55 protein-coding genes are annotated in these 57671 nt (G+C 42.6%); 21 read left to right on the top strand and 34 right to left on the bottom strand.

The genetic code is table 11. The features are described from left to right. Positions 1–5 precede the first annotated feature (5 nt). The 3 genes from ABD772_RS17615 (at position 6) to mazG (ending at position 1988) form a co-directional block, all read left to right on the top strand. Entirely contained in the window at positions 6–92 is an 87-nt protein-coding gene (locus tag ABD772_RS17615) for an IS3 family transposase (RefSeq protein WP_425562807.1), read from the top strand. Between the two features lie 107 nt (positions 93–199). After that, positions 200–874 carry a tRNA (5-methylaminomethyl-2-thiouridine)(34)-methyltransferase MnmC2 gene (gene mnmC2, locus ABD772_RS15860; RefSeq protein WP_345106643.1) on the top strand — a complete coding sequence of 225 codons (675 nt, stop codon included), beginning with the start codon at positions 200–202 and terminating at the stop codon, positions 872–874. A 310-nt stretch (positions 875–1184) separates the two neighbouring features. Beyond that, positions 1185–1988, top strand: a complete 804-nt coding sequence (gene mazG, locus ABD772_RS15865) for a nucleoside triphosphate pyrophosphohydrolase (protein WP_345106646.1) — start codon at positions 1185–1187, stop codon at positions 1986–1988. 149 nt (positions 1989–2137) lie between these two features. On the opposite strand, the gene ABD772_RS15870 is transcribed toward mazG, so the two are convergent. Then, a complete protein-coding gene (locus tag ABD772_RS15870; protein WP_345106648.1) occupies positions 2138–3358 on the bottom strand; it encodes an ABC transporter permease in 1221 nt (406 codons plus the stop codon). An 81-nt stretch (positions 3359–3439) separates the two neighbouring features. Here ABD772_RS15870 and ABD772_RS15875 point away from each other — a divergent pair, with 81 nt between their 5' ends. The 3 genes from ABD772_RS15875 to ABD772_RS15885 all read left to right on the top strand — a co-directional run bounded on the left by ABD772_RS15875 (position 3440) and on the right by ABD772_RS15885 (position 6630). Continuing rightward, the gene (locus tag ABD772_RS15875) at positions 3440–4663 is read left to right on the top strand and encodes an exo-beta-N-acetylmuramidase NamZ family protein (protein WP_345106650.1); all 1224 of its coding nucleotides are present in this window, start codon (positions 3440–3442) and stop codon (positions 4661–4663) included. Between the two features lie 88 nt (positions 4664–4751). Further along, positions 4752–5678, top strand: a complete 927-nt coding sequence (gene fmt / locus ABD772_RS15880) for a methionyl-tRNA formyltransferase (RefSeq protein ID WP_486348206.1) — start codon at positions 4752–4754, stop codon at positions 5676–5678. A gap of 127 nt (positions 5679–5805) precedes the next feature. Next, a complete protein-coding gene (locus ABD772_RS15885; RefSeq protein ID WP_345106652.1) occupies positions 5806–6630 on the top strand; it encodes a glycoside hydrolase family 16 protein in 825 nt (274 codons plus the stop codon). A 3-nt stretch (positions 6631–6633) separates the two neighbouring features. Here ABD772_RS15885 and ABD772_RS15890 read toward each other — a convergent pair whose 3' ends face one another. Together ABD772_RS15890 and ABD772_RS15895 are read right to left on the bottom strand one after the other, a co-directional pair. After that, positions 6634–7470: an aminotransferase class IV gene (locus ABD772_RS15890; protein WP_345106654.1), complete on the bottom strand. Its 837-nt coding sequence runs from the start codon at positions 7468–7470 to the stop codon at positions 6634–6636. Between the two features lie 6 nt (positions 7471–7476). Then, on the bottom strand, positions 7477–8532 hold the full coding sequence (locus ABD772_RS15895; RefSeq protein WP_345106657.1) for an RluA family pseudouridine synthase: 1056 nt from the start codon (positions 8530–8532) through the stop codon (positions 7477–7479). Between the two features lie 131 nt (positions 8533–8663). Between ABD772_RS15895 and ABD772_RS15900 the strand changes: the two genes are divergently transcribed. From ABD772_RS15900 to ABD772_RS15915, 4 genes are all read left to right on the top strand, one after another. Next, entirely contained in the window at positions 8664–9728 is a 1065-nt protein-coding gene (locus ABD772_RS15900; RefSeq protein WP_345106660.1) for a DUF6588 family protein, read from the top strand. Positions 9729–9730: 2 nt separating this feature from the next. Further along, entirely contained in the window at positions 9731–10618 is an 888-nt protein-coding gene (locus ABD772_RS15905) for a 1-aminocyclopropane-1-carboxylate deaminase/D-cysteine desulfhydrase (protein WP_345106662.1), read from the top strand. Positions 10619–10716: 98 nt separating this feature from the next. Next, on the top strand, positions 10717–12048 hold the full coding sequence (lat, locus tag ABD772_RS15910; protein WP_345106665.1) for an L-lysine 6-transaminase: 1332 nt from the start codon (positions 10717–10719) through the stop codon (positions 12046–12048). A gap of 187 nt (positions 12049–12235) precedes the next feature. Further along, entirely contained in the window at positions 12236–12682 is a 447-nt protein-coding gene (locus tag ABD772_RS15915; RefSeq protein WP_345106668.1) for a hypothetical protein, read from the top strand. Between the two features lie 144 nt (positions 12683–12826). Here the strand turns inward: ABD772_RS15915 and bshB1 are convergent, their stop codons facing one another. Genes bshB1 through ABD772_RS15930 form a run of 3 tightly spaced genes read right to left on the bottom strand, consistent with a single transcriptional unit; the run spans position 12827 to position 14651 of the window. Further along, a complete protein-coding gene (gene bshB1 / locus ABD772_RS15920; protein WP_345106671.1) occupies positions 12827–13549 on the bottom strand; it encodes a bacillithiol biosynthesis deacetylase BshB1 in 723 nt (240 codons plus the stop codon). A 17-nt stretch (positions 13550–13566) separates the two neighbouring features. Beyond that, complete coding sequence (locus ABD772_RS15925) at positions 13567–14067, bottom strand: glutathione peroxidase (RefSeq protein WP_345106674.1); 501 nt, start codon at positions 14065–14067, stop codon at positions 13567–13569. Next, positions 14067–14651: a DUF4294 domain-containing protein gene (locus ABD772_RS15930; RefSeq protein WP_345106677.1), complete on the bottom strand. Its 585-nt coding sequence runs from the start codon at positions 14649–14651 to the stop codon at positions 14067–14069. Before ABD772_RS15930 ends, ABD772_RS15925 begins: the two co-directional genes overlap by 1 nt. Before the next feature lie 144 nt (positions 14652–14795). Here ABD772_RS15930 and ABD772_RS15935 point away from each other — a divergent pair, with 144 nt between their 5' ends. The 5 genes from ABD772_RS15935 (at position 14796) to ABD772_RS15955 (ending at position 21431) form a co-directional block, all read left to right on the top strand. Continuing rightward, a complete protein-coding gene (locus ABD772_RS15935; RefSeq protein ID WP_345106680.1) occupies positions 14796–17015 on the top strand; it encodes a RelA/SpoT family protein in 2220 nt (739 codons plus the stop codon). 122 nt (positions 17016–17137) lie between these two features. Next, positions 17138–17605, top strand: coding sequence for a Fur family transcriptional regulator (locus ABD772_RS15940; RefSeq protein WP_345106683.1), 468 nt, complete (start codon positions 17138–17140; stop codon positions 17603–17605). Positions 17606–17643: 38 nt separating this feature from the next. After that, complete coding sequence (locus ABD772_RS15945) at positions 17644–18921, top strand: adenylosuccinate synthase (protein ID WP_345106686.1); 1278 nt, start codon at positions 17644–17646, stop codon at positions 18919–18921. A 50-nt stretch (positions 18922–18971) separates the two neighbouring features. After that, positions 18972–20240, top strand: coding sequence for an anthranilate synthase component I family protein (locus ABD772_RS15950; RefSeq protein WP_345106688.1), 1269 nt, complete (start codon positions 18972–18974; stop codon positions 20238–20240). Positions 20241–20324: 84 nt separating this feature from the next. Next, entirely contained in the window at positions 20325–21431 is a 1107-nt protein-coding gene (locus ABD772_RS15955; protein ID WP_345106691.1) for an FAD-dependent monooxygenase, read from the top strand. Between the two features lie 20 nt (positions 21432–21451). On the opposite strand, the gene ABD772_RS15960 is transcribed toward ABD772_RS15955, so the two are convergent. The 4 genes from ABD772_RS15960 to ABD772_RS15975 form a co-directional block, all read right to left on the bottom strand. After that, a complete protein-coding gene (locus ABD772_RS15960; RefSeq protein WP_345106693.1) occupies positions 21452–22252 on the bottom strand; it encodes a M48 family metallopeptidase in 801 nt (266 codons plus the stop codon). 63 nt (positions 22253–22315) lie between these two features. After that, complete coding sequence (gene plsY / locus ABD772_RS15965) at positions 22316–22960, bottom strand: glycerol-3-phosphate 1-O-acyltransferase PlsY (RefSeq protein WP_345106695.1); 645 nt, start codon at positions 22958–22960, stop codon at positions 22316–22318. A gap of 92 nt (positions 22961–23052) precedes the next feature. Continuing rightward, positions 23053–23898 carry a carboxylating nicotinate-nucleotide diphosphorylase gene (gene nadC, locus ABD772_RS15970; protein WP_345106697.1) on the bottom strand — a complete coding sequence of 282 codons (846 nt, stop codon included), beginning with the start codon at positions 23896–23898 and terminating at the stop codon, positions 23053–23055. 82 nt (positions 23899–23980) lie between these two features. Then, positions 23981–25003: an alpha/beta fold hydrolase gene (locus ABD772_RS15975; protein ID WP_345106699.1), complete on the bottom strand. Its 1023-nt coding sequence runs from the start codon at positions 25001–25003 to the stop codon at positions 23981–23983. A 76-nt stretch (positions 25004–25079) separates the two neighbouring features. Between ABD772_RS15975 and gpmI the strand changes: the two genes are divergently transcribed. After that, a complete protein-coding gene (gene gpmI / locus ABD772_RS15980) occupies positions 25080–26603 on the top strand; it encodes a 2,3-bisphosphoglycerate-independent phosphoglycerate mutase (RefSeq protein WP_345106701.1) in 1524 nt (507 codons plus the stop codon). 29 nt (positions 26604–26632) lie between these two features. Further along, positions 26633–27259, top strand: coding sequence for a hypothetical protein (locus ABD772_RS15985; protein WP_345106703.1), 627 nt, complete (start codon positions 26633–26635; stop codon positions 27257–27259). On the opposite strand, the gene ABD772_RS15990 is transcribed toward ABD772_RS15985, so the two are convergent. Further along, positions 27240–27869 (bottom strand): tetratricopeptide repeat protein, encoded by a 630-nt coding sequence (locus ABD772_RS15990; RefSeq protein ID WP_345106705.1) that lies wholly within the window; start codon positions 27867–27869, stop codon positions 27240–27242. The genes ABD772_RS15985 and ABD772_RS15990 overlap by 20 nt on opposite strands. A 360-nt stretch (positions 27870–28229) precedes the next feature. Between ABD772_RS15990 and lon the strand changes: the two genes are divergently transcribed. After that, on the top strand, positions 28230–30707 hold the full coding sequence (gene lon, locus ABD772_RS15995) for an endopeptidase La (protein WP_345106707.1): 2478 nt from the start codon (positions 28230–28232) through the stop codon (positions 30705–30707). 54 nt (positions 30708–30761) lie between these two features. Next, positions 30762–31712, top strand: a complete 951-nt coding sequence (locus ABD772_RS16000) for a lipid A deacylase LpxR family protein (RefSeq protein WP_345106709.1) — start codon at positions 30762–30764, stop codon at positions 31710–31712. On the opposite strand, the gene arfB is transcribed toward ABD772_RS16000, so the two are convergent. Beyond that, a complete protein-coding gene (gene arfB, locus ABD772_RS16005) occupies positions 31709–32119 on the bottom strand; it encodes an alternative ribosome rescue aminoacyl-tRNA hydrolase ArfB (RefSeq protein WP_345106711.1) in 411 nt (136 codons plus the stop codon). The two genes, ABD772_RS16000 and arfB, sit on opposite strands and share 4 nt — an antisense overlap. An 89-nt stretch (positions 32120–32208) precedes the next feature. Here arfB and cmk point away from each other — a divergent pair, with 89 nt between their 5' ends. Beyond that, entirely contained in the window at positions 32209–32895 is a 687-nt protein-coding gene (gene cmk, locus ABD772_RS16010; protein ID WP_345106713.1) for a (d)CMP kinase, read from the top strand. A gap of 1 nt (position 32896) precedes the next feature. On the opposite strand, the gene ABD772_RS16015 is transcribed toward cmk, so the two are convergent. Together ABD772_RS16015 and ABD772_RS16020 are read right to left on the bottom strand one after the other, a co-directional pair. Beyond that, the gene (locus ABD772_RS16015; RefSeq protein ID WP_345106715.1) at positions 32897–33361 is read right to left on the bottom strand and encodes a deoxycytidylate deaminase; all 465 of its coding nucleotides are present in this window, start codon (positions 33359–33361) and stop codon (positions 32897–32899) included. 112 nt (positions 33362–33473) lie between these two features. After that, the gene (locus tag ABD772_RS16020; RefSeq protein WP_345106717.1) at positions 33474–35090 is read right to left on the bottom strand and encodes an MFS transporter; all 1617 of its coding nucleotides are present in this window, start codon (positions 35088–35090) and stop codon (positions 33474–33476) included. Between the two features lie 160 nt (positions 35091–35250). On the opposite strand from ABD772_RS16020, the gene ABD772_RS16025 reads away from it, so the two are divergent. Then, a complete protein-coding gene (locus tag ABD772_RS16025; protein ID WP_345106720.1) occupies positions 35251–35904 on the top strand; it encodes a LysE family translocator in 654 nt (217 codons plus the stop codon). A gap of 84 nt (positions 35905–35988) precedes the next feature. Here the strand turns inward: ABD772_RS16025 and ABD772_RS16030 are convergent, their stop codons facing one another. The 20 genes from ABD772_RS16030 to ABD772_RS16125 all read right to left on the bottom strand — a co-directional run bounded on the left by ABD772_RS16030 (position 35989) and on the right by ABD772_RS16125 (position 57649). Continuing rightward, positions 35989–37896 carry an amidophosphoribosyltransferase gene (locus tag ABD772_RS16030; protein WP_345106722.1) on the bottom strand — a complete coding sequence of 636 codons (1908 nt, stop codon included), beginning with the start codon at positions 37894–37896 and terminating at the stop codon, positions 35989–35991. Positions 37897–38071: 175 nt separating this feature from the next. Next, a complete protein-coding gene (locus ABD772_RS16035; RefSeq protein ID WP_345106724.1) occupies positions 38072–39379 on the bottom strand; it encodes an ammonium transporter in 1308 nt (435 codons plus the stop codon). Positions 39380–39488: 109 nt separating this feature from the next. Next, positions 39489–40979: an NADH-quinone oxidoreductase subunit N gene (locus ABD772_RS16040; RefSeq protein WP_345106727.1), complete on the bottom strand. Its 1491-nt coding sequence runs from the start codon at positions 40977–40979 to the stop codon at positions 39489–39491. A 1-nt stretch (position 40980) separates the two neighbouring features. After that, positions 40981–42588 carry a complex I subunit 4 family protein gene (locus ABD772_RS16045; protein WP_345106730.1) on the bottom strand — a complete coding sequence of 536 codons (1608 nt, stop codon included), beginning with the start codon at positions 42586–42588 and terminating at the stop codon, positions 40981–40983. A 15-nt stretch (positions 42589–42603) separates the two neighbouring features. Continuing rightward, a complete protein-coding gene (locus tag ABD772_RS16050) occupies positions 42604–44661 on the bottom strand; it encodes an NADH-quinone oxidoreductase subunit 5 family protein (protein ID WP_345106733.1) in 2058 nt (685 codons plus the stop codon). A gap of 14 nt (positions 44662–44675) precedes the next feature. Beyond that, on the bottom strand, positions 44676–44981 hold the full coding sequence (gene nuoK / locus ABD772_RS16055) for an NADH-quinone oxidoreductase subunit NuoK (RefSeq protein WP_345106735.1): 306 nt from the start codon (positions 44979–44981) through the stop codon (positions 44676–44678). Then, entirely contained in the window at positions 44978–45511 is a 534-nt protein-coding gene (locus ABD772_RS16060) for an NADH-quinone oxidoreductase subunit J family protein (protein WP_345106738.1), read from the bottom strand. The genes nuoK and ABD772_RS16060 overlap by 4 nt, the downstream gene beginning before the upstream one ends. A gap of 14 nt (positions 45512–45525) precedes the next feature. After that, on the bottom strand, positions 45526–46116 hold the full coding sequence (locus ABD772_RS16065; protein WP_345106740.1) for a NuoI/complex I 23 kDa subunit family protein: 591 nt from the start codon (positions 46114–46116) through the stop codon (positions 45526–45528). Positions 46117–46201: 85 nt separating this feature from the next. Further along, positions 46202–47272, bottom strand: a complete 1071-nt coding sequence (gene nuoH / locus ABD772_RS16070) for an NADH-quinone oxidoreductase subunit NuoH (RefSeq protein ID WP_345106741.1) — start codon at positions 47270–47272, stop codon at positions 46202–46204. Between the two features lie 119 nt (positions 47273–47391). Then, positions 47392–48237: a glutamate racemase gene (gene murI / locus ABD772_RS16075; RefSeq protein WP_345106743.1), complete on the bottom strand. Its 846-nt coding sequence runs from the start codon at positions 48235–48237 to the stop codon at positions 47392–47394. Positions 48238–48314: 77 nt separating this feature from the next. Next, entirely contained in the window at positions 48315–48854 is a 540-nt protein-coding gene (locus ABD772_RS16080; protein WP_345106745.1) for an OmpH/Skp family outer membrane protein, read from the bottom strand. Positions 48855–48906: 52 nt separating this feature from the next. Further along, positions 48907–49437: an OmpH/Skp family outer membrane protein gene (locus ABD772_RS16085; protein WP_345106748.1), complete on the bottom strand. Its 531-nt coding sequence runs from the start codon at positions 49435–49437 to the stop codon at positions 48907–48909. Between the two features lie 12 nt (positions 49438–49449). Next, on the bottom strand, positions 49450–51999 hold the full coding sequence (bamA, locus tag ABD772_RS16090; RefSeq protein WP_345106751.1) for an outer membrane protein assembly factor BamA: 2550 nt from the start codon (positions 51997–51999) through the stop codon (positions 49450–49452). A 63-nt stretch (positions 52000–52062) separates the two neighbouring features. Beyond that, the gene (uppS, locus tag ABD772_RS16095) at positions 52063–52803 is read right to left on the bottom strand and encodes an undecaprenyl pyrophosphate synthase (RefSeq protein ID WP_345106754.1); all 741 of its coding nucleotides are present in this window, start codon (positions 52801–52803) and stop codon (positions 52063–52065) included. Positions 52804–53064: 261 nt separating this feature from the next. Beyond that, positions 53065–53838: a type IX secretion system protein PorG gene (porG, locus tag ABD772_RS16100; RefSeq protein WP_345106757.1), complete on the bottom strand. Its 774-nt coding sequence runs from the start codon at positions 53836–53838 to the stop codon at positions 53065–53067. Between the two features lie 9 nt (positions 53839–53847). Further along, complete coding sequence (locus tag ABD772_RS16105) at positions 53848–54729, bottom strand: NAD kinase (RefSeq protein ID WP_345106760.1); 882 nt, start codon at positions 54727–54729, stop codon at positions 53848–53850. An 83-nt stretch (positions 54730–54812) separates the two neighbouring features. Beyond that, on the bottom strand, positions 54813–55475 hold the full coding sequence (locus ABD772_RS16110) for a CBS domain-containing protein (RefSeq protein ID WP_345106763.1): 663 nt from the start codon (positions 55473–55475) through the stop codon (positions 54813–54815). Between the two features lie 2 nt (positions 55476–55477). Further along, positions 55478–56239, bottom strand: coding sequence for an alpha/beta fold hydrolase (locus ABD772_RS16115; protein WP_345106766.1), 762 nt, complete (start codon positions 56237–56239; stop codon positions 55478–55480). A gap of 101 nt (positions 56240–56340) precedes the next feature. Next, positions 56341–56790 (bottom strand): GatB/YqeY domain-containing protein, encoded by a 450-nt coding sequence (locus tag ABD772_RS16120; RefSeq protein ID WP_345106769.1) that lies wholly within the window; start codon positions 56788–56790, stop codon positions 56341–56343. Positions 56791–56890: 100 nt separating this feature from the next. After that, complete coding sequence (locus ABD772_RS16125; protein WP_345106771.1) at positions 56891–57649, bottom strand: SDR family oxidoreductase; 759 nt, start codon at positions 57647–57649, stop codon at positions 56891–56893. Positions 57650–57671: the final 22 nt, after the last annotated feature.

Here is a 57671-nt window from a genome sequence, read left to right on the forward strand (position 1 = left end):
AATACATTCATTACTACAACAATAAGAGAATAAAAAACAGGTTAAATGGAAAGAGCCCGGTGGAATACCGAGCTCTCGTACAAAAAACTTAATTTTGTAATCTGTCCAACTTTTTGGGGTCACACCATTTCGGTTCAGCCCCTTTTGTTTAACAGCAGGGATTAAACTTATCTTTGCCTTATATTTTAAACATTCTTACATGAACAACAACCTGCAAATAGTTACCACTGCCGATGGCTCTAAAACCATTTTTAACCCGGCGGTGGGCGAGAACTATCATTCAAAACATGGCGCTTTGCAGGAAAGCCGGCATGTTTTTCTGAATGCAGGTTTGCGTTATTTTTTGGATGAAAGTGGCGCGCAATCGGTTTCTGTTTTGGAAATAGGCTTTGGTACCGGTTTAAATTTTCTGTTGACTGCTGATTACTGTGCCGAACAAAAAATTAAGTTAGATTATGTAGGTATAGAGGCACATCCGCTAACGGATGACCTGATCAGCAATACAGGTTATGAGCAATATACTTCGGTGGCCGCCTGGCAGCAGATGTTGCGCAATTATCAAATGGCATTAACTCAACCCGTAGATCTGAATGATTGCTGCCGATTGCATATAGCGCACAATACACTGCTTGATTTCCAATTGCCTCAAAAATTTGATGTGATCTATTTCGATGCCTTTGCAGCCGTCCATCAGCCGGAAATGTGGGGCGAAGACGCTATAAGCCATACTGTAAAATTTCTTAACCCTGGTGGTGTATTTGTCACATATGCCATTACCGGTAATTTAAAGCGGATGCTCAAAGGCTTAGGCTTGACTATTCAAAAGATACCCGGTGCGCCGGGCAAGCGCGAAATGCTTAGAGCGATTTTATAGCAATAAATAGCCAACCCGTCATTGCTGTAAAGGTTTAATAATTCGATGACAGGAAAGCGGTTTACTTTATTGTTTAGTGAGACCATATCGATAGATTTTTGCCTCCATTACAAGCATACCACAAGTGGGGCGCTTGTGTAGGAATTTTGTCATTCTGAAAGAACTATTCTCTTGAACGAAGTTAAAAATCTGCAAACTATACTACCAATGCGTCTAAGCCCGCCCGGCAGATGCTTCGTTCCTCCCAATGACGTGTTGAATATATTTATGTCATCAAAAATCTGCACATTTGCATATCTGCATCAAGAACATGGCTATCATTCCACCTCCGCACGCATCAACGCCTGCAACTGCTTTTGAACGTTTATTGACCATCATGGACGATCTGCGCCTCAACTGCCCCTGGGACAAAAAACAAACCCTGGAAAGTTTAAGGCACCTCACTATAGAGGAAGTTTATGAACTGTCTGACTCGATACTGTCGGCAGATATGCCCGAGATAAAAAAAGAGTTGGGCGATATTATGCTGCACCTGGTGTTTTACGCGCGCATTGCTTCTGAAACGAATGATTTTAATATCGCCGATGTGCTTAACGGAATCTGCGAAAAACTAATTAACCGCCACCCCCATATTTATAGCGATGTTGAGGTTAATGACGAAAATGATGTAAAGCGTAACTGGGAGCAGATCAAACTAAAAGAGGGCAACAAATCTGTTTTGGGCGGCGTACCGGCCTCGTTGCCTGCGCTGGTAAAAGCATCGCGCATCCAGGAGAAAGCCCGGGGTGTAGGGTTTGATTGGGAAGAAAAGAGCCAGGTGTGGGCCAAAGTTGAAGAAGAAATGCAGGAGTTCAGAAATGAATTTAATGCCGAAGACGAAAGCACTATTGATCATGAACGCGCCGAAGGCGAGTTTGGTGATCTGCTGTTCTCATTGATCAATTATGCCCGCTTCATCAATATCAACCCAGAGGATGCATTGGAAAAAACTAACCGCAAGTTTATCAAGCGCTTTCAATACCTGGAAAGTAAGGCAGCCGAAAACGGTAAAAAGCTGCATGATATGAGCCTTAACGAAATGGACATTTTTTGGAACGAGGCTAAGAAGATATAATAAAGAGCCCCATTCGTTTCATCTCGACCATAAGGAGAGATCTATCACCTGCCGGGTTTCCGCATGCATAGATACGCCTCGTTCCTCGTCGGGATAACAAATTATTTTTATTTCAGATCAAAAACATGCTTACCAGCACATAGCCAAAGTTATTTGTATTGGATAGCTTTTACCGGCGATATTTTGGCAACCAGCATTGAAGGAATAGTAAGCACCAACAGGCAGATGATCATGGTGCCAATGTTAAGTCCTACGATATCAAACCAATTTAGTTTTATGGGCACAAAAGGCATATAGTATGATGAGGCGTCGAGCTTAAAGATATGGGTTTTGGATTGAAGCAGGCTTAATCCCAGGCCCAATATATTACCCAAAATTAACCCGATGCCAATAATATAAGCCGCGTTATAAAGAAAGATTCGCTGTATATTCCAATTGGTAGCGCCCATAGCCTTAAAAATGCCAATCATCGAAGTGCGCTCCAATATCATAATGAGCAATGCCGATATCATATTAATAACTGCTACGGCCAGCATCAGTACCAACATTACGCGCGCGTTTACATCAAGCAATGGCAGCCACTCAAATATCATCGGGAAGTTTTCAAAAACGGTAGTATATTTCAATCGCGGCGGCAGGTTATTGTCTACAAAATGGCTAACTTCGTCAACCTTATTAAAGTCGGCTATACGGATTTCGTAGCCCCCAATTTGGTTCGGTGCCCAGTCATTAAGACGTTTGATCAGGGCCAGGTCGCCTATGACGTAGATCTTATCAATATCCTCGATACTGGTTTCAAAAATACCTACAATTTTAAACGGACGGCGTCTTAACGGTTGCTGCACAAAGTACATTAAAATATTATCGCCCAGTTTAAGCTTTAAACGGTTAGCCAGGGTTTGCGATACCATCAACTCGCGTTTGCTCTCTGTTGTGTCGGCAAAATTCACTACCCTGCCGGCTACCATATTGTTCTTTAAAAACCTCCAGTTATAGGTTTTGTCGACGCCTTTTAACAGCACACCCTCAATCTCGTTATTGGCTTTGATAATGCCCGGTTTGGTGGCAAAAGGCACTGCATACTCAACGGCTGCCGATTTTTTTACGCTGGTTTCAAATGTATCAGCTCTAATAAAAGGGGAGTTTTCATAAGAAGCGTTAAGATCATACTTAATAACGGTAATATCACCATCAAAACCACGCACCTTTTCCAATATCTCAGCTTTAAAACCGCGGATAATAGCCAACGACAGGATCATAACACCCAGCCCCAGCGTAATACCTGCAATAGCTATACGTACAATCAGCTTTGAGAAGGTGCGTTTAGATCTAAAAGATATCCGTCCGGCTATAAAAGATGAAAAATTCAATGCGGTATGTTTTTTGTAACTTAGCAAATATGCAGTTTTAACGCTTAAAATGGTATATTAATTTAAGGCAGGTCAAATAATATGACGCGAATAAAGACTTTATTTCTGTTTACCCTGATAGCCGGATATTTTGCTGCCTGCAGCAACTGCAGCCAGGCCACCCCTTCAAAACCAACCCGGCATAAAGGCCCTTCTATTTTACTCACTGGTGCCGACCAGACCAAGCTATACCTCAGTTATTTAAAAGGTAAAAATATCGGCATGGTGGTAAATCCAACATCTATCATCGGCAAAAATAAAACACCTCTGGTTGACAGTTTGTTAAAGCTGGGTATCAATATCAAAAAAGCCTATGGGCCTGAACATGGTTTCAGAGGCGACGCCAGTAACGGCGCCAAAGTTGACGACGCTATCGACGCGAAAACCGGCCTGCCCGTTATATCGCTCTACGGTAAACATTACAAACCTACAACCGCCGACCTGAGCGGTATTGACCTGATGATATTTGACATTCAGGATGTAGGTGCACGCTTTTATACTTACATATCTACGCTGCATTATGTCATGGAGGCCTGTGCCGAAAACAACATTGAGCTGATGATCCTCGACCGGCCTAATCCCAACGGAACAATCATTGACGGACCGATACTGGATACCGCTTATCGCTCATTTGTGGGTATGCACCCTATTCCTATTTCGCACGGTATGACTATTGCCGAATATGCGCAAATGATCAACGGCGAGCACTGGTTGAAAAATGGGATACAGTGTAAATTGAAGATCATTAAAATGGCTAACTATAAGCATTCGGCCAACTATGTGTTACCGATAAACCCCTCGCCTAACCTGAACACAGTGCAGTCTATTTTACTATATCCAAGCGTCTGTTTATTTGAAGGAACGACCCTGAGCCTGGGCCGCGGCACCATGCTGCCTTTTGTGCAGGTTGGGCATCCTTTACTGAAAGGCAAATATAGCTTTTCTTTTAAACCGGTAAGTATACCGGGCATGAGCGAAGATCCGCCGCAAAAAAATCAGACCTGTTATGGCATCAACCTCAGAAATTATAACACAACTGCCATTAAAAATAGCGGCCGCATTAATCTGTCATGGCTTATAGAACTATACAAAGCTTTCCCGGATAAGACCCACTTTTTTAATGCATACTTTACAAAATTGGCTGGTACAGACCAGCTTCAAAAACAAATTGTGGCGGGTAAAACTGAGGCACAGATCAGGCAAAGCTGGGAACGGGGACTATCCAAATTCAAAGCGACGCGCCGCAAATATTTGCTATATCAATAATTGTCCTTAGCAGGGCATTATCAATTAAGTAATTTTTTTCTGATTGATTTAAAACCAACGCCACCTGTCAGATAAAATACCGATATTCATGAGCATGAAACTTGTATTTATGGGTACGCCACAATTTGCCGTGGCATCGTTGGATGAATTGATGAAAGCCGGCGCAGAAATAGTCGGCGTAGTTACTGCGCCTGATAAACCTGCCGGTCGTGGCCAAAAGATCAGCGAATCTGCGGTAAAACAATATGCCGTAGCCAATGGCCTGCATGTATTACAGCCCACCAATTTAAAAGACCCTGAGTTTCTGGCCGAACTACGCTCATTGCAAGCTGACCTTCAGGTGGTAGTAGCTTTCAGAATGCTGCCCGAAGAAGTTTGGAATATGCCTGACAAGGGCACTATAAATCTACATGCTTCATTACTACCCCACTACCGCGGTGCTGCACCAATAAACTGGGTGCTCATTAATGGCGAGAAAGAAACCGGGGCGACAACCTTCTTTTTAAAGCATGAAATAGATACAGGCAACGTACTGTTTACCGAAAAAGTAACACTAACTGGTCATGAAACCGCAGGCGAGCTTCACGACCGCCTGATGGCCAAAGGCGCAGGCCTGCTGGTAAAAACGGTTAAAGCGGTTGAGAGCGGCAGATATAATGAGCATCCACAGGCCTTATTACACACCGAAGACACAGAGCTTAAAATTGCACCTAAGATTTACAAGGACGATTGCAAAATTGACTGGAACCAATCCACCATTAAGATTTATAACCTTATACGCGGATTAAGCCCGGTGCCTACTGCGTTTACAGACCTTAATGGCAAAACTTTCAAAATATACCGCGCCGAATACCAGGAAACTGAACCAGGCCTGCAACCCGGTGCGTTTTTAACAGACAATAAAACCCACCTTAAATTTGCTACACAGGATGGCTTTATCAGCGTAACCGATGTACAATTAGAAGGTAAAAAGCGTATGGATATTGCGGAGTTTTTGCGTGGTGTGAGGTTGTAGAAGAAATAACATTGAAGTTGCTGTTGTTGTTATTTGGACCAACGGGAGAAACCTATGCACACGCCATTTTGACGATGTATAGATCTCTCGCTACGTTTGAGATGGCATTCCCTTTAAAATCAGATGTATGAAGATCATCAGTTTTGTACTTGCATTGCTTTGTTTGCCAATATTATCATCGGCCCAAAAAATCAAACGCAAACTTGTTTTTGCCGATGAGTTCAACTACACCGGCTTGCCCGATTCGACCAAATGGGGTTACGAGAAAGGCTTTGTGCGCGATGGCGAACCGCAATATTATACCGAGAAAAGATTAAAGAATTGCCATGTAGACAACGGCCTGCTGGTAATTGAGGGCATCAGGGAGCAATATCCCAATCCTGACTATAAGGCCGGCTCTGACCGGCGCGAGCAAAAGCAGGAGTTTGCGCCATACACATCGGCCTCTATCAATACTCATGGTAAATATTCATGGCAATACGGGCGTATCGAGGTGAGGGCGAAAGTACCCGGCGGCAAGGGGACCTGGCCCGCGTTTTGGATGTTAGGAGATACACATTATAATATTGGCTGGCCACGGTGCGGCGAGATAGACATTATGGAATACCTGGGCCGCGACTCGACGCAGGTACATGCTACTGTTCATTATGCCGATTCATTAGGGAAACATCAGCAACAGGGCATTGCCAAAATGGTAGGTAATCCGGCGGATGGTTTCCATATTTATGCTGTCGACTGGGACGATAAAGGAATGGTATTTTATTATGACGATCTGAAATATTTCACTTTTAGTTATGCCGGCATGAAAAAAGCAGACATTAATGTATTCAAAAAGAAATTCTATTTGCTTATTAACCTGGCTTTAGGCAGCGCCCGGGATTGGGGCGGCCCGCAGGATGACACTATTTTACCGGCTAAGTATTATATTGATTACGTAAGGGTGTACCAGTAAATATTAAGCTTTATTAAGCTCGTCCATTAAAAACTTGCTAATCTTGCTAAAGTAACGCCGTATGCCGTAACCCATTACGCACTGGATGCCTTTGCTGGCGTTGGTTAGGAAAACCTCATCGGCTTCATATAAAATTTCAGGGTTTATCTGCGCCTCAGTTACCGGGATATTATTTTTTTTGGCGATGTTGATGATTACCTGACGCATAACGCCTTCCACACAGCCCTCACTTAGGGCCGGAGTATACAGGTGATTTTCGTACCATACAAAAACATTCGCACTGCCGGCCTCGCATAAAAATCCGTTCTGGTTAAGCAGGAAAATCTCGTCCAGGTTATTTTGGGTTTTATATAAACCCGCCATTACATAAATAAGCGAGTTACAGGTTTTTATATTTGACAAGTAATTCGATGGTTTAGGCAGATCGGTAAATATATCTACGATCAAACCCTTCTCATTCAAAAAATAACGCGGCTCATCGGCAGGGCTAAATTCGAGGCAGTAACCCACCCGGTTTTGTGAGGGTGCATAAAAACCCACCGAATCGCGATAGACCGTTAAGCGCAACCGGCCATGTTTAGCTTTATTCCGGGTGGCCAATTGCTCGGCTTTCTCCTTCAAAAAGTAGGCATCCATCTGCGAATAGCCGTCCATTTTCAGCGCTTTCATTCCCCGTTGCAGGCGGTCGGCGTGCATGTCAGCAAATTTGAGCTGCCCCTTAAGCATGCGCATACTCTCAAACAAACCGTCGCCATATTTAAATGACCGGTTGCCCACCGGCAGTAATTTGCTATCCGAGGGTACAATCTCTCCGTTAAAATTGATGTACAGAAGTGCCATGGTCAATTAATCGCTAATTTCACCATTTTGTGTGGCATTAGCACCAATATATTTTCGCCATTTTTGCAATACAGTTTCAAAATCCTCTGGGAGAGGTGTTTCAAAAAACAGGTGCTTTTTTGTAGACGGGTGTACGAAACCCAGCGTTTGTGCATGCAGCGCCTGGCGCGGCATTAACTCAAAACAATTTTCGACAAACTGTTTGTATTTGCTGTAAACGGCGCCCTTCAAAATTTTATCGCCGCCATAAGTGGCATCACTAAACAATGGGTGGCCAATATGTTTCATATGCGCCCGGATCTGGTGTGTGCGGCCGGTTTCCAGCTGACATTCTATTAAAGTAACGTAAGTCAGTCGCTCTAAAACTTTGTAATGGGTTACAGACCACTTGCCCTTTTCCTCATTGTCATAAATAGACATAACCCGGCGGTCGTTCACACTGCGGCCTATATAGCCGGTTACTGTTCCGTCTTGCTCGATATCGCCCCAGACGAGGGCAATATATTTCCGGGTGATGGAATGATCAAAAAACTGGCGGGCCAGGTAGGTCATAGATCGCTCATTCTTGCTGATGAGTAATAAGCCCGAGGTATCCTTATCAATACGATGCACCAAACCGGGGCGGCCGTCGTTACCCGGCAGTGTAGGCAATTGCTGAAAATGATAAACCAGGGCATTAACCAGCGTACCGGTATAGTTGTTATATCCCGGATGTACTACCATGCCGGCTGCCTTATTTACAATGAGCACATCATCATCCTCATAAACAATATTTATAGGCAGGTTTTCGGGGTAAACTTCAGTATCGCGCGGCGGATGAGGGAGTACTACGGATATGACATCCTGAGGTTTGACCTTATAGCTGGCTTTGATAACCTTTTCGTTAACTAATACGTTACCAGCATCAATAGCATTTTGTATACGGTTGCGCGATGCATTCTCGACACGATACATCAAAAACTTATCAATACGTAAAAGCGATTGCCCCTTATCAACTACCACACGCAGGTGTTCATACAGGTCCTGTTCGTCCTGCTCAAAGGCATCGGCTTCTTTTATCATATCGGAGGCAAAAATAAAGGTTTTTCTATCAATTAATTATTCTTAAAAAATATAGGGTTAAAGGCCTGACATTGATTATTAATAAATATATATTACCTTTATAATTGTAAAACCTAACGTATTTAAACAATATGAAAAAACTCTACTCATTAATTATTCTTGCACTTTTAACGACGACTGCCTTCAATGCAAAAGCGCAGTCTGACAACGGTATCTCTGACCTGTTTAAAGGCGGCCCGTCCGACGTAAACAAACTGATAAATGCTTATGCTACCCCTTTATTTAAAGGATTTGGCAATAGCTTAAATGGCGGCTGGACAAACACTGCAAAGACTCAAAAATTTTTACGCTTTGCTATCAGAATAAGTGCCAGTGCCAGCATGATCCCGACTAAAGACAAATCTTTTGATATCAATTCTTTAGGTTTGGCCAACATTAAGCCAACTAACCCAGGTCAGTCAATTGCTCCAACTTTTGGCGGCGATAAAAACCTGAGTACCGGCATCACTTTCACTGATCCAAATAACTCTTCAGCTACTTATTCAACCACTTTGCCAAAAGGTGTTACGCAATATGTTCCTGCTCCGCAACTGCAATTAACCGTAGGCCTGGTTAAACATACTGACGTTACCGTACGCTTTATTCCTACTACTAAAATTACTGACGATGTAGGTAAAGTAGGTATGTTTGGTTTTGGTTTAAAACACGACATAATCCAGGATTTTATTAAAAAGGGACCTGAAAAACCTTTCGATCTTGCTATTGCTTTTGGTTATACACACTTAAATTATACCAAAACATTAGATGTGAAACCAGACAATGCTTCTGCCGGTCCTGCTGATTACAGCAATCAAAGGCTGGAAGGCAATTTCAACGGCTTCAATGCATCGGTGATCTTATCTAAAAGATTATTATTCTTCACACCATTTGTGTCTGTTGGTTATCAAAAAAGCAGCACTGATGTAGCTTTAAAAGGCAACTTCCCATTTGTAACCGGTGCTACAAATACCGGCGATCCAATTTATACTAATCATGCAGATCCTATTTCAATTAGCGGTTCAAGCGCCGGTTTAAGTGGCACCCGTGCGGATGTTGGGTTCCAGCTAAGCTTAACTGTTCTTAAAATCTACGCTTCGTATGGCGTAAGCAGCACCGGCTACAACTCAGCAAATGCCGGTATTGGCTTAGGCTTCTGATAGTGAATATCGAGTTAGAGATATTTAGTCCCGTTCATCAACTCAACAATAAGTTATTTGATGAACGGGACTTATTAGTTTATACCAAACGCGACGACCTGATCCAGCCTATTATATCAGGTAATAAATGGCGCAAACTCAAATATCTACTTCGCGAGGCACAACGTCAGCATAAAAATCACCTGGTAACTTTTGGCGGCGCTTTTTCTAACCACTTATTAGCTACTGCCGGTGCAGCTGCACGGTTTGGTTTTAAAGCCACCGGTTTTGTGCGGGGTGATGAGGTAAATAATGACACCCTGTTTATGTGCCGCCTGCACGGCATGAACCTGATCTTTGTTGACCGGGAAAGCTACCGCGATAAGCAACATCTGTTCAACCGATATTTTGGCAGTGATGAGCAGGCTTTTTTTATCGACGAGGGCGGCACTTCGCCAGAGGCTGTAAAAGGCTGCGGTGAACTGATTAATGAACTTACCGAAACCTATGATCATATTTTTTGCGCCGCCGGCACCGGTGCGACAGCTGCGGGAATTATAAGCGGCATTGCTCTACATAAACTTAATACGAAGTGCCATGTTATACCGGTTTTAAAAAATGGCGATTTTATTGGCGACGAGATTATCAGGCTGGTACCCGATGCAACCAACTACCAGTTACATACCGACTATCATTTTGGCGGTTACGGCAAAACAACAGATCAACTGATAAGCTTTATTAAACAATTCGTGGCCGACACCGGGATAATAATCGAACCGGTTTATACCGGGAAACTGTTCTATACACTGTATGATCTGGCAGCTAAAAGCTATTTCAACCCGGGTGATAAAATATTAGCTATCCATACCGGCGGTCTTTTTGGCTTGCTGGGGATGAAGGACAAGTTTTGAGCCCCCTCTAAATCTCCCCTGCAGGGGGAGGGTTAGAAGGGGCTGATATATTCGCACATCTGCACATCATTCCGTAAATTTGTTAAAAGCGAATTTATATGTATAAGCTATCTGTTGCTCCCGAAAATGTTATCGAATCTCTGAACAAACATGTGCTGGCCGATGGCTTCGATCTGACGTTTGATATGGAGAAAAGCCAGGGCGTACATATTTACGACTCCAGGAACAAACGCACCCTGCTTGACTTTTTTACCTGCTTTGCCTCTGTGCCACTGGGTTATAATCATCCTAAGATGCTTAATGACGAGGCCTTTAAAAAAAGCCTGATGCTGGCGGCATTAACCAATCCATCAAACTCAGACATCTATACCGAACAATATGCACAGTTTGTGGAAACTTTTGAGCGCACAGGCATTCCTGATTACCTACCGCATGCATTCTTTATTTCGGGCGGCACATTGGCTATTGAGAATGCGCTTAAAACTGCGATGGACTGGAAAGTGCAAAAGAATTTCGCGAAAGGCTATACTACTGAAAAAGGTACTAAAGTGCTGCATTTTGAAAATGCTTTTCATGGCCGCTCTGGTTATACTTTAAGTTTGACCAACACATTGCCGGTAAAAACCAAATGGTACGCTAAGTTTGATTGGCCGAGAGTGTCATTCCCTGCCATTCAATTCCCGCAGACTGAAGAAAACCTGGCCGAGCTGATAGCACGCGAGAAAAATTCAATAGCCCAGATCAAGCAGGCTTTCATTGATCATAAAGACGATATCTGCGCCATCATTGTAGAACCTGTACAGGCCGAAGGCGGCGACCACCACGCCCGCAAAGAATTTATGGAGCAACTGCGTATTCTTGCCGACGAAAACGAAGTGCTGCTGATTTATGACGAGGTACAAACTGGCGTAGGCCTATCGGGCAAGTTTTGGTGCCATGAGCATTTTGGCGAAAAAGCCCGTCCGGATATCATTGCCTTTGGTAAGAAAATGCAAGTATGTGGTATATTGTCCAGCCGTCGGGTTGACGAAATTGAACATAACGTGTTTAACACATCATCCCGCATTAACTCAACCTGGGGCGGTAACCTGGTGGATATGGTGCGGGCGTCAAAAATACTGGAGATCATTGAAGAAGATGGCCTGTGTACAAAAGCGGCAGAAACAGGAGCATATCTGCAGCGGCAACTAACCCAAATTGCCAATGACATCCCGGTAATTAGCGGCGTACGTGGCAAAGGCTTGCTTACCGCATTTGACTTTGCAGACAAAGAAACCCGCGACAAGTTTATCCGGATGGGTATGGAAAAGAATGCAATGTTTCTGGGATGCGGCAAGAGTACTATCCGTTTCAGGCCGGCGCTTATTGTGGAAAAAAATAATATTGACGAAGGATTAAATATCCTCTCAGATATTATTAAAAAATTATAATGTAATATTTTTGCTACAACTTACGGTTTTTTTAAAGTATTGCGGTAATTAATTTAATGAAATTATACTATAATCGTATGTTTGCATAACATCTAACCATTATTTCTGTTAATAGAATAATATCTCCCCTATATATTGCTCTATACCTTTTGTCAGAAATAATATATTCACTGTAGCCTATAATATCATGAGCAAACCCATTGAAAAACTAAAAAAGCAATTGATAGAAATATCAGAAGTTGTAAATGCGTTCCAGTCAGAAGCCGTGCAGGTAAAAGTAGTCGACAAGCTTCTGGATGCAATGATTGAGTTTGAAAGAGGAGATGCAGAGGGTCTGGAATTTTTACAAAGAAAAGCGAACCGGTCAAAAAACAACACCGAAATCGGCGCGTATAGCGGCGCTATGGGCCGCAAAAAGCCGGGGGCTACCAAGATATTAAACCAACTACTGAATACCGATTTCTTTAAAATACCTCATTCTATTTCTGCCATTGCCGATTACTGCAAAGATCAGTACAACTCAGACTTCAAAACGTCTGAGTTATCAGGTATACTGCTAAAATTAGCTAAAGAGAATAAACTTAAACGCCAGCGTAATATCGAGAATAACAGGTTTGAGTACGTGGCAGTTTAGTTATAAGCGCCCTGACCATCTATCTCATTTCGGGCATAACGAGAAACTACACCAGTTAGCATTGGCGCTTAGCGTGTGTATAGATTTTTCGTTTAAGAAAATAGTTTCGCGTTGGTCTAAATGGCAAGAGGTTATTACTGCCGCCTACCGCAGAGCAAACAAATTATCTACACCCAAAATTTTGCGAGAGGTAAAGCCCTCTGCGAATTTAACGTTTATGGCCTTACCAAATTCGCGTGCACGGCTTTCTACTACAGCTATAAATTCGGGCGATGAGATATAAGTTTGTGGTTCCTTTTCCCATTCAGGATTATGAAACTGCGACCCGTAAGCAAAGATGCTTTCCAGCTTTTTATCCCAGTATTCGGTTACATCAACAACAATATCCGGCCGGATATACATATCCTGTATAAAATGCATTAACAGGTTGGCGCGCCAGGGCTCTTGATGTGCGCCATCCTGGTAAGTTTCAATTTTACGCAGGCCCGATAAGAAAGCAGCATCAGTCACCAGGCTGCAGGCACGACCATGATCGGGATGACGATCATGGTAAGCATTGGTAATAATAATTTCGGGCTGATATTTACGAATGGACTCAATAACCTTTAACTGATATTGCTTCGTATTTTCAAAAAAGCCGTCGGGTATAGCCAAATTTTCGCGTAGGGTAAGACCTAATATTTTTGCGGCAGCGGCCGCTTCTTTATCGCGTATTTCGGCCGATCCACGGGTGCCGAGTTCGCCCCGGGTTAAATCAACAACACCTACCTTTTTACCCAGGGCAAGGTGTTTCATGATGGTACCTGCACAGCCCAATTCGGCGTCGTCTGGGTGTACAGCTAAGACCAGTATATCTAATTTAAGCATTGTTTTAATGTAGATGTTTATTTATCAGCAGCCAAAAGTTTCCTGATCTTTTTTTTGATTTTAGATGATGTCGGATTGGTGAACGGGTAATAAAAATCAGTAACCTCACCCTTTCTGTTAATCAGGAACTTATGGAAGTTCCACCGGGGTATTGAACCTAATCTGCCGTTCTGTTTTTTATCGGCAAAAAATTTATATAACGGGTCAGCATATGGCCCCCGAACCCTTATTTTGTCAAACACCGGGAAGTTTGCCCCATAGCTTTCGCAAAAAGTTGCAATTGCATCACCTACCAGCGGTTCCTGGCCGCCAAAATCATTAGACGGAAAAGCCAGTATCTCAAAATCATAGTCATCAAACTCTGTTTTCAAAGCGGCCAGATCTTTCAGCTGCGGCGTGAAACCGCACTCAGAAGCCGTATTGACTATCATCAATACCTTATTTTTATAATCTGACAAACTGATTTCGTCGCCGGATATTTTTTGAGCCTTAAATGGATAGATGGTCTTATCGCTCATTATTGATATGGAGATCTGTAAGAATCGTAATTAAATTCCTGCAGTATCGTTTCTATGTCGCGTTGCTCGTCGCGATCGTAAGTTTCTTTCAAATTATGGCCAAACAGACCAGCCAGCATCTGCATCGAAAAAGCAGTGATACCACCCTTTAGCTCTTTTACCACGGCATAAGTGGTCACATCCGTTTCGCGGTTGATGAGTTTAATCAGAATTTCTCCCTGACTGATTGTCAGGTTTTTAATATCCCGGTTAAACATATCTTTAATCTCGTGGTTACAAGTCTCAATCAGTTGTTTCTGCTTGTCCTTATCGCCGGTTAAGGCCAGGTCTCGCTGTAGTTTTCGGTACCTGTCGCCGGCAAAATGAGCGTAAGGTATTACTTTGCTTACGTTATAACGCAGCAGATTAAAGGCTTTTCGGTCGGCATCAGTCTTAAAAATCCGGGTCGCGTGGATATTTACATCATTAGTAACTATCCATGGCACCATTTCGCCGTCTAAAAGCGTAACGTAGGTTTGAATGGTATCATTTTTGCCGGTCACTGGTAATGGCGGACGTTCTGATTGGGCTTTAACTTTACCCATCAGACAGCAAAACACTATCAAAAGCCCGAATAATTTCATAAATTTACCTATTACAAAATTAGTGCAATTTTTTTTTGCATTTCAATATAACATGCAATTTAATTATTTATTGCCTGTTATAATATACGTGGATATAGCCTTATAATGAAAGAATTAGTAATTGACCTGGAAGCTGAGAAGACCGAGATACTAAAACGATATCGGGCCTTGTTGCGTGCAAGTAAATCGACTCTGCAAAAGGGCGACAAACGCATGATACGCAAGGCCTTTGATATGGCATTAGAGAGCCATAAGGATATGCGCCGCAAATCTGGCGAGCCCTATATATATCACCCTATTGCCGTTGCCCAGATAGCTGCCGAAGAAATTGGCCTGGGTACTACGTCAATTGTGTGTGCGCTATTGCATGACGTTGTTGAAGACACGGATGTAACGCTTGACGAAATTGAACAGGAGTTTGGTAAAAAGGTAGCCAAGATCATTGACGGCCTTACTAAAATATCGGGCGTGTTTGACACCAACAGCTCTTTACAGGCCGAAAACTTCAGAAAAATGCTGCTTACCCTGGCCGACGACGTGAGGGTGATCCTGATAAAACTGGCTGACCGCCTGCATAACATGCGCACCATGGAGTTTATGCCTCGCGATAAGCAGTTGAAAATATCGTCAGAAACGATTTACCTGTATGCGCCACTAGCGCATCGCCTGGGCTTATATGCCATAAAATCTGAAATGGAGGACCTTTCCATGAAATACATGGAGCGCGAAACCTACCAGTTCATCAAAAATAAACTGAACGAGAAAAAGACTGAGCGCGAGAAATTTATCCGTGACTTTATCGAGCCGGTAAAGAAAGTATTATCTGTACAAGGTTTAGATGCAGACGTTTTTGGCAGGCCTAAATCTATACATTCTATCTGGACCAAGATGAAGAAAAAGTCTGTTCCGTTTGAAGAAGTATATGACTTGTTTGCTATTCGTGTAATTCTCGACAGCTCGCCCGAAAATGAAAAGGCTGATTGCTGGAAAGCCTATTCTATTGTTACCGACTTGTACCGCCCAAATCCCGACCGTTTACGCGACTGGATATCATCGCCAAAGGCCAATGGTTATGAGTCGCTGCACACCACAGTGATGGGTCCGCGCGGGCAATGGGTCGAGGTACAAATACGCACCAAACGCATGAATGAGATTGCCGAAAAGGGTTTTGCGGCACATTGGAAATACAAGGAGTCTTCGACGGACAGCGGCCTTGACCAATGGGTACAAAAGGTACGTGACATGCTAAAAAATCCAGAGTCGAACGCATTAGAGTTCCTGGATGATTTCAAGATGAACCTGTTTTCTGACGAGATATTCATCTTTACGCCCAAAGGCGCACTCATACAGTTGCCATTAAACGCAACGGCGCTTGATTTTGCTTTTGAGATACACACCGATGTAGGCGCAAGCTGTATTGGTGCCAAGGTTAACCATAAACTGGTACCGCTAAGCTACAAATTGCAAAACGGTGATCAGGTGGAGGTGATTACCTCGAGCAAGCAGGTACCTAAAGAAGATTGGCTAAACTTTGTGGTTACTGCCAAGGCTAAGGCAAAGATCAAGTCGGCTTTAAAAGAGGAGAAACGTAAGATTGCCGAAGATGGCAAAGAAATATTGGAGCGCAAGCTAAAATCGTTAAAGATCACTTACAACTCGGAGAATATCCACAAGATCAGCTATTTCTTTAAGTTGCCCTCAACGCAAGATCTGTTTTTCAATGTCGCCAAAGGCCTCATTGATATGAAGGACCTGAAGGAATATCAACTATCTGAAAAAGTTGTTGAGAATAAGCCTCAGGATAAGATAGACAGCGAGCAACTGCAAGGTTTGCTGCGCAATATCAAAGCTAAAGACAGCGACATTTTGCTTATTGGCGAGGATATGCAGAAGATTGACTACAAATTGGCCAATTGCTGTAACCCCATCCCCGGCGATGACGTGTTTGGTTTTATTACCGTAAGCGACGGCATCAAGATACACCGTACCAACTGCCCGAACGCAGCTAAGCTGATGGCCAACTATGGTTACCGCGTGGTTAAGGCCCGCTGGACTAATCAGCAGGAACTGGCCTTCCTGACCGGTTTACGTATTACCGGTATTGATGATGTAGGTTTGATTAACCGCCTTACCACCGTTATATCAAATGACTTTAAGGTGAATATGCGCTCTATAACCGTCGATAGCGATAATGGTATATTTGAGGGCTCTATTATGGTTTATGTGAACGATACTGAACACCTGGATAATCTGATCAAGAAGCTAAAGACCGTAAACGGCGTTACCGCAGTAACGAGATTTGATGCCATCGATAAAGCGTCCTGATTGTAGAGACAAGAATTAAGAGCCAGGATCAAGACTTTTAAAGTCACATTTATCTTGACTCTTGATTCCCGGCTCTTAATTCTTGATTCTAAATGTTACCTTTGATACTTCAATAAAACACTATGTCCCAACAGGAAACTATAGATATGGTAAAAAAAATATTTGAGGCTTACCTTGAAAATAAAGCGTTGCGTAAAACCCCCGAACGCTTTGCCATACTGGAAGAGATATACTCACGCAACGACCATTTCGATGTGGAATCGCTTTATATCCACATGAAAAATAAAAAATACCGCGTGAGCCGGGCAACCGTTTATAATACGCTTGAGCTATTGGTATCATGCGACCTGGTGACTAAGCACCAGTTTGGTAAGAACATGGCGCAATTCGAGAAATCGTACGGCTACAAGCAGCACGACCATATCATTTGCATAGATTGCGGTAAGGTGGTTGAGTTTTGCGATCCGCGTATCCAACAGATTCAAAGTATGATGGGCGGACTGTTGAAATTCGACATCAAACATCACTCTTTAAATCTTTATGGCAATTGTGAAAAACTAAAAGAGGGCTTTTGCGACAGAAAAGTATAACTTTGGCCCCTTATTAGTTAATATTCTATAAATTTATAATGGCTGTTGACGTATTATTAGGCCTCCAGTGGGGCGACGAAGGAAAAGGAAAAATTGTTGACGTATTAAGCGCAGGCTATGACCTGATAGCTCGTTTCCAGGGTGGCCCGAATGCCGGCCACACGCTTGAGTTTGACGGTAAGAAGTTTGTACTAAACACTATCCCTTCGGGTATATTCTTTGACAACACAGTTAACCTGATTGGTAACGGTGTGGTTATTGATCCAATCACCCTTAAAAAAGAGATTGATAAACTGAAAGATGCAGGCCATGACTTACTGGCGAAAAACAACTTATTGATTGCCAAAAAAGCACACCTGATATTACCTACCCACCAATTGCTTGATGCCGCAAACGAAAAGAAAATGGGCGAAGGCAAGATCGGTTCGACGCTTAAAGGTATTGGCCCAACTTACATGGACAAAACCGGTCGTAACGGTTTGCGTGTAGGCGATATTACTTTGCCTGACTTTAAAGACCGCTACCAAAAACTGGTTGAGAAGCATGTTTCTATGCTAAAGGCTTTGTATGGTGAGGTTGCCGATTTTAGTGAGCGTGAAGCCGCATTCTTTGAAGCTATCGACCTGATGAGTAAATTCCGGCTGGTTGATTCAGAACATTTTGTAAACGACTATCTTCGAAAAGGTAAAAAAATATTGGCCGAAGGTGCCCAAGGCACTATGCTGGATATCGACTTCGGGTCATATCCGTTTGTTACCTCATCAAATACAACTACTGCCGGTGCTTGTACAGGTTTAGGTATTGCACCGTCAACTATAGGCGATGTGATCGGTATTTTCAAAGCTTACTGTACCCGCGTTGGCGGTGGTCCTTTCCCTACCGAGTTAAACGATGCTACCGGCGAGGAATTGCGTAAAGTAGGCCATGAGTTTGGTGCAACTACCGGTCGCCCGCGCCGTACGGGTTGGATTGACTTGCCTGCTTTAAAATATGCTATCATGCTAAACGGGGTTACCCAAATGGTAATGACAAAGGCGGATGTACTAAGCGGTTTTGATAAGATATACGCTTGTACACATTATACTTATTTAGGCGAGAAGATAGACTATATGCCTTACGATATCTGCTCGGTTGATGCTGTGCCGGTATTGAAAGAAATTGACGGCTGGAACGAAGACCTGACCGGTATTACTGAGACATCCGAAATCCCTGCCAAATTACAGTCATATATCGACTACCTGGAGCAAGAGCTTGGTGTACCGATCAAATGGCTGTCGGTAGGTCCGGACAGAAAACAGACTTTAACACTGCACTAATATAAAGTCCCGGCAAGCCGGGACTTTTCTTTTTTGCTTAAATTTACGGTATGATTTTGCAGATAACTGACCTGGATTTATTCAAGCAAAAAGCGCTGCAGTGGGCGGCAGGTTTTGATGCATGCAGTTATCTGGACTCCAATAGTTTCAATGATCCTTATTCTAAGTTTGACACACTAATTGCTGCCGGGATAAAAGATGGCATTACTTTAAATACCGGCAAAGCTTTTAGCGAATTGGAAAAATTTCGCAAAATGCATCCCGGTTGGCTAACCGGCTTTTTTAGTTATGATCTAAAAAACGAAGTAGAACAATTATCGTCAGAAAACCAGGACCACCTGCATTTTCCTGATCTATTTTTTTTCGCGCCACAAAATTTGATTCTCATTAACAACGGCCTGGTAGAAATTATTGCGGCTGATGCGCAAGCTGTATTAAAAGCTATTGATGCACAGGTGCAGGCCGATTATCAACCCAATAACATACACCCCAAGGCACGTTTCAGCAAAGCCGATTATGTCACTTCGGTCAACCAGATCAAAGGCCACATCGCCCGCGGAGATATCTATGTAACAAACTTCTGCCAGGAGTTTTTTGCTGATGATGCGGTTATCCACCCGGTGTCCACCTTTTTACAACTTAATCGCGTATCGCCTACCCCATTCGGTACTTTTTATAAGTGGATGGATAACTACATCCTCTGCGCATCGCCTGAGCGTTTTTTGGCTAAGCGTGACAACAAACTGATATCGCAACCAATAAAAGGCACCGCCAAACGAGGCCAAACGGCAGAAGAGGACGAAGCCATTAAAATACAGTTACGTCATCAGGCTAAAGAACTACAGGAAAATGTAATGATCGTTGACCTGGTGCGTAACGACCTTACGCACTCAGCCAAACCGGGAACGGTGAAAACTGAGGAGCTATTTGGTATTTATACTTTCAATCAGGTACATCAAATGATATCTACCGTCGCTTGTGAGTTAAATAATGGCATCAGTGCTGTTGACGCTATCCGCAATACATTTCCCATGGGCAGCATGACCGGCGCGCCTAAAATACGCGCTATGCAGTTAATGGAAAAATACGAACGCAGCAAGCGCGGCATATATTCGGGTGCGATAGGCTATTTCAGTCCGAATAACGATTTTGATTTTAATGTGGTGATCCGCACCTTGCTTTATAATGCAAAAGACAAGTACCTGTCTTTCCAAACAGGCAGTGCCATAACCTACCATGCCGATGCCGAAAGAGAATATGATGAATGCCTGCTTAAGGCAAAAGCTATTTTAGAGGTTTTGGGGCAGTCTATAGCTTAACCGGCATAAACCGCGTCAAACTGCTTTTAAATTGTTAGCTTTAAATTGCATATAACTACTTATATACAATTAGTTATATTAATCATGAAACAAATTGATACTGTAAATATTATTGGTGGCGGAATAGCAGGTTTGACAACCGCTTTAGCTTTAAAAACAAACGGTATTAATTACGAGCTGTTTGAACAAAGCCCTGAAATAACTTATCAAAATGTAGCACTAGGAATAAGTGCCAATATCCGTCATATATTGAAAGAATGGGATATTTTAGAAGAAACAAAACAACTAGGTACAGAAATATATGACTTTCACCTGGTAGACAACAAGCTAAACTACCTCAAATCTTTTAAGTTGCCGAAACCAGCTTTATCCGTACACAGGCGACAATTTCATAAACTATTATATAGTCGTCTGGATGCTCAGCATATCCATTTAAATACCCAAAAATCGATCGGCGACTTCGGTGAAAATGAGGTCGTGATATCGGCAGATGGTATTAATTCATCAATAAGGCAGGAAATCTATCCCAATCTCAAACTTCGCGACTCCAACCAGATCCTTTTTCGTGGAATCAGCGAAATGGTACTTGACAAAAAATTCCAAAACTCATATCATGACTTTGTTGGCCAAAACTTAAGGTTTGCAATAATTCATATGGGTGGAAATTATTACAGTTGGTATGTCATCAAAGAGAAAAAAACTTTCGAGGAAGTTTTATTTGACAAAGCAGCTTTAAAATCATACTTTAAAAACTATCATGCTATTGTGCATCAGGTCATTGACAGTTCAGAAAATATTTACCCGGCAGAGCTTTTGGATATTGATCCAAAAAGCCGTAGAGGTTTAGAATGGTTCAACAAGAATACGCTGTTAATTGGCGATGCGATTCATCCTACAACGCCAAATATGGCAAACGGTGCTTGCCTTGCTATGGAGGATTCCTACCTTTTGGCGGGTTTACTTAGCCACGAAAATTTGACCTTGCGCCAAATTTTTGAAGTCTTTCAGAAAAGTAGGACATCAAAAGTAAATCCAGTTGTTTTTTACTCGTGGTGGTTTGGAAAAGTGGTACATCAGAATAATAAGATTATCGATGATTTAGTTAAATTAGGAATGGCATTAACACCGCGATTTTTGTTTGACAAAATTTATTCGAACGTCTTAATTGAGACGAACATCAAAAACCGGTAACCACCTGATTACTAATCTTTTTATTTATTATAATATTTCATCGCTTCGGGTATTAACTTTTCAATAGCAGCAATACGGGTTGCATCCGCGGGGTGCGTACTTAAAAACTCTGGCTGAGCGCCGCCTTTGTTCTGTGCTTGCATGCGCTTCCAAAAGGCTAAAGCTTCATGCGGGTCATAGCCTGCCATAGCCATAAAGGTTAGCCCAAGTCGATCGGCTTCTGATTCCTGATCTCTTGAGTATTTTAACAACGCCAACTGACCGCCTATACCATAAGCTTGATTTATCAACAGCTGTGTAGTTTGCGATTGTCCGCCTGCCGCCGCACCTACAACCGCTCCGCCGGCTTGTGCTGCCAATTGCTGAGACATCCGCTCGGCCGAGTGGCGAGCTATAGCATGGCCAATCTCGTGGCCCATAACAGTAGCCAGCCCTGCATCATTTTGAGTAACAGGTAATATCCCACTGTATATGGCAACTTTGCCGCCCGGCATACACCAGGCATTTACTTCGCTGCTTTGTATCAGGTTAAATTCCCAGTTAAAGTGATATTGATCGGCGTAGCCGTTCTGTTTCAAATACCGCTCAATAGCTGCAGATAATTGGCCACCTATACGCTTAACCCGCTGCGCGTCCGATCCGCTGGCAACCACCTTTGTTTTAGGATCTGATAACAATTGCGAATAACTGGCCGCCGCCGCTTGATTGATCTCAGCGTCGCCTACCAGACTTAACTGCCTGCGGCCAGTAAGCGGCACTGTGGCGCACGAATATATTATAGTAAATAATACAAATAATAACAGTGGTTTTGTCGCTTTCATAAATAGTTTTTAGGGAAACACTATAAACAATAACGACAATATGTGCAGAATGTTTGGGTTTGTTTATGCCTCTTTCTTTTTGAAGAGATTAACCTTATTCTCTGTGCCCCGTATCAAACGCTCGAGATTTTTTTGGTGGGTAACCAAAATAAGCAGGAACATACACATGCCGTATATCACCACCGACCGGTTGCTGGGAAAGACAAATGTGACGCCGATGAGGTAGGTAAATCCGGCTAAAATAGAACCTAACGATACGTATCTGAAAATTAGTAACACTAAAATGAACACCAACACGCAAAGTAGCGCTGCCTGCAGGTGTATAGCCAATATCATACCCAATAAGGTGGCTATGCCTTTGCCTCCTCTAAACCCTGCAAAGATGGGGAACAGATGGCCCATAACGGCTGCAATACCTAAGGCAAGGGCATAATTAGTGTAAGAGTTAGAATGTACGCCACCAGTTGTGGTGACACCTATAAAATATGCAAGATTGGTAGCAGTGAATCCTTTAAGGATATCCAGCAGCATAACAGGTATGCCGGCCTTTTTGCCGAGAACCCGAAAAGTGTTAGTAGCCCCTGCATTACCACTGCCATACTCGCGGACATCAATTCCATAAAATGCCATACCTATCCAAACAGCCGTTGGAATAGAACCAAATAGATAAGCAAGTATTAACGCTGAAATTGAATAAGGGGTTATCATATCGACGCAATATTATAAATTGATGAGCGCACTAACAAGTTTATTCATATTTAGCAACACAGGATAAAATTCTAAAATTGCCGTAAAACAGCCTATTTAATCGCCTTTAAACTCAGATCCAGGCATTTAACCGAATGGGTCAATGCACCGATAGACACATAGTCGATACCGCAATTTGCATAATCGCGTACGTTGTCAACAGTGATACCTCCGGAGGCCTCAGTGATATAGCGCCCTTCTATGATATTTACAGCCTGTTTAAGGTCTGTAAAGTTAAAGTTGTCTAACAGGATACGATCAACACCACCGGTCCGAAGCACCTCATCCAGCTCTTCCTGGTTACGTACTTCTATTTCGATGGCCAGCTTTTTGCCCGTTTTTTCGATATATTGATGTGCATTCTCTATAGCGCGCGCAATCCCCCCGGAGTAGTCCACATGGTTATCCTTGATCAAGATCATATCGTACAAACCAAAGCGATGGTTAACACCGCCGCCTATGCGTACGGCCCATTTTTCCAGATAACGCATTCCCGGCGTGGTTTTACGGGTATCTAAGACTTGCGTATTAGTACCTTTCAACAAATCGACAATATGATCTGTATTGGTAGCGATGCCTGACATGCGCTGCATGCAGTTCAATACCAGGCGCTCGGCTGTCAATATACTAATGACGTTACCTTCCACCTCAAAAACAATGTCTTTGGGTTTTACCTCTGTACCGTCTTTAATAAAAATGTTTAGCTTTAGATTTTTATCTACGCGATGAAAAATATATTCAGCCAACTCGACACCGGCAATAATGCCGCTGTCTTTTACCAATAATTTTGCTTTACCTGTGGTGTCTGGCGGAATAGTTGCCAGTGAAGTATGATCGCCGTCGCCAACGTCCTCCTTCAAGGCGTTGTCAATAAACGGCTGTACAAGTTCTATATCCAAATCAGTTATTTTTTAGAAGGTTCAAAAGTAATAACATTTTTTCGGATGTGATAGTTTTCAAACACATCGAACACATTTGTTACTAATTTGCCAGCGCTTCTACAACGGCCTTGTGTGCATCGGCATTACCCAGATTGCCGCCCAGATGACCGGCATCATTATCAATCTCAACCAGTTTGGCGTTTACTGCTTTGGCAAAATCAATACAAGGTTTTGGGCTGACGATATGATCCTGAAGACAAGTAACAATGATCATCTTTGCCTTTACGTGCCTGGCTGTTTCTGCAAACGACCCGCCATAGGGTTTAGTGATATCAAATTGCGCCAGCGCGTTAGATTGATACCAGGTATCGTTCCAATCGCCGTGTTGTTGCGCTTCGACGTCCCTTAGCCAGCGACCAAAATCGTCATGCGGATGCGAACGAACTCTTTCCGCCGGAGTGGTCAGTACGGTTTCCCAAAACATATTGATGATAGTGATCTTTGGATTGACGGTATAATTGCCATGATTATATTCCGGATCGTTTTCCAGTAAGCGACGATAGATTTCGCCCCGCATATTATCATAACTGGTAAACTGCGGCGTGCCGACAATCGGGATCAGCAGATCCATAAAATCAGGATAACTCACCGCCCATTGAAAGGTTTGTATCCCGCCCATGGATATACCCATGACCGCTTTAACATGTTTAATGCCCAGATTTTGGGTGAGCAGAACATATTGACTTCCAATCATATCCGCAGCGCTGAATTCGGGAAACTTACGCCCATGCTGAGTTTTACTATTTGAGGGCGATGAGGATACACCATCGGCCAAAGCATCAATGATGATAAGGCAATAGCGCGTGGTATCAATAGCGCTGAAATTTGTCGGGTTGACAAGATCTCTGGAAACCCCGCCAAACCAAGTGAGGAAAACAACCGCGTTGCTTTTATCAGCATTCAATTTACCGAACATACGGTAGCCAATTTTGCAATCTTTTATAATGCCGCCGGATACTTTAAGGTCGCCAATGGAGGCTATTTGCTGATGGTTATCTTTTCGGCTTTGGGCATAAGTTAACGTCGCCAGAAATAAAAGAACAGGTAATATCATTTTTTTCATAGACAGGTACGATTGGTTTAACTAAGCTATATAAAAGAAATTATAATCTATCCGCTGTCAAGGTTATATTTGCGTCGTGGAAAATAAAAAGAAACTTGCATTAATTATATTGGACGGCTGGGGTTATGGCCGTAATGATCAGTCGAACGCTATTTTAGCTGCCAAGACGCCGTTTTTTGATTCGTTAATTGAAAAATATCCCAACTCAAAACTGGAAGCGTCGGGTATGGCTGTTGGTTTGCCGGACGGACAGATGGGTAACTCAGAAGTGGGACACATGAACCTGGGTGCAGGCCGCACCGTTTACCAGGAACTGGGCCGCATTAACAAAGCGGTTGATGACAATGAACTGGTAACCAACCCGACATTAAAAGCTGCTTTTGACTACGCTAAACAAAATAATAAAGACGTACACTTTATCGGCCTCGTGTCAGACGGTGGTGTACACTCACATATCAAACATTTAAAGGGGCTGTGCGATGTTGCTGTTGCCTTTGGCCTGAACAATGTATTTGTTCACGCCTTTTTAGACGGCCGTGATACCGACCCTAAATCTGGCCTGGGTTTTATCACCGAGTTAGAGAATCATATAGCAAACACACCGGTTAAACTTGCTTCGGCTATTGGCCGCTATTATGCTATGGACCGCGACAACCGCTGGGAGCGCGTTAAACAGGCTTACGATGTAATGGTTAATGGTGTGGGCGAACCAACCGGCGATGTTAAGCAAGCCATCAAAGAATCATACCTGAAAGACGTTACCGACGAGTTTATGCCGGCCATTGTTAAAACCAATGGCGAAGGTAAGCCAACGGCAGTAATTAAAGAAGGCGATGTGGTGATCTGCTTTAATTTCCGTACCGACCGCGGTCGCGAAATTACTGTGGCACTTACACAAAAAGCGTTTCCAGAGTACAACCTGCATCCGCTGAAGTTGTACTATGTAACCATGACCACTTACGACGAGACTTTTAAAGATGTTAAAGTGGTATTTACCAAGGAAGATCTGACCAAAACATTAGGCGAGATCATCCAGGATGCGGGCAAAAACCAGATACGTATTGCCGAGACGGAGAAATATCCGCACGTTACCTTTTTCTTTTCTGGTGGCCGCGAAAAAGAATTTAATAACGAGAAGCGCCTGATGGTGCCCTCGCCAAAAGTTGCTACTTACGATTTGCAACCTGAAATGAGCGCCGAGGGTATACGCGATGCCATAGTACCTGAATTGCAAAGCGGTTGGGCTGATTTAATTATACTAAACTTTGCCAACACCGACATGGTGGGCCACACTGGTGTTTTTAGTGCAGTAGTTACCGCCGCCGAGACCGCCGACCGCTGCACACAAACAGTAGTTGAAACCGGTTTAGCCAACGGTTATTCATTCATTATCCTGGCCGATCACGGTAATGCCGATTACATGATCAATGAAGACGGAACGCCAAATACAGCACATACCACTAACCTGGTGCCTTGCATTATCATAGACACAGACGTAACTTCTGTGAAAGACGGGAAGTTGGGTGATGTTGCACCAACTATATTGCATATCTTGGGTATTGAGATACCTAAAGAAATGAGCGGTAACGTTTTAGTGTAGAAAAAACAAATTGTCGATATATTATTTAAATGGCGCATAACACACCTTTACCGCTGCACAGCCCGACACGCCCCGTTTTAAAAGGGGATCATTACCGTGTAGGTCAGTATCGCTCAGTCTGGGTTATAGCCATACTTTTCTCTCTCCTACCCTCCTGCAAACCTGATAACATCCAAAATGATGTCAAGCCAAAGTATTTTGACCTTGCGGGATATTTCAAAGCTGATACGGCCAAATTGCGCAGGCTTAATCATCTTACCCTAAAAACGGTTACGCACAATGGCGCCAGCGAAACCAAAAAGATACATATTGATGATTGGGGATTGGAGTTAAGTTTATTCATACAGTCGGATATTAATAAACCGGCCTGGCGCGACAGCTACAATATACAACCGCGTAACAATGGTTCTGTAGTTTACATGGCCAAAACACCTGAATTGAGAACACGCGAGATAGCTATTGCCAGAAATGAAGACAAAAGCATTAAATGGATAATCATTCATAATGCCAGTAAAAATATTCTGTACCAAACTACTGAAGTGCTGACCTATTACCCAGACTCGTTGTATATTATCAATAAAACGCAGCACGTGCGCTTTTTGGGCACTAACAAATATTCTATAAAAGGGACATTAATTAATGATGCCCGACGATAGAGGCAAGTTTTTCTTTACAAACGTCAATCAGCGAGGCTATATCTTCCCTGCCTTTATCAGCATCCAATACTTTTTGAAAATCGGCTATAGCAGATTTTAATGAGCTGGCGCCCCGGTTTTTGTCAAAGAATTTGGTATTTTGTTGTGCACGAAAAAAGCCGTATTCTTTATAGGCCATTCCCCGGTTCTGATAAAAAGAGGTAATCTTGGCTTCAGCAGGATTAATGGAGATAGCTTTGGTTAAATCAATAATAGAACTGAGCAAATACTTTTCCTTTTCTGCCGGGTTTTTGCTATCCACACCCAAACGACATTGTGCCTTAGCACGGTAGTAATAGGCATGTGCATCGGCAGGATCAATGGCAATTTCTTTGGTAAAAGCAGCTATTGATTTTGCATAGTTTTCACTATGATAATAAGAGTAGCCTAGCATCCACAAAGCATTGGCATCTGTAGAGTCAATAAGACGACCTTTTTCCAGTTGAGCAATTGCTGCCTTAAAATTGCCGTCAATATACGCCTGCTGGCCGAGCTTGGTATAAGCGTTTTGAGACGCCGCACGTTCAACGGTCGAAAAAACCAGCAAGGACACTAATATTGATAACCTCATCAAAAGTTTAATATTTAAACAAATAGTATATAATTAACTGTCTATCAATAAAAATATTATAGGTATACCATTTTTTTTACCTCGGGCTTATCCTAATATTTCCCGGCCATAAGACTATGACTTTTTTTCATCTTTACCAATAATTTAAAAAACATTTACTAAAAACACCTTAAATTTATAACCACCAGGTAATCAAACCAATACATCTTCACATTGTTGGTTATATTTATATTACGTTAACTTGGCATCAGTCTTGAAACATAACACCAGGCGCGTAATAGTCGTTATTAGACTATGTTAAGTGGTCTGATTTTTATTACGGACTGACAACATGACGTTAATTTTATAAAAAAGTTATTGATGAGTTTTGACCCGTTTGATTTTAAGAGTGCTTTACCGGTAATAAATGAGGATTCAGAGTTTTTCCCTCTGATGTCTTCAGAAGATGAGGAGGAGATGAATAATGAACAGGTGCCAGATGTACTGCCAATTTTGCCATTGCGCAATACAGTGCTGTTTCCGGGAGTTGTAATTCCTATTACTGTTGGCCGTGATAAATCCATCAAGTTAATTCGCGATGCCAATAAAGGCAGCCGTATGATTGGTGTTGTATCGCAAAAAGATGTAGCAATTGAGGACCCCGCCTTTAGTCAGTTAAATAAAGTTGGTACAGTAGCGTTGATTATCAAAATGCTGCAAATGCCCGATGGTAACACTACGGTTATATTACAGGGCAAGAAACGCTTCTATTTAAAAGAAGAGGTACAAACCGAACCTTACATCAAAGCTACCATCGAGCCTTTTAAAGAGGTAAAAAAAGCTAAAGAAGACAAAGAATTCAAAGCCCTGATATCCTCAATCAAAGATCTGGCTATGAATATTATACAGCTATCGCCAAACATACCTAGCGAGGCTGGCATAGCGATCCGTAATATCGAGAGCACCTCGTTTTTGATGAACTTCATTTCATCAAACATGAATGCCGACATGACCGCGAAGCAAAAGTTGCTGGAGATTACCAATAGGCATGAAATGGCCAATACGGTGCTTGAGCATTTAACTACCGAGCTACAGCTGCTGGAGCTTAAAAATCAAATACAGACCCGCGTGCGTGTCGATCTGGATAAACAGCAACGCGATTATTTCCTGAATCAGCAAATCAAAACTATCCAGGAAGAATTGGGCGGTAGCACCGCCGATCTGGAAATCGAGAACCTGCGCCAGCGTGCGGCCAAAAAGAAATGGAATATTGAAGTAAAAAAACATTTTGATAAAGAGATTGAAAAACTGGCGCGTACCAACCCCGCCGCTGCTGATTACTCGGTACAGATAAACTACCTGGAATTGTTAGTTGACCTGCCTTGGGACGAATTTACTAAGGATAACTTCGACCTTAAACGGGCTCAAAAGGTATTAGATAAGGATCATTTTGGTTTAGACAAGGTAAAACAGCGCATCATTGAGTACTTAGCAGTACTTAAGTTAAAGCATAACATGAAAGCGCCGATACTTTGCCTGGTTGGCCCTCCGGGAGTTGGTAAAACGTCACTGGGTAAATCAATTGCCAAAGCTTTAGGCCGTAAATACGTGCGTATGGCTTTAGGTGGTATCCGCGATGAGGCTGAAATAAGAGGCCACCGTAAAACTTATATTGGCGCCATGCCGGGCCGCATTATCCAATCGATAAAAAAAGCTGGCGCGGCCAACCCTGTGTTTATTCTGGATGAGATTGATAAAGTGGGCAATGACTTCCGTGGCGATCCATCATCTGCTTTGCTTGAGGTATTAGATCCTGAGCAAAACGCCAATTTCTACGACCACTATGTAGAGATGGACTTTGACCTTTCGAATGTTATGTTCATCGCGACAGCAAACTCACTGAGCAGCATACAGCCTGCTTTGTTAGACCGCATGGAGATCATTGAGGTGAACGGATACACTATCGAAGAAAAAATAGAAATTGCCAAACAACACTTGTTGCCTAAACAACGTGAGGCACATGGGTTGAAAACCAAAGATATCATGCTAAAATCAGATGTCTTAGAAAAACTGATTGAGGATTATACACGCGAGTCGGGCGTACGTGGTTTAGAGAAAAAGATAGGCTCTGTAGTTCGTGGTACTGCTAAAAACATAGCACTTGAAGAACCATATAATACCATAGTAAGCAAACAGGATGTAGAAAAGATTCTGGGTGCCCCTATTTTTGACAAGGACCTTTACGAAGGCAATAATGTAGCCGGCGTGGTTACCGGCCTGGCCTGGACATCGGTAGGGGGCGATATTTTATTTATCGAAGCCAGCTTAAGTCCGGGTAAAGGCAGACTTACCTTGACCGGTAGTTTGGGTGATGTTATGAAAGAATCTGCAACTATCGCGTTAGCTTATTTACGTGCCCATGCTACAAATTTCGGCATCGACCCGAGGTTGTTTGATCAATGGGATATCCATGTACACGTTCCGGCCGGTGCAACACCAAAAGACGGCCCCTCGGCTGGCGTTACCATGCTTACTGCATTGACATCGGCATTTACTCAACGTAAAATAAAACCGCATCTGGCTATGACGGGCGAGATCACCCTGCGTGGTCGTGTATTGCCGGTGGGTGGTATTAAAGAAAAGATATTAGCAGCCAAACGCGCTAATATTAAAGAGATCATCCTTTGCAAATCGAACCAAAAAGATATACTCGAAATTAAGGAAAGCTATATTAAGGATCTGCAATTTCATTATGTTACAGAAATGCGCGAAGTAATTAACCTGGCCCTGCTCAATGAAAAAGTAATTGATCCGATTGATTTGACAGTAAAAGAAGATGTTAAACCCATTTTAAATTAATTTAGAGGCCCGTTATACCGACGGGCCTTTTTGATTCGAATTATATAAGCCTTAATGAAGAATATTTTTTTACCCCTACTGTTGATTTTGTCAGCTACCTGTGGTTTCGCACAAAACCATCGTGACGAATTTGGTATCCAAAGCGATAATGACTCTTACCTGGGCCAGGGCAGCGACCGCTATTACACAGACGGCTTATATTTTTATTTCAGGCATGCTTTAGATGTAAAAAACAATACTGACTTACAGAACAAGGTTTTAGGTTTTGACCTGGGACAAAAGATATTTAATCCGCAAAGTGGTGATGTACCTTCAGTTAATTATATCGACAGGCCATTTGCGGGCTATTTATACGCGGGCGCCAGCATGAATTATCTATATAAAAACGAGGCTAATTTAAAACTTGGCGTTCAAATTGGCATAGTAGGCCCGGCATCGGGGGCTCAGGAGGCGCAAAAGTGGGTTCATAAAAATTTTGGTTTTTACGCACCTAACGGCTGGCAATATCAGATCAAAAATGATGTGGAACTAAATTTATCTGGCCAGTATAACCGACTTATAGGCAGAGACACCGCACTTGACCTTTCATTTACATCGTATGCCAACCTGGGCACCGGTATTACCGGCGCCGGTGCGGGTGTTTTGCTGCGTTTAGGTGTGTTTAATCAACTATTTAATTCGGCCAGTACGCAGAGTTCTGTTATCGCCGACAACAGTATTACACCCTTATCTAAGCATGAGTTCTTTTTATACTACAAGCCTATGGCAAACGTGGTGGGTTATGACGCTACTATACAAGGCGGCCTATTCAGCAAAAAAGACGCAAGCAACATGGAAATAACTGCAGACCTGCAGCGCTTTGTTTTCAGCAATCAAATTGGGGTAACTTATGCTACTAAACGCTGGGTAATTGATGCCGCTGCTACCTTTCATTCAAAAGAAACCCCTTACATGCATCTGTCAGAAGCATGGGGATCAGCAACGGTATATTACAAGTTTAACTAGTAATCGAAATTGCGTTTGCGGTCTGCTTTTTTTGCCGCATTCTGCTTTTTATCATCCAAGCGTTTGGCTTTGGCTTGTTTGCTTGGTTTGGTGGCTTTCCGCGGCTTTTGTACGGTTAATGCCCGCAGCAATATATTTATTAAACGCTCTGTCGCTTTGGCTTTATTAAGATATTGACTACGCTCTTCATCGCAAATAATTTGCGCAAGGCCATCTTTGTTTAACCTACCGGTCAGCTTTTCGGTTAATCTTTGTTTTTCGTCATCGTTAAACAAAAGCGTAGCTTCTATCGAAAACAATAACTCGACCTTGCTCGACACTTTATTTACATTTTGACCGCCCTTGCCGCCGCTGCGCGAGGTTTTATAAACAACTTCTTTCTGCAAATCCTCCTTCGAAAAATTCATGCCTAAAGGTAAGAAAGTTAGGCGCACGATGGTGATTAGCGGTTGCCATCAAATTTAACTGCCAACTTTTTGCTACCTTAGTACCCGGTATGAGCAGCAATATTGTAGTAGCTATCGACGGGTATTCGTCATGCGGCAAAAGCACTTTAGCAAAGGCCCTGGCCAAAAAACTTCACTTTATTTATGTTGATAGCGGGGCGATGTACCGTGCTGTAGCGCTGTATTTTATACGCAACAATGTCGATTCCACCAATCATGATCAGATTGTTGAGGCATTAAAAAATATCCATTTAAACTTCCATTCGCGCGATTACCAGACACATATCACGCTGAACGATGAGGAGGTATCGGTCGAAATTCGACAGATGCCCGTGTCTGATAAAGTAAGCGAAGTAGCTGCTATAAAAGAAGTACGTAAAGAAATGGTACGTCAGCAGCAACGCATGGGCAAATCAAAAAATGTGGTGATGGATGGCCGCGATATTGGCACCGTGGTATTCCCGCATGCACAGATCAAACTGTTCATGACTGCCGATCCAAAAATCCGCGCTGAGCGCCGTTATAAAGAGCTGTTACCAACTAATCCTGATATGACCCTGGAGGAAGTGTTCGAGAACCTGGCACACCGCGATTATGCCGATACGACCCGTGAGGAGAGCCCATTAACCCGCGCAGAAGACGCCATTGTATTGGATAATACCAATCTTACTCCTGAGCAACAATTAAAACTAGCCTGCGATTTGGTGACGCCATTTTTAAACAAAGGAAACTGCTGATTTATACCGCCGCCTCTCCTTCGAGCATTAAGGTAGGCACTCCGAATCTGTTCAGAAAATCTACCCCTTCATCACTTGGGATACCTTTGTATTTAGCATACGATTTACTATAGTATACCTGTTTTATCCCTGCCGAAAATATTAGCCTGGCACAGGCAATGCATGGTGATAAGGTGGTATACAAAGTTGCCCCTTCTAATTTGGCACCACTTTTTACAGCATATAAAATCGCATTTTCCTCGGCATGTAAAGCTAACGAGCAACTGCCTTTAGAGTCGCGCGCGCAGCCGGTTTCGGGCCATTCTTCATCGCAGTTATGGGTACCAGCCGGGGGGCCGTTATAACCGATGGATATTATACGCGTATCCTGCGTTAATACTGCACCAACATGCGCCTTTACGCAATGCGAGCGCAAAGCCAGGTCAGTAGCCAATTTCATGAATATATGATCGAAGGAGGGCTTCATTAGTGATTTAGATTGGAGAGATCAGAGATTAATAAAAGCAAATAAGGTCAGAGGTTAGCTATTAGCGGGTTCTGCAACTAATCTCTAACCTCCGAACTCTAATCGCTGCACATTAATGCCCCCCGCTTTTTTCAACTTGTACGTGGTCAATGTTGATACCTTGTTTAATCAGCTCAACACGTACCTTCCAGGCAAAGAATACAATGTAAGCAAAGCCGATTACCGGAACAAGATATGATTGATGGATGCCAATGGTATCGGCCATTAAACCTTGTACCGGTGGAATGATAGATCCGCCCAAGATCATCATGATCAGGAACGCGGAACCCTGACCGGTATATTTGCCTAAGCCCGTAATAGCCAACGAGAAAATTGAAGGCCACATAATTGAGCAGCATAGGCCGCCACTAATAAATGCAAATACTGATACCATACCGGTAGAGAATAAACCTATCAGCATAAATATCATACCCAGCACACCTAAAGAAACCAATGTCCGTACGGGCTTTTGAGCGCCGATATAGAAAGCAATGATCATAATGGCGATACTGATAGCATAAATATACAAGTTGCTCACATCACTGCCGCTTGAGTGATTTACCAACAGAATAATGGCAAATGCGGCAAACGGAACAATAAGGGTCAAAATATTTTTAGCTGTTTTTGAGAAGTTGAATGCACCGATAGCACCTGTCCAGCGGCCAATCATCAAACTGCCCCAATAAAGTGATATAAATGGCGACATCTGGCTTTCAGTAAAACCACCAAAATCCGGCAATTTCAGTAATGCGCCCAGATTACTTTGAATGGTCACCTCGGTACCTACATAAGTAAAGATGGCAATCATCCCCAAAATCAACTGCGGGTATTGCATAGCGCCCCAACCCTCTTTGTTTTTCTGAGCTGATAGTAAGGAGCCTACCAGGGTAAAGATGATAATGGCCAGGGCCGCATAGATGTATGTGGCTTTGGCAATGCCGGTTGCAGCAGCCAGCTGGTCGGCTACCATGATCAAACAGAAAGCGAGGAACATAATAATTAGCGGCGGCGTAGGTTTTTTGCTGTTTTCTATCTTTTCGTCACTGGTAACTACCGGCAAGTTGGCAAAATAAAAGAAAACGGCTACCGCCAGGAATAAACCAGCCAAAATATAATACAGGGTATCGATTGATGAAAGTTTTACATCGCTGGTTGATGACGCACCCTGCGCCGAACCAAACAATACCAAACTAACTACAATAGGGCCTAACAAACCGCCTATATTGTTAATAGCGCCAGCAAAATTCAACCGATTCGAACCGGTTTCAGGCGGGCCTAAAGCTACTACGAAAGGGTTAGCTGCTGTTTGCTGCAATGAGAAACCCAATGCTACGATAAATAAAGCTCCTAATATAAAAATGAATGATCCGGTAGCTACTGCAGGTATCATACACAACGCACCGCCCGCCGAAATAACCAGCCCCAAAACGATACCGTTTTTATAACCCAACTTGTTTAAAATGTCAACCTTAGTTGCCTGCGAAGCAAAGTATAGAATTAACGAACCGATAAAATATCCGCCGTAAAAGGTAAAGTCTATTAACTGCGACTCAAATTGAGTCAGATGAAAATGTGTTTTACAAAAAGGGATGAAGATACCGTTTGAGGCCGCCAAAAAGCCCCAGAAGAAGAATACGGTGACCAGTGTGTACAAAGCCGACCCGTAACTTTTGGTGTTATTTTCTTTCATTTTATCAGTTGTATTGAAATTGGTTTTAAACCACTAACATAACTATTTTTTATAATTCTATTACGTTAATTTAATAAACATACCACATTAAAGTTTCTTTGTATAAGCGATAAAAATCGCATCTTCGCATACTTTAAACTGAACAAACGTTGCAGATTAAATGATAGAAGCTGTTATTTCAGGTATTGGGATTGGCATAGTGCTCACGTTTTTGACAGGCCCGGTGTTTTTTTCTTTGATTAAAACCAGTATAGAGCGTGGCTTTCATGCAGGGGTTTTCCTGGCACTGGGTGTTGTATGCAGCGACGTTGTTTTTGTAGGTTCGATATTATTCGGTTCACAATTTTTTGAAGTTTCGGCGCACACCAAAACTATTGCAGGGGTTATAGGCAGTATCATCTTGTTTGTTGTAGGGGTACGCTATATTGTTAAAAAAGCCAAAGTAAATTACGAGAATACACAGCCTACGGGCCTCAAGCGCACCGGATATTTTCTAAAAGGTTTCCTGATGTGCATTTTTAACCCGACACTACTGTTTCATTGGATCACCGTTATTGGTACCGCCAGTACCATTTACCGTAGCGACACACACAACCGTTCTTTCAAAATTGCCATCATGTTTTTAACCATTCTGATTGTGCAATTTGGGTTAGATACTACCAAGGCTTTTTATGCCAATAAGCTTCGCGATCGTATATCAGAGAAATTTGTACACCGTTTAAATGAGGTTGCAGGTATTGCGCTTATTATCGCATCGCTGATACTGCTGGATAAATTAGTGACTCACTACGTTTTTTCTGCGCCAACAGTATAATACTACAGTGAGAGGATAAAAATATTTATGAAACAGAAAAGGCGAAAGTTAACTTTCGCCTTTTCTGTTTTAATTTACCTAAGCTTACATATAAGCTCTCTGATTCTTACCTTCCATCCAATTAACAAAGGCGCGGTTCACTACCTTGTTGCCACCTGGTGTTGGAAAATCGCCTGAAAAATACCAGTCGCCGGTATGGTCGGGGCAGGCTTTGTGCAGGTTATCTAAAGTTTGGTAAATAACCTTAACCTCGGCTTTTATATCTTTTGGAGTGATGATTTTCGCTATGCGGTCAGAAATTTCCTGATCAGTAAACGGCTCGTAAATAGCTTTAACATAGTTAACAGCTTTTTCTTTTGGCAATGCCGCACTGGCTAAACATTGATTGTAAACATCAGTAATAATATGCTCTTTACCCTGTTCTTTCAATAGGCTTATTGCAGCTTCAAAAGCTACAAACTCGCCCATACGAGACATGTCAATACCATAACAATCCGGATAACGGATCTGTGGAGCTGACGATACTACTACAACCTTTTTAGGGCCTAAACGATCTAATATCTTTAGTATACTTTGTTTCAAAGTGGTGCCCCGGACAATTGAGTCATCCAGAACTACTAAAGTATCGGTGTCTCGATTAATCAATCCGTAAGTGGTGTCATATACATGGGCCACCATTTCGGTACGGTCAGCATCCTGGGTAATGAAAGTACGCAGCTTGACATCCTTAATAGCTATCTTCTCGACACGCGGTGCCATGCAAAGCACCTCGGTTAGTTCTTCTTCACTTATTTTATCCTCACGGTTTAGCAGGCGATCGCGCTGGTATTTTTTGATGTATTTGTGCACCCCTTCTACCATGCCATAAAAGGCAACTTCGGCAGTGTTAGGGATGTAAGAGAATACCGTGTTTTTGACATCATTATCCACAGCCTCCAATATTTGCGGACAAAGCAACCGGCCCAACTGTTTACGCTCGCGATAGATAGACGAGTCACTGCCTCTTGAAAAATAAATACGCTCAAAAGAACATGATTTCTTTTCAAGCGGCTCGCTGAACATATCTTCGGTAATCTTACCGTTTTTCTTTACAATCAGCGCATGTCCGGGCCGTATTTCTTTAATTTCTTCTGCCGGGATATTAAATGCAGTTTGTATAGCAGGGCGCTCTGATGCAGCCACTACAATCTCATCGTTATAATAATAAAATGCCGGGCGAATGCCTACAGGGTCGCGCATTACAAAGGCATCGCCGTGGCCCAGCATACCGGCAATGGTATAGCCACCGTCCCAGTTACGGGCCGATTTTTGCAGTATCTTAGCCACATCCATATCATTGGCTATCAGCTTACTGATCTCGGCATTGTCATTCAGCCCTTCGCGTTTGTATTGGTCAAACAGGCCCTGTACCTCAGTATCAATAAAGTGGCCCATCTTTTCCAGTACGGTAACTGTATCGGCTTTTTCTTTCGGATGCTGCCCCAGGTCGTACAATTGCTGCAGTAACTCGTCAACATTAGTCATGTTAAAGTTACCGGCAATAACCAGGTTACGGGTCATCCAGTTGTTTTGACGCAGAAAGGGGTGGCAGCTTTCGATGCTGTTTTTGCCGTGGGTACCATAACGCAAATGGCCCAATAACACTTCGCCGGTAAAGCTTACGTGCTCTTTGAGCCATTCGGTATCAGCCATTTTTTCCGGCGATTCCTTTTGTATTTCGGCAAACTTCTTCTGGATATATTCAAATATATCAGCAACCGCGTTCGACGCCATCGATCGGTGCCGGCTAATGTACCGCTTACCCGGTTCAATATCCAGTTTAATGGTAGCAACCCCGGCACCATCCTGGCCCCGGTTGTGTTGTTTTTCCATTAAAAGATAAAGCTTGTTTAAGCCATACAGTGCAGTACCGTATTTTTTTTGATAATAAGACAGTGGCTTTAAAAGGCGGATAAATGCCACACCGCACTCGTGTTTAATCTGATCGCTCATGATTGATTATGGAGCAGCAAAGTTAACTTTTAAACCAATACTATGCGCACCCCAATTGTCATTAAATCGTATTAAATATTAACAACATTTAAACGTCGTATTATCTCCATTTAAACAAAAAGGCGGCCCAGGGCCGCCTTCCAATTATGGTCTATAGATTGCTTGGAGATCTCTGTTATAATTTCTCCCCGTGCTGGCTGATGTCCAGGCCAATAACCTCATCTTCTGCTGATACCCGTAGCGGAGAGATCATATCGGTGATTTTCAACAGTAATAATGATCCGAAGAAAGCGAATATCGATACCAGGATTAAAGCTAAAACCTGAATTAGAAATAAATGTGATTCACCAAAGAACAAACCGTTACCTGTAGTATTACTGTGGTTAACGTTTTGATTAGCAAACACACCGGTAAGCAACATACCTACCATACCACCTACACCATGACAAGGGAAAACATCCAAAGTATCATCAATAGATGTGCCGGTACGCCACTCAACCACCAGGTTACTAATCACTGCTGATATAATACCGATAGCTAACGAGTGAGGTATAGATACGTAACCGGCAGCCGGCGTAATTGCAACCAAACCAACTACGGCGCCAATACAAGTACCCATTGCCGATGGTTTGCGGCCCTTCAGCATATCAAAAAATATCCAGGTTAAACCGGCAGCAGCCGAAGCAGTGGTACTGGTTGCTAACGCGATAACGGCTAAGTGGTTTGCGCCAAATGCAGATCCGGCGTTGAAGCCAAACCATCCAAACCATAACAAGCCGGTACCAATTAATACATAAGTAATACGTGCAGGCGAATGGCTGACTTCGTTTCTTTTCTTTAGGTATAAGGCTGATGCTAACGCCGCCCACCCTGCAGACATGTGTACAACGGTACCGCCTGCAAAGTCAAGTACACCTAATTTAGCTAATAAGCCATCCGGATGCCAGGTTGCATGCGCCAGGGGCGAGAATATAAAAATGCTGAATAGAATAAGAAAAATGATATACGAGTTGAAGCGGATACGTTCTGCAAATGCACCAGTAATCAATGCTGGAGTTATAATAGCAAATTTTAACTGGTACATAGCAAACAACAACAGCGGAATAGTAGGTGCCGATTTCCAGGTGGTGTTACCCAACATACCCTTCATCATAAAATAAGTGGCAGGGTTCCCTATTATACCATGAAAACTATCGCCAAAGGCTAAGCTGAACCCAAAAATACCCCACATTACGGTGATGATTACCATACAGATTACGCTTTGCAGCATGGTTGAGATGACATTCTTTTTGTTAACCATACCACCATAAAAGAATGCCAAACCCGGGGTCATAATCAAAACCAGGGCGGTTGACATCAGCATCCAGGCGATATCGCCTGTGTTAAAATGAGTATTTCCGGTGTTCTTAAATTCTACGGAAGGAAAAATAAAGGTTAGGATTAAAATCCCAACAACAAGAAAAAACGGAAAGTAGCGCTTCATATAAATTCTATACAATAATTTTAAAAAACGGCTGAAATTATGATTAATATCATAAATAATCGAAAAAAATGTCAAATTTTTATTAAAAAAATGACAAATCGGGAGATTTTTATAAAAAGCTACTTAACCAATCTGGAAAAATACCTAATAACAGCAAAACAATTGCTATAATTAGTGATGTAATCAAAAGAAAAAGTGACTGCGGTACAGATTCGGCCACCTCGGCATGCTTTAAGAATAGATATAAAGGTATTTTGATATAATAAAATAACGAAATAACGGTAGTAATAGCCCCGGTTATTGTTAAAATAAGCAGCCAAACGTCATGATTTGCGGTATAACTGCTATAAACAGCCGAAAAAACCAACAATTTTCCGGCAAAACCCGCACTAACAGGCAGTCCGGTTAACGAAATCAGGATAATTACGAAAGAAATTGATGCGACCGGGTATTTTAGCCCCAATCCTTTATAACTGTCTACGTTTTCTGATTGGGTAATACCCGTAAAATATGACACCAACATCAACGCACCGATGTTAGCCAGTATATAAACTGCTAAATAAAACCCAAGCGCTCTAATACCTTGCTCATTAAACGTGACTACAGCCATTAACGCAAAGCCGGTATGGCCGATGCTTGAGTAAGCCAACAGGCGTTTAACATTTTTTTGCATTACCGCAGCAAAGTTGCCTGCTATCATGGTAATCACACCGATAACAGACAAGCAAAGGCCAAAATCAAAGGCCTTCCAGGCAGGCGTTATAATAAATGGTGTCAGAAAATTGATCAGCAGGGCAAAGCCGGCTACCTTTGGCAGTGTCGACAAAAATGCAGTGATGGGTGTGGATGCGCCTTCATACACATCAGGCACCCAAAAATGAACAGGCACAAAGGATAGTTTGAACCCAATGCCAATTAGTACCAACACCAGTGCAAAAATGGCGGCTGTCTTATTTACCCCAATAAGCCCGGCGATAAAGCTATTATCAAACAATCCTAAAGTACCCGTAAAACCATACAGTAAGGATATGCCATAAAGCATAACTGCCGATGACGCCGCACCAAACAATACATATTTTAGCCCCGCCTCAGTACTGAGAGCGTTTTCTGCCCGATAAGCCACTAACAGATATGAAGCTATAGATACCATCTCGATAGCCAGATAAACAGACAGCAGGTTAACGGCCAGAGTCATTAAATGCAGTCCGAAGATAGCAGCGATAGTTATGGAATACAGATCGGATAACTTCTTCGGATGCGCTTTGAGTTGCTCGTCCCAACCAAAATATAACAGCAGGATAAAAGCACCCGCGTCAATGATCAATCGCAGAATGACAGACAACTCTGTCTCCAGCAACATGCCGCTAAACAGTAATCTGCCCTGCCCCGCCAATAGCGATATCTGCTGGATATCTTTAGATATTACCAACACAATACCTAAGCAAGCTACAATACGGCATAGCTTTTCTGAATTGCGGCCAAAAAGCAGATCAGTAATTAATACCACCAAAAATAAAAGCGACAGGCAGATCTCTGGTGCGATGTATTTCAGATCGCCCAGTATACCGGTTAGTTGCGCGCTTATATCGGGTAATAACATATTATTTGGTTAGATGTAAAAGTTGCACCAAAGCCAATACCGAGTAGTTGATCTTACCAAACACCAGCGATGGCATTACACCTAAAGCTAATACCATAATTGATAAAGGCAACAGCGTAATAATTTCGCGGGCATTTAAATCTGTCAGGGCTATCTTCCAGACATCGCCCCCTTTTAGTGATAGCGAGCCAAAGTACATGCGTTGTAGCGTCCACAAGAAATAGCAGGCACTTAATAATATACCCACCGCGCCGCAAACCGATAGCCAGTAAGGCAGCAAGCCATTAACCGTTGGTGATTTAAACGCCCCCGCTAAAGAGAATGCCTCGGCAATAAAAGCCGAAAAACCCGGTAAGCCTAATGAAGCAAAAAATGCAATCATCACAAAAACGGTGTACTTTGGCATGAGCGAACCCAAGCCCCGGAAGTTGTAAATATCGCGGTCATGCACACGATTATAAACTACACCTACTAAAAAGAACAGCATAGTAGATAAGAAACCATGACTTACCATTTGAATTACCGCACCGTTCAAACCTTCGGCTGTTTGTGAGGCAATACCCAGCAAAACAAAACCCATTTGCGACACGGACGAATAGGCGATAACCTTTTTCAGATCGCGCTGTGCAAGAGCATTTAAAGCACCGTATATAATGGAGATGACACCAAGTACACCGAGCCAATATGCGCCGTTAGTGGCCACATCAGGGAATATACTCATACAGATACGGATGATACCATAACCACCAATTTTTAACAAAATAGCCGCCAGTATAATTGATACCGGGGTAGGCGCCTCAACGTGTGCATCTGGCAACCAGGTATGTAAAGGCACCACGGGCACTTTAATAGCAAAAGCGACAAACAATACAATAAACCCTAATGTACGTGCAGATATCCCTAATAAGGTATGATGATTGATAATTGAAAAAATACTGTCGGCATCATAATTAGCCGGGTTCATCATATAAACCATGTTGAAGGTATGGGCGCCGGTTAACGGATCAGTAACAGACAGGTACAGACCTATCATCACCAGCAACATAAACACCGAACCAAACAAGGTATACAGGAAGAACTTGATAGCCGCGTACTCTCGCCTTGCGCCCCCCCACATACCAATCAGGAAGTAAAGCGGCAATAGCATCAGCTCGTAAAAGATATAAAACAGGAAGAAGTCCAGCGAGCAGAAGACGCCCATTACCGCCATATCCAGTATCAGGAACAGCACAAAAAAACCCTTCAGATTACTTTTGATCTCCCACGACGCCAGCGCAGCAATAACCAGCACCAGCGACGACATAATTAACAAGGTTATAGATATACCATCAACCCCGACAAAGTAATCCATTTGCATGTGCCCCATGCTGCCCAGGTTTACATTTATCCAGGGCAATTTCTGCACAAATTGAAACTGGCTTTCGTTAGCTACTCCCGCAAAACCGGCGCCGCTTTTAAAGTTCAAATACAAACCAATACTCAGGCAAAACTGTACCAGTGTTGCCGCCAGCGTAATATATTTAAAGCTGTTGCGCATGGTCGAAGGCAGCAAGGCTATTACCAGGCCAAACAACAACGGTATAAATATGAGTAGGGTTAGTTGGTTCATTTTATGATTAATGTATCAAAAAGATAAATAAATAATAAGCGCTAACACAACGGCCAGCATACTGAATAAATAATATTGCACCTTACCGCCTTGAAACCGGCGCACAAAATTAGCGGTTATCTTAACAATGAAAGTAAGCAGGCGCGATATTCCGTCAATAACGTTATAATCAAACCATCCGGCAAGCCTGGCTATGCCGACAGCTAAATTTGATAAACCATTGATGAAACCGTCAATCACTACACGATCAACCCATGAAAGTACTTTGCTGACACCCAACACGGCATTTACAATAGCCCGGTTATAAAATTTATCGATGTACCACTCGCGGTATGACAAGTGAAAGAAAAAGCCAGTCTGTTTAAAGATCAATAACTTACGACCGGTATAAATGGCCCATGCCCAGTAAATCAAAAACAAACTCAGAATATTTATCCCCACCGGGATGATAGTATGGTAAATATTTATCCGCTCCAGATGGATTGAGCCAAAGCCCGTAAAGATCCAGGCATGTTCGTAAATAAACGGATTCAAAGAGAACAGCGGAAACAGCGACGCCGCGCCCAGAAATACCAATGGCACGCGGTATTGCCAACCACCATCACTAACGTGATACTGAACGTGGGGATGAAATTGCTCCAACCTGAATTCGCCAAAGAACACTTTAGCAATAAGTCTGGCCACATAGAAGCCGGTTAACCAGGTAGTGATGATAGCTCCTATCGGGATCAATCTGAATAGCGGGTTTTTACTGTCCGACCAATCGACAGCCTGCACCAAAATACCATCCTTAGATAAATATCCCGAAGTGAAAGGTAAACCTATCAGCGCCAGACCAGCAACCACAGCCACTAAAAATGTAAGCGGCAGTTTTTTGCGCAAGCCACCCATGTAAAGTATATTTTGCGGGTCGATATCCAGGTTGTTATCTTGTTTAATATGCTGCATTTCATGGATCACCACCCCTGCTACCAAAAAAAGTGCACATTTAAAGAAGGCGTGCGTAACCAAATGAAACAGTGAAGATGCATAAGCGCCAATACCCATTGCCATCACCATAAAACCTAATTGCGATATGGTTGAATATGCCAGGATACGTTTCAGATCGTTTTGAGTCAGAGCGATGGTTGCAGCCATGAAAGCGGTGAAGCAACCTACTATAGCCAATATATCTAACTCGGCAGTAGTGAACATCAGGTAAACGCGACCCAATAAAAACACCCCTGCTGCCACCATCGTTGCAGCGTGGATCAATGCCGATACGGAGGTTGGCCCTTCCATCGCGTCAGGCAACCAGGTATGTAGTGGAAACTGTGCCGACTTAGCAGCCACGCCCAACAAAATACCACCAAAAGCAACATACTGCCAAATGGCAGGCAAGCTACCGGTTGGCCCTAACCAAACGCCGTTTTGCACCGTTGATTGACTTATAAAGCCACCATCACCAAAAAGCTGAATAATATCGAATGTATGGTATTGCGCAAACAGGGTCATGATAGCAGTTAATAAACCGATATCCCCTATTCTGTTCATTAAAAATGCTTTCTTGTTGGCCTGAACGGCCTTCTCTCGTGTAAACCAAAAACCTATAAGCAGGTAAGACGAGAAACCAACCAACTCCCAGAAACCATATAGCAATATCATGCTATCGACTACCACCAGTGCCAGCATGCTAAAACAAAACAAGCTCAGGTAAATAAAGTAACGATCATAATTCTCGTCATGCTTCATGTAGGCAGTCGAGTAAATGTGCACAGGCAGAGCTATCACGCAAACCAGCATGAGCAGTATGACCGACAGGTTGTTGAGTAAAATACCGGCATATAACTGCGTATCGCCAATGGTAAACCACAACTGTTGTATGTGTATCTGATGGCCGTTCCAGGTTTTGCTGAACACTACCACCGATAACACAGCTGCCGCTAAAATGGCTAAAGTTGATATTACACCCGAAGCCTTGTTATTCTTACCCGGCAAAAGACAATTTACCACGCAGGCAAAAAGCGGCAATAACACCGCAGCCACAGCGAAGCAAATAGTTGACAGATCGTAGTATGGTAATGGTGTATTCAAATTTATCAGCCCTTTTAATCCCTCAAATTATTGATCTTATCCGGATCAATAGTCTTATATTTTTTATAAACATTTAATATTATGGCCAACGCAACGGCCGTGGTTGCAGCAGCCAATACGATAGCAAACAAGGCAAACAGGTTACCGCCATTGCTTATCTTATCATATTTGCCAAAGGCCACCAGGTTTAATATGGCAGCGTTGAGCATTAACTCAATTCCTATCAAAATTTGGATTGCATTGCGTTTAACAACGATCATATACAGGCCGATACAAAACAATGCGGCGCTTACTATTAAAAAATCAGTTAGCGTGATCATGCGTCTGTGCGCTCCTTTCTGGCCAGGTGGGCTGCGCCTACTAAGGCCATCATCAGCAAGATAGATATCGCCTCAAACGGCAATAAATATCGTGTCATCAGATTGATACCAATATTTTCGACGGTCGAATCGTGAGTTCGTAGTGCGGTGAAATTATGCTGCGCCGTTTGTATCCATTGTAAATGATCTGCGTCAGCTTTGTATAACACGTTTACCATCACCACAAAAAACAGTATAGCTAAAAGTAAAGCCAGTACTTTGCCGAGACTGATAAACTTACTTTCCTGCTTTTGTACCAGCTCCAGATTTTCTTTACCCGATAACATAAAGGCAAATAATATCAGCACCAGCACGCCGCCCACATAAATAACAATTTGGGTAACGGCTATAAAGTCGGCCATACATAACACATAAAGGCCGGCCAGTCCAAACAGCGTTATAAAAAACATGAATATGGAGCGCACCAGGTTTTTGCTGCCGGCTACAAACAATGCCGACCCAATAACTACCACCGCTAATACATAGAACATTATCCGCATCAAAGTCATGCGCTGCCCTCCTTTTTGTTCAAGGCAGCCAATTTAGCGGCCTGGCGCTCGGCCAATTGATTTTCCAGCAATCGGCGTTTTTCGGCAGCAACATCAGCGGGCATATCTGCAAACTCGTAGGTCAGATCTTTCAGTTCAAAAAAGCTCCGGTCATATTGGTTAGTCATTACAATACACTCGGTAGGGCAAACAATGGTGCACAAACCGCAGTACATGCACTTAGCCATATCAATATCAAACTTGGCGGCATAAATACGTTTTGTTGTTCCGTCGGATGTCTGGCCAATGGCCTCGGTAGCTTTAATAGAGTCAATGGTAATACAATCAACCGGGCAGATCTTGGCACAAAGATCGCAGACAATGCAGTCGTCTATCTCTACATCCAACTGGTAACGTCCAACCTCCGGCACCGGCAGCTGCTGGTGCGGATACTGGATGGTATTGGTGGTACCTTCTAACTGCTTAAAGTAATTATTATCGCTTATATGGCTCACCTGCCTTTTCGAGTTACCCGAAACCAAATGCTTAAAGGTCAGAGAAAGACCTTTTAAGGCAGTAGTAAATCCGTTTATAGCTTTAATTATCACTTTATATTTATTTTTATTACACCGATGAGTCTTAATTACACCGATTTTCTCTTAATCTCTAATTAACCAATCTCTAATCGCCTCCTTACATTAACCATAGCCGCCAGACACCCGATATCAGCATACATACAAATGCCAGCGGGGTTAGCACCTTCCAGCATAGATTCATGAGCTGGTCTACCCTTAAACGCGGCAGCGTCCAACGGATCCACATTTGCACAGCAATCAAACCCAATGTTTTTGCCCCTATCCACAAAATACCCCAGGCGGTACCCGTTGTCCAGTCGGCCAGGCGCACAATGCCTATATTTGGCAGCGGCGTATTCCAGGCACCCAGAAACAAAATTACGGCGACCATCGAAACCAGGAACATCATTGCGTACTCTGCTAAAAACACCAACGCAAACTGTAAACCGGTAAACTCGGTGTGAAACCCCGCTACCAGTTCAGACTCAGCCTCAGGGATATCAAAAGGCGCCCGGTTACTTTCTGCCAATGAGGCGATAAAGTAAACGATAAATGCAATGATCAGATGTGGTGCCCTAAATATGTTCCATGATAATATTCCGCCTGTCGCTGATACATCCCAAAAACCCAGAAATTTTGTTTTTTCGTGCGATAAAACACCTTGTTGTAACGATATAGTTTGCAGGTCTAAACTTTGAGCGATCATCACTACCGATATCAGCGCAAAACCTGCGGGTATTTCGTACGATATAATTTGTGCGGCGGAGCGCATAGCACCCAATATGGAGTATTTATTGTTCGAACCCCAACCGGCCATCAGGATACCAAGTGTCTCTATAGAAATAATAGCCAGGATATAATACAGCCCGATATTAATCTTTGCAGGAACCAGCCCCGGAGCCCAGGGCAGTGCGGCAAAACCCAGATAAACCGCTACGAAGATGATCAACGGGGCCATTAAAAACAACATCTTATCAGCCGAAGCCGGAATGATCAGTTCTTTTTGTATCAGCTTGATAATATCGGCTACTGTTTGAAGCAATCCATATTTACCTACTTCGGTTGGCCCCAATCTATCCTGAATAAAAGCCGAAAGTTTGCGCTCGGCATAAACGCCAAAAAGCGTAAACACGGCTACAAAAACAAATAAGCCTATCGCAATCAGGAAATATGTAATATAAAAGTTCAACTGCTTTGCTTTAGATGCAAACTTAATAAATTTTAGGGTGATTGAATTGATTAGATTATATAAAAACTACCTTTCTGATAGTAATTTATTAAAAAAAGAAAGAAGCATTACAATATCGACTATTTGCAGCTAAACTCTGTGACCGACACAAATGATGATTTTACGGGCGCAGCAAAGAACCGCGAGGCATGATGGTCAAACTCGGCTGTATCATCTGTCGTTGTATAAAACTCTCGTTTGCCGGTTTTGCTTAATTTTTGTTCTAATTCCGGATGACGTTGCAAATAGTCGGCCAGGCTTTTTGCCACAATATCCCCCTGAGCAATCACATTGATATTGTCAGGCAAGTGGGCTTTAATTTTATGCTGCAATAACGGATAATGGGTACAAGCCAACAGTATGGTATCAATATCCGGCGACTGAGCCATCAGTTGATCCAGATATTCTTGTATAAAGTAATCAGAACCCGGCTTCTCGTACTCGCCGCTCTCAACCAGCGGTACCCATAGCGGGCAAGCTTGCTGATACACTTTCAGTTCGGGGAAGAATTTTTGTATTTCGATGGGATATGATTCTGATCTTACAGTGCCAACAGTTCCTAATACGCCGATATTTTTCGTAGATGAAAAATCGCCGATAACTTCTGCCGTGGGGCGAATGACGCCCAGTACCCTTTTTGAAGCATCAAGCGCTTTCATATCTTTCTGCTGAATAGTACGCAGTGCTTTGGCCGATGCGGTGTTACAAGCCAGGATAACTAGCGGGCAGCCCTGCTTAAACAGCCATTGCACACACTCCCAGGTATATTGATGGATGGTGTTAAATGACCGGTTGCCATACGGAGCACGGCTGTTATCGCCCAGGTAAACATAATCATAACCGGGCAGTTGTTCTGCGATGGAGCGAAATACGGTTAAACCGCCTATCCCCGAATCAAAAATACCTATGGGATGATTTTCCGGCATGGTGAGATGATATGAATGATCAAAAATAAAAAAAGCGCCTCATAATCAGAGGCGCTCTTTTTAATGTCATATAGTAATTATTTGCCGGCAGCAGGAGTAGCTGTAGCAGCAATACCTAATTTAGCTTTAACAGCAGGCAACAAATCGTCGGTTGTTGGAGCAACAATTAAAGTAGTACTTGATGTATCAATTACATAAGTGTAACCTTTTTCTTTAGCAACCTGTGTAATTGCAGTTTTTGCTTTGTCAAGCAGTGGCTTCATCAGCTCTTCGCCTTTTTGTGCAACTTGTTGCTGCGCATTATTTTGGTAATCTGTGGCACGCTTGTTAATGTCATTCAGTTCAGCTTGCTTGGCAGTTCTCTGAGCATCAGTCATTGTTGCTTGTTTAGCCTGGTAATCGGCAGATTTAGTTTGCAGTTCATTACCAAGACCTTGCAAAACGTCAACAAATGTTTTTCTATAAGCGTCAACTTGAGCAGTAACGGTTTTGTACTCAGGCATTACCGGGATCAATTCGTTAGTATTAATATAGCCGATCTTTGATTGCGCTTTGGCAAAGTTGCCCATCGATACCATACATACTACGACTAAAGCAACTTTAAATAATTTTTTCATTGTCTTTGTTCTATGTGTTTTAATTTAATTCGCGATTATATATATAAAAATTTTATTTAGCAAATACACCTGGTTTCAGCCCTAAACGGGTGATCACTTCGGCGCTTTTATCATAACGGGGATTTGCATATAACATTATCACCTCGCTGTTTTTATCAAAGATCATATCCAGGTTTTCGGCTTCGGCAACGGCTTGCACTGCTTTAGCTACTCTGTCCTGAATAGGTTTCATTACTGCGCTGCTTTTAGTTTCCAACTCTCCATTTGGGCCAAATTTCTGGCGTTGAAAATCTTTAGCTGCCTTTTCTTTGGCAACAACCTCGTCCTCGCGGCGCTTTTTCATATCAGCCGATAATAAAACCTGATCGGCCTGGTAAGCTTTGTACAATCGGTCCACTTCCTGAAAACGACCATCAACTTCTTTTTGCCATTGGTCTGACAATGCCCCCAATTGTTTTTGGGCAGATACATAATCAGGCATATGTTTCAGGATATAATCAGAGTCTACATATGCAAAACGCTGTGCCAAGGCTGCTGTGAAACCTAAAAACGTAAAAGCCAGCATTAAAATTACCTTCTTCATCAATTTTTTTTCTTAGTTAAAACCACCGCTTAAGCTTTGTGATATGGAGAAACTAAATTGTCCCTTATTAGCGGTAGGTATACCGGGGATAGGGTCGAAGCCGTAACCATAATCCAAGCCAAGCAGACCAAAAATAGGTAAAAATATTCTTGCACCAACACCCACTGATCTTCTGACATTGTAAGGGTTAAATTGCGAGAAATGATCCCACACGTTACCACCTTCAGCAAAAGCCAGCATAAATATAGTAGCCGATGAACTGGTAATAACCGGGTGGCGTAACTCGAAAGTTAATTTATCATAAATAGCCGCGCCTGGGTTATTGTTAGCAGTGTAATTCGATCCAACCGGCACGATAGAAAAGTTTTCGTAACCACGTAAGCCTATAATATCGCTACCCTGTAAAAACTGATAGCTCTGCATACCGTCGCCGCCTAACTTAAAGCGTTCAAACGGCGAACCCGGAACAACGGAGTTATACTCGCCTAACCAGCCAAAACGGGTTTGAGTCATTAATGTAAATTTACCGGCCAGGTGTATAAACCATTGCGCATCAAACTTAACTTTATAATACTCTACAAAGTGATATAACTGCTCCTGGGTGGGCGGCAATTTATAGTTGATATTATTAAATAACGAGTAAGGCGGCGTTCCCTGTAAAGTAAATTTGATATTTGAACCACCTGTAGGGAATATTGGCGATCCTTCTAACGAGTTACGCGAAAGTTCCTGTGTTAATTTAATGTTGTACGATGTACCATTTGAAAACAAATAACCGGGATAGTTATCCAGATTATAATGGTCAAAGTTTAATGAATAGTTTAACTGAAAGCGATTGTCAGGCCATTTTAAACGCTTACCCAAAGTAACGCCAATACCGTTAATACGCAGGTTGTTATAGTTCGGATCGGTTTTGGCATAATACTGACCGGTAGAACTTAATTGAGTGTAAGCAGTAACCGAAAAGAAGATCGGCCTCTTACCACCTAACCACGGCTCAGAAAAAGTAAACGAATAGTTTTGATAAGTACGGCCACTTGACTGGCCTCTGATACTCAATTTTTCGCCGTCGCCTTTAGGCAACGGTTTGTAATCTTTCAGATGAAAAATATTTTTAATAGCAAAGTTATTGAACGTCAAACCTAAAGTACCCACAAACTGGCCGCCACCAAAGCCACCTGAAAGCTCAACCTGGTCTGATGGTTTTTCAACCACATTGTATATTAAATCAACTGTACCATCCTGCGGGTTATAGTTAACCGGTCTCGGTTCGGTTTTCTGATCGTCAAAGTTTCCTAACTGACCAATGATACGTGTACTTTCAATCAAAGCAGCCTTGTTAAATTTCTGCCCCGGTAAGGTTTGTAATTCGCGCAATACTACCTTGTCATTGGTAACGTCATTACCTTTTACCGTTACACGGTTAATGGTGTATTGCGGGCCTTCATAAATTCTGATATCCAGATCAACGGTATCATGTGCTATGCTGGTTTGTACGGGATCAGAGTTATAGGTTAAATAGCCATCATTTAAATACAAGGATGCTACGTCGTCGCCCTGAGGGCCTCCGCCGCTTAGCCGTTTGCTCAATAATTCTTCGCTAAATACATCGCCTTTTTTAAGGCGTAATACCTGATTCAACTGCTGGTCGGTAAACTTAGCATTGCCAGACCACTTAATGTTACCAAAATAGTATTTAGGGCCTTCATAAACTTTAATTTTTACATCAACCGTTTGATAATCGTGCCTGGTTACGGTATCACTTATCAAAGCTGCGTCGCGATAACCTGCAGCCTGCATTTTCTCAATCAGGGTTTGCTTGTCTTCGGTATACTTATCTTCTTTAAACTTCTTTGAACCAAAAAGGTTGTACCATTTACGGCTGCGGGTTTTTGATAAATAGCTGCGTAGCTTACTATCAGAGAATGCCTTATTACCCTCAAAGGTAACTGAGTTTATCATTACCTTTTTACCCTTATTAACCGTTACATCCAATATTAAACTATTGGGGTCGCCCGGGTCAGGTCTTTGTTTGATATCAACTGTAGTATTTAAAAAGCCTTTCTCGTTAAAGAAACGTTTAATAACGTCAGTAGTATGCTTTAACAGGTTAGTGTTTACCACCTTACCTTTATCATCCAGTTTTTTGTTGATATCGTCTATCTCGCCTTTATGCAGGCCTATTAAATGTAACCTTGACAAACGAGGCAGCTCTTTTACGGCTATTTCCAGATAAACGGTATCATAAGCTAAGCGGGTAATGTAAAGCTGTACGTCGTCAAATAAATTTTCTTTGTACAGATTTCTGATAACAGTGGCACTCGCTTCGCCGGGTAATAATATTTTATCGCCCTTATTGATCTTCGCTATCTGCGCAAGTACGTCCTTGTCCAGGTGTACGGTACCTGTAATATTTATGCCCCCTATAATGTACTCCTTTGGGTTTAAATAGTTCAAAGTATCAGACGTTGACATTTTGAAAGCCGACTGGTTCTGTCTGACCTGCGCTATGGCAGCAGTGCTTATGATAGAGAAAAGAATAGCAAAAAGAAATTTATTCATTCGTATATTTTAGTGGGCTAAAAATAATTTATACAGTTGTTAAAATTTGTTAAAAGAAAAAATTTAGTTGACTTGCTCACTTGTCTTACCAAAACGGCGCTCGCGCTTCTGGTAATCCAGTATCGCTTCAAACAAATCTTCCTTTCTGAAATCGGGCCATAGTTTCTTTGTAAAATACAATTCGGCGTAAGCAATTTGCCAAAGCAGGTAGTTGCTTATGCGATACTCGCCACTGGTTCTTATTAACAACTCCGGATCGGGCATATCACCGGTATACAGGTTACGCCCAAAAAGGTCTTCGTTTATATCTTCAATATTAATCTCGCCCGATTTTACCTGCTGCGCTATACTTTTAGTTGCGTGTACAATTTCGCGGCGCGAGCTGTAGCTTAATGCCAGTGTCAATACCAACCCTGTATTTTTAGAAGTGGTTTTAATGGCATTGGTTAATTCTTCATAGCATTTTTCGGGCAGCATATGCAGATCGCCGATTGCATTAAGGCGAACATTTTTATCCATAAAGTTTTTAATTTCTTTATTGATAGTGCTCACCATTAATTCCATTATGGCCATAACTTCCAGCTTGGGGCGATTCCAATTCTCTGACGAAAAAGTATATAGTGTTAAATACTTGACCCCCAGATCAACCCCGCCTTCAACAACATCCCTCACAGAAAGTACGCCATTATGATGGCCGAATATTCTTAATTTGCCTTTCTCCTTCGCCCATCTGCCATTACCATCCATAATGATAGCTATATGCTCAGGTAACTTTAACAAATCAATCTGGTCCTTATAACTCATTTCCTTTACCGGTCAATAAAAGCTCTGATAGCTCTTGTAAAACGTGTTTTTTGGATAAACCCATATTTAAAATAACACGTCGCGTAACTATGCTTTTATTAAATAGTGCCTAAATTTTCAGGTGACAAAGGTAAAACTTACTTTGTACTTTTTTAGTATGCAGTTAAAAAGAAAGTTTACACAAAAAATTAGCAGTCTTTTGGTTGAATATTGATAATTAAAAGCTTAACTGATTGTTTTACCCAAAGAGATATCTGCATGCTATCGTTCATAATAGCATTTTGGGGTAATAAAGGTATATGAAACAGATACGCCGGTAAAGAAGTAAGTATCGTGCGGGCGCAGGTCGCCACGTTGGGTACCGGAGGCACCAATTTGTGTAGCTGAACGATCAGACAATGCTGCGCCTGTCGGGTCATTAAATATACTTTTGTTGGGATATACGCCGCTTACATCATCCAGATAATCAGTATAAGCGGTACGATAACTTAAATTAGCGGCTAATGTTAACCTGCCGGCTATATTATATTTAATGCCAATACCAAAGGGTACAGCTATTGTATTATTTTTATAAGCCACACCTTCGGTTTGAAAATACCGCAGCTCATAAGTTTGCCCCTGATAGTTAGCCCTTGGATTATAATTTGTATAGGCTATTCCAAATAATACATAAGGCGTATATACATTTTTAGATACTGAGGGTATATACTCCATAAAGTTAAACTCGGCTGTCAAGCTGGCCTCTAACAGGCGTGTGGTAAAACTCAAATTACGTATGCGGTTTTGTTGATTGGACGAAACGCTGTCGGCAGCACTAATGATGCCGTAGTTAGCCCCCGCACCCAAAGAAATATAGCCGTTAAAGTTATACCGCAAAAAAGCCCCTGCAGCAACACCCGAAACTTTCAATGGATTTTTTTGATTCAGATCACCCATGTAACCGCTTCCGCCGCCAAAGCCGCCTATCTCCCAGGTTTGCGCCCTAAGATTAAACGACAAGACGAGTAACAGAATTACAAGTAAGGATCTACGCATTCAACATCTTTAATAATTGCGGGCGTCAAGGCCCCACAATAATTTGTTTCTTAACGTTGATAAATAACTTTCATTATTTAAACGGATAAGATTCAACTCAAAACTTGTCTTCTTTACCGTGAAGCGCATAGGTTTGTCAATAACTTCGGTCCGCGAATCCCGGGATAAAATATAGTTAGCATTGCGCGATTCCACTTCGAACGAAAGCACGCTGCAATCGGGCAATACAATTGGCCGTACGTTTAGGTTATGCGGGGATACCGGCGTAACCACAATACTGTTCGACTCGGGGAATATTATTGGCCCCCCGCAGCTCAATGAATAAGCTGTTGAGCCGGTTGCCGTAGCAATGATAATACCATCGCCCCAATACGAGTTCAAAAATCCGCCATCCAGGAACATATTGGTGGTGATCATGGCCGAATCGTCGCGCTTATGGATGGTGATATCGTTCAATGCAAAGTTATCTGTACCAAACACATTTAACTCCGACTCGATACTTAGCAACCCCCGGCCATCTAAAGTATATTCATTGTTAATGACGGCATGGATAGCCGCCGCAATATCGTTTTTGTTGACACTCGCCAAAAAACCTAATCTGCCAAAGTTTATCCCTATAACCGGTACACCCGAGTCGCGGATAACGCTCACCATATCCAGCAAGGTACCATCGCCACCCAAAGTGATAAAAACATCCACCACACCCTTAATACGGTCGCCCTCATTCAATACAGTGTAAGCTGTAGTATCTATTCTATCTTTTAAATAATTGCTTAGTTGGTGATGAATATAAATATCGACCGAGTGTTGTGCCAGGTTGTCAAACACCTGTTGTATAAATGGTATTACTGCCTGGTCATTAAACGGTCTGCCGTATACTGCTATCTTCATGGATGTTTGTTGGTCGATAGACGATAGTCTATGGTCTATAGTATTTTTATTATAACCACGGTCTATGGCTCATCTACTATGAACTACAAATTAAGATAATTCATCAGTGAAGCATATCTCTCCATCGCACCGTCTTCGTGCTCACTGTTGTTAAACGTAGCTTTTACGTCGTATTCGTAGCGTAAAAACGTAGCTATAATATTCGAGATATCTGTTTTGTTTACCTTGAGCGTAACCTCCATACGGGTCGAATCTGGGAAAGTACGCACGTACGAACTTAATATCTGCGCATTATCAGACTCTACTATTTGAGACATATGCGCCAGTGAATTGTTTTTGTTATTGATATCGAGTATAATGATACCGCCTGGCTGGGCTACCGATGCAATGGTAGCAAAATATTCATTCATGCGGTTAATAGGTATTAACCCCAGGTAATTCCTTTTAATATCAAGCACAGGCACTACGCTCAATTGCTGCTCATAGAACAAGCGGATTACGTCATAAACATGCTGATCTTCGCGCACGTATGGATTTACCAATGACAACCCCAATGCGCCAACCTCGGTCTGAGCGTCCATTTCCGGCAATATATCGCTTTCGGCAAGCAGTCCCAGAAATTGCTCTTCATTTACAATAGGCAAATGGCGCACACGAAACTCAACCATACGGTCAAGCACTTTCTGAATGGTATCAGAGGTGTGTACCGGTGGTATTGCGTCAGCTATTAACTCGCCTGCAAACATGGCTATGCTCCTATTTTTTGTAAAAACCCTTTTAATATACGGTTAAACTCCTGCGGATGTTCCATCATTGCTGCATGTCCGCATTTGTCTATCCAGTGCAATTCCGAATCTGGCAGCAATTCGTTAAACTCCTCGGCCACCTCAGGCGGCGTAATTTTATCGTTTTTGCCCCATATCAATGAAACCGGCATATGTATTTTATGCAGGTCTTTTTTCATGTTATGGCGTATGGCCGATTTTGCCATAGCTAACAATCTGATCACGCTATGACGGTCATTAACTACTTTATAAACTTCGTCAACTAACTCCGGTGTAGCAACTTTTGGATCATAAAAAGTATACTCAACCTTTTCTTTCACAAACTCCATACTTTCCCGCCGCGGAAAAGAGCCGCCGAAAGCGTTCTCGTATAAACCCGAACTACCGCTTAAAACCATGGCACGTAGTTTTTCGGGATGTGCCAGTGCGTATATTAAAGCTACGTGGCCACCTAATGAGTTGCCCAGCAAAATAACGTTCTCCAACTTTTTATACTTAATAAACTTATGTAAGTATTTAGATAACGTTTTTACCCCTGTTGTTATTACCGGTAAATCGTAAACCGGTAGTAAGGGTAAAATAACACGGTATTTGTGCCTGAATTCTTCAATAACCTCTTCCCAGTTGCTCAAGCCGCCCATTAAGCCATGCAGCAGCAATAGCACCTGCCCTTCGCCCTCATCGATGTAACTAAAACCATGTTCCTCTTTCGGCACGAAACTCATATAGATATAATGTATAAAGTTAATTTTATAAGGCCCACAGCCTTTTTATTCGCTATAAAAATAGCTTATTGCAGTTTACCTGCAACAATAAAACAAATAATTTATGCCAGTAATTGTTTTACTACCTCAGATATCGTTCTGCCGTCGGCCTGGCCTGCCAGCTCTTTATTAGCCATACCCATAATGCGGCCCATGTCCTGCATACCGGTTGCCCCAATGCGGGCCATCAACTCCTGGATATAACCCTCAACCTCAAAACGGGTCATTTGCTGCGGCAAATAAGGCTCAATTACAGCTATTTCGCTCATCTCGATCTGGTAAAGATCATCACGCTCCTGAGTTTTATAAATCTCTGCCGACTCCTTGCGTTGTTTAACCAACTTTTGCAAAACTTTGATCTCTGCCTCCTGAGTCAATTCCTCGGCAGCACCTTTTTCTGTTTTAGCTAATAATAAAGCCGATTTGATAGCCCGCAATCCCGCTAAACGCTCAGCCTGTTTAGCCAGCATGGCCAATTTTATGTCCTGATCTATTTGTGTTATTAATGACATCTTTTTAATTAGTGAATTATTGAATGAGTGATTGAGTGCTTTATTTCGGTGTTTGATTTCGGACTTTATATCTATCAATCAAGTCATCTGCACATTTACACTATTTTCTTACAATGTTTGACGCTGTTGCCTGGGCGGCAGGCATGATCAGCAGTTCGTTGATATTGACATGCTTTGGCCGCGACACTACAAAGAATATCGTATCGGCTATATCTTCGGCTACCAGCGGCTCGAAACCGTCATATACCTTTTTAGCACGTTCTTTATCGCCGTGGAAGCGCACTTCAGAGAATTCGGTCTCAACCGCACCCGGATGTATAGCAGTTACTTTAATTCCGTGTTGCACCAGGTCAATACGCATACCTTTGCTCAAAGCATCAACCGCATGCTTGGTAGCACAATATACGTTACCATTGGGGTAAACCTCCTTACCGGCTATTGATCCCAAATTAACGATATGGCCTTTGCCATTCTTGATCATCCAGTTTGACACCACCCTGCTTACGTAAAGCAGACCTTTAATGTTGGTGTCAATCATGGTATCCCAGTCGTCAATGTCACCTTTTTGAATGGGATCAAGTCCCTGGCTCAGTCCGGCATTGTTGATCAGCACATCTACCTTTTTCCACTTAGCCGGTAAGTTTTCAAAATTCGTGGTTACCGCTTCACGGTCGCGCACATCAAAAGCGCAAACAGCAACTTCGGTATCGTATTTTTTATTGAGTTTTGCGGCCAGCTTTTCCAGGCGGTCGGCCCGGCGGCCGGTAAGTATCAGATTATAGTTTTCGCGCGCAAACAGTTCTGCACAAGCCTCGCCAATGCCGGCAGTAGCCCCGGTAATTAATGCAATTTTAGCCATGGTATACTATAAATTCATGCGA

Source organism: Mucilaginibacter panaciglaebae, from assembly GCF_039539265.1.
In the GTDB taxonomy this organism is placed as follows: domain Bacteria; phylum Bacteroidota; class Bacteroidia; order Sphingobacteriales; family Sphingobacteriaceae; genus Mucilaginibacter; species Mucilaginibacter panaciglaebae.

What these genes read in the sequence shown, in the direction of transcription:
- mnmC2 (WP_345106643.1), top strand. Translation starts at nt 200, where the DNA reads ATGAACAACAACCTGCAAATAGTTACCACTGCCGATGGCTCTAAAACC.
- mazG (WP_345106646.1), top strand. Translation starts at nt 1,185, where the DNA reads ATGGCTATCATTCCACCTCCGCACGCATCAACGCCTGCAACTGCTTTT.
- ABD772_RS15875 (WP_345106650.1), top strand. Translation starts at nt 3,440, where the DNA reads ATGACGCGAATAAAGACTTTATTTCTGTTTACCCTGATAGCCGGATAT.
- fmt (WP_486348206.1), top strand. Translation starts at nt 4,752, where the DNA reads ATGAGCATGAAACTTGTATTTATGGGTACGCCACAATTTGCCGTGGCA.
- ABD772_RS15885 (WP_345106652.1), top strand. Translation starts at nt 5,806, where the DNA reads ATGAAGATCATCAGTTTTGTACTTGCATTGCTTTGTTTGCCAATATTA.
- ABD772_RS15890 (WP_345106654.1), bottom strand. Translation starts at nt 7,470, where the DNA reads ATGGCACTTCTGTACATCAATTTTAACGGAGAGATTGTACCCTCGGAT.
- ABD772_RS15895 (WP_345106657.1), bottom strand. Translation starts at nt 8,532, where the DNA reads ATGATAAAAGAAGCCGATGCCTTTGAGCAGGACGAACAGGACCTGTAT.
- ABD772_RS15900 (WP_345106660.1), top strand. Translation starts at nt 8,664, where the DNA reads ATGAAAAAACTCTACTCATTAATTATTCTTGCACTTTTAACGACGACT.
- lat (WP_345106665.1), top strand. Translation starts at nt 10,717, where the DNA reads ATGTATAAGCTATCTGTTGCTCCCGAAAATGTTATCGAATCTCTGAAC.
- ABD772_RS15915 (WP_345106668.1), top strand. Translation starts at nt 12,236, where the DNA reads ATGAGCAAACCCATTGAAAAACTAAAAAAGCAATTGATAGAAATATCA.
- bshB1 (WP_345106671.1), bottom strand. Translation starts at nt 13,549, where the DNA reads ATGCTTAAATTAGATATACTGGTCTTAGCTGTACACCCAGACGACGCC.
- ABD772_RS15925 (WP_345106674.1), bottom strand. Translation starts at nt 14,067, where the DNA reads ATGAGCGATAAGACCATCTATCCATTTAAGGCTCAAAAAATATCCGGC.
- ABD772_RS15930 (WP_345106677.1), bottom strand. Translation starts at nt 14,651, where the DNA reads ATGGGTAAAGTTAAAGCCCAATCAGAACGTCCGCCATTACCAGTGACC.
- ABD772_RS15935 (WP_345106680.1), top strand. Translation starts at nt 14,796, where the DNA reads ATGAAAGAATTAGTAATTGACCTGGAAGCTGAGAAGACCGAGATACTA.
- ABD772_RS15940 (WP_345106683.1), top strand. Translation starts at nt 17,138, where the DNA reads ATGTCCCAACAGGAAACTATAGATATGGTAAAAAAAATATTTGAGGCT.
- ABD772_RS15945 (WP_345106686.1), top strand. Translation starts at nt 17,644, where the DNA reads ATGGCTGTTGACGTATTATTAGGCCTCCAGTGGGGCGACGAAGGAAAA.
- ABD772_RS15950 (WP_345106688.1), top strand. Translation starts at nt 18,972, where the DNA reads ATGATTTTGCAGATAACTGACCTGGATTTATTCAAGCAAAAAGCGCTG.
- ABD772_RS15955 (WP_345106691.1), top strand. Translation starts at nt 20,325, where the DNA reads ATGAAACAAATTGATACTGTAAATATTATTGGTGGCGGAATAGCAGGT.
- ABD772_RS15960 (WP_345106693.1), bottom strand. Translation starts at nt 22,252, where the DNA reads ATGAAAGCGACAAAACCACTGTTATTATTTGTATTATTTACTATAATA.
- plsY (WP_345106695.1), bottom strand. Translation starts at nt 22,960, where the DNA reads ATGATAACCCCTTATTCAATTTCAGCGTTAATACTTGCTTATCTATTT.
- ABD772_RS15975 (WP_345106699.1), bottom strand. Translation starts at nt 25,003, where the DNA reads ATGAAAAAAATGATATTACCTGTTCTTTTATTTCTGGCGACGTTAACT.
- ABD772_RS15985 (WP_345106703.1), top strand. Translation starts at nt 26,633, where the DNA reads ATGGCGCATAACACACCTTTACCGCTGCACAGCCCGACACGCCCCGTT.
- ABD772_RS15990 (WP_345106705.1), bottom strand. Translation starts at nt 27,869, where the DNA reads ATGAGGTTATCAATATTAGTGTCCTTGCTGGTTTTTTCGACCGTTGAA.
- lon (WP_345106707.1), top strand. Translation starts at nt 28,230, where the DNA reads ATGAGTTTTGACCCGTTTGATTTTAAGAGTGCTTTACCGGTAATAAAT.
- ABD772_RS16000 (WP_345106709.1), top strand. Translation starts at nt 30,762, where the DNA reads ATGAAGAATATTTTTTTACCCCTACTGTTGATTTTGTCAGCTACCTGT.
- arfB (WP_345106711.1), bottom strand. Translation starts at nt 32,119, where the DNA reads ATGAATTTTTCGAAGGAGGATTTGCAGAAAGAAGTTGTTTATAAAACC.
- cmk (WP_345106713.1), top strand. Translation starts at nt 32,209, where the DNA reads ATGAGCAGCAATATTGTAGTAGCTATCGACGGGTATTCGTCATGCGGC.
- ABD772_RS16015 (WP_345106715.1), bottom strand. Translation starts at nt 33,361, where the DNA reads ATGAAGCCCTCCTTCGATCATATATTCATGAAATTGGCTACTGACCTG.
- ABD772_RS16020 (WP_345106717.1), bottom strand. Translation starts at nt 35,090, where the DNA reads ATGAAAGAAAATAACACCAAAAGTTACGGGTCGGCTTTGTACACACTG.
- ABD772_RS16025 (WP_345106720.1), top strand. Translation starts at nt 35,251, where the DNA reads ATGATAGAAGCTGTTATTTCAGGTATTGGGATTGGCATAGTGCTCACG.
- ABD772_RS16030 (WP_345106722.1), bottom strand. Translation starts at nt 37,896, where the DNA reads ATGAGCGATCAGATTAAACACGAGTGCGGTGTGGCATTTATCCGCCTT.
- ABD772_RS16035 (WP_345106724.1), bottom strand. Translation starts at nt 39,379, where the DNA reads ATGAAGCGCTACTTTCCGTTTTTTCTTGTTGTTGGGATTTTAATCCTA.
- ABD772_RS16040 (WP_345106727.1), bottom strand. Translation starts at nt 40,979, where the DNA reads ATGTTATTACCCGATATAAGCGCGCAACTAACCGGTATACTGGGCGAT.
- ABD772_RS16045 (WP_345106730.1), bottom strand. Translation starts at nt 42,588, where the DNA reads ATGAACCAACTAACCCTACTCATATTTATACCGTTGTTGTTTGGCCTG.
- nuoK (WP_345106735.1), bottom strand. Translation starts at nt 44,981, where the DNA reads ATGATCACGCTAACTGATTTTTTAATAGTAAGCGCCGCATTGTTTTGT.
- ABD772_RS16060 (WP_345106738.1), bottom strand. Translation starts at nt 45,511, where the DNA reads ATGTTCTATGTATTAGCGGTGGTAGTTATTGGGTCGGCATTGTTTGTA.
- murI (WP_345106743.1), bottom strand. Translation starts at nt 48,237, where the DNA reads ATGCCGGAAAATCATCCCATAGGTATTTTTGATTCGGGGATAGGCGGT.
- ABD772_RS16080 (WP_345106745.1), bottom strand. Translation starts at nt 48,854, where the DNA reads ATGAAAAAATTATTTAAAGTTGCTTTAGTCGTAGTATGTATGGTATCG.
- ABD772_RS16085 (WP_345106748.1), bottom strand. Translation starts at nt 49,437, where the DNA reads ATGAAGAAGGTAATTTTAATGCTGGCTTTTACGTTTTTAGGTTTCACA.
- bamA (WP_345106751.1), bottom strand. Translation starts at nt 51,999, where the DNA reads ATGAATAAATTTCTTTTTGCTATTCTTTTCTCTATCATAAGCACTGCT.
- uppS (WP_345106754.1), bottom strand. Translation starts at nt 52,803, where the DNA reads ATGAGTTATAAGGACCAGATTGATTTGTTAAAGTTACCTGAGCATATA.
- porG (WP_345106757.1), bottom strand. Translation starts at nt 53,838, where the DNA reads ATGCGTAGATCCTTACTTGTAATTCTGTTACTCGTCTTGTCGTTTAAT.
- ABD772_RS16105 (WP_345106760.1), bottom strand. Translation starts at nt 54,729, where the DNA reads ATGAAGATAGCAGTATACGGCAGACCGTTTAATGACCAGGCAGTAATA.
- ABD772_RS16110 (WP_345106763.1), bottom strand. Translation starts at nt 55,475, where the DNA reads ATGTTTGCAGGCGAGTTAATAGCTGACGCAATACCACCGGTACACACC.
- ABD772_RS16115 (WP_345106766.1), bottom strand. Translation starts at nt 56,239, where the DNA reads ATGAGTTTCGTGCCGAAAGAGGAACATGGTTTTAGTTACATCGATGAG.
- ABD772_RS16120 (WP_345106769.1), bottom strand. Translation starts at nt 56,790, where the DNA reads ATGTCATTAATAACACAAATAGATCAGGACATAAAATTGGCCATGCTG.
- ABD772_RS16125 (WP_345106771.1), bottom strand. Translation starts at nt 57,649, where the DNA reads ATGGCTAAAATTGCATTAATTACCGGGGCTACTGCCGGCATTGGCGAG.